Annotated in this window: 32 protein-coding genes and 1 pseudogene; 13 read left to right on the top strand and 20 right to left on the bottom strand. The window is 70.3% G+C overall.

Annotated features, from left to right (window positions below; all coding sequences use genetic code 11):
* Positions 1–21: 21 nt before the first annotated feature.
* From ACWFRB_RS20710 to ACWFRB_RS20680, 7 genes and pseudogenes are all read right to left on the bottom strand, one after another.
* On the bottom strand, positions 22–756 hold the full coding sequence (locus tag ACWFRB_RS20710; RefSeq protein ID WP_452643140.1) for an ABC transporter ATP-binding protein: 735 nt from the start codon (positions 754–756) through the stop codon (positions 22–24).
* On the bottom strand, positions 753–1,670 hold the full coding sequence (locus tag ACWFRB_RS20705) for an ABC transporter ATP-binding protein (RefSeq protein WP_452643144.1): 918 nt from the start codon (positions 1,668–1,670) through the stop codon (positions 753–755). The genes ACWFRB_RS20710 and ACWFRB_RS20705 overlap by 4 nt, the downstream gene beginning before the upstream one ends.
* Before the next feature lie 60 nt (positions 1,671–1,730).
* Positions 1,731–2,510 (bottom strand): annotated as a pseudogene (locus ACWFRB_RS20700) (branched-chain amino acid ABC transporter permease); the annotation flags it as partial.
* A 103-nt stretch (positions 2,511–2,613) separates the two neighbouring features.
* Positions 2,614–3,471 (bottom strand): branched-chain amino acid ABC transporter permease, encoded by an 858-nt coding sequence (locus ACWFRB_RS20695; RefSeq protein ID WP_452643139.1) that lies wholly within the window; start codon positions 3,469–3,471, stop codon positions 2,614–2,616.
* 68 nt (positions 3,472–3,539) lie between these two features.
* The gene (locus ACWFRB_RS20690; protein WP_452643138.1) at positions 3,540–4,757 is read right to left on the bottom strand and encodes an ABC transporter substrate-binding protein; all 1,218 of its coding nucleotides are present in this window, start codon (positions 4,755–4,757) and stop codon (positions 3,540–3,542) included.
* Positions 4,758–4,988: 231 nt separating this feature from the next.
* Positions 4,989–6,644 carry a flavin-containing monooxygenase gene (locus ACWFRB_RS20685; RefSeq protein WP_452643137.1) on the bottom strand — a complete coding sequence of 552 codons (1,656 nt, stop codon included), beginning with the start codon at positions 6,642–6,644 and terminating at the stop codon, positions 4,989–4,991.
* Positions 6,645–6,753: 109 nt separating this feature from the next.
* Positions 6,754–7,917: a globin domain-containing protein gene (locus ACWFRB_RS20680; RefSeq protein ID WP_452643136.1), complete on the bottom strand. Its 1,164-nt coding sequence runs from the start codon at positions 7,915–7,917 to the stop codon at positions 6,754–6,756.
* Between the two features lie 264 nt (positions 7,918–8,181).
* Between ACWFRB_RS20680 and ACWFRB_RS20675 the strand changes: the two genes are divergently transcribed.
* Positions 8,182–9,306, top strand: coding sequence for a nitric oxide synthase oxygenase (locus tag ACWFRB_RS20675; protein WP_452643143.1), 1,125 nt, complete (start codon positions 8,182–8,184; stop codon positions 9,304–9,306).
* 4 nt (positions 9,307–9,310) lie between these two features.
* Here the strand turns inward: ACWFRB_RS20675 and ACWFRB_RS20670 are convergent, their stop codons facing one another.
* Positions 9,311–10,495, bottom strand: coding sequence for a sensor histidine kinase (locus ACWFRB_RS20670; RefSeq protein ID WP_452643135.1), 1,185 nt, complete (start codon positions 10,493–10,495; stop codon positions 9,311–9,313).
* Position 10,496: 1 nt separating this feature from the next.
* Positions 10,497–11,135 carry a response regulator gene (locus ACWFRB_RS20665; RefSeq protein WP_077040433.1) on the bottom strand — a complete coding sequence of 213 codons (639 nt, stop codon included), beginning with the start codon at positions 11,133–11,135 and terminating at the stop codon, positions 10,497–10,499.
* A gap of 169 nt (positions 11,136–11,304) precedes the next feature.
* Here ACWFRB_RS20665 and ACWFRB_RS20660 point away from each other — a divergent pair, with 169 nt between their 5' ends.
* Entirely contained in the window at positions 11,305–11,910 is a 606-nt protein-coding gene (locus ACWFRB_RS20660) for a GtrA family protein (protein WP_452643134.1), read from the top strand.
* Positions 11,911–11,979: 69 nt separating this feature from the next.
* Here the strand turns inward: ACWFRB_RS20660 and ACWFRB_RS20655 are convergent, their stop codons facing one another.
* From ACWFRB_RS20655 to dnaK, 4 genes are read right to left on the bottom strand one after another with little or no spacing between them, the layout of a single operon-like run.
* Positions 11,980–12,396, bottom strand: coding sequence for a heat shock protein transcriptional repressor HspR (locus tag ACWFRB_RS20655; RefSeq protein ID WP_077040431.1), 417 nt, complete (start codon positions 12,394–12,396; stop codon positions 11,980–11,982).
* Positions 12,396–13,601 (bottom strand): molecular chaperone DnaJ, encoded by a 1,206-nt coding sequence (gene dnaJ / locus ACWFRB_RS20650; protein ID WP_452643133.1) that lies wholly within the window; start codon positions 13,599–13,601, stop codon positions 12,396–12,398. Before dnaJ ends, ACWFRB_RS20655 begins: the two co-directional genes overlap by 1 nt.
* A 34-nt stretch (positions 13,602–13,635) precedes the next feature.
* Entirely contained in the window at positions 13,636–14,190 is a 555-nt protein-coding gene (gene grpE / locus ACWFRB_RS20645; protein ID WP_452643132.1) for a nucleotide exchange factor GrpE, read from the bottom strand.
* On the bottom strand, positions 14,187–16,031 hold the full coding sequence (dnaK, locus tag ACWFRB_RS20640; RefSeq protein WP_452643131.1) for a molecular chaperone DnaK: 1,845 nt from the start codon (positions 16,029–16,031) through the stop codon (positions 14,187–14,189). Before dnaK ends, grpE begins: the two co-directional genes overlap by 4 nt.
* Positions 16,032–16,388: 357 nt before the next feature.
* On the opposite strand from dnaK, the gene ACWFRB_RS20635 reads away from it, so the two are divergent.
* The 3 genes from ACWFRB_RS20635 (at position 16,389) to ACWFRB_RS20625 (ending at position 19,019) form a co-directional block, all read left to right on the top strand.
* Positions 16,389–16,766 carry a hypothetical protein gene (locus ACWFRB_RS20635; protein ID WP_452643130.1) on the top strand — a complete coding sequence of 126 codons (378 nt, stop codon included), beginning with the start codon at positions 16,389–16,391 and terminating at the stop codon, positions 16,764–16,766.
* 25 nt (positions 16,767–16,791) lie between these two features.
* Positions 16,792–17,376: a hypothetical protein gene (locus ACWFRB_RS20630; protein WP_452643129.1), complete on the top strand. Its 585-nt coding sequence runs from the start codon at positions 16,792–16,794 to the stop codon at positions 17,374–17,376.
* 743 nt (positions 17,377–18,119) lie between these two features.
* Positions 18,120–19,019: a pentapeptide repeat-containing protein gene (locus ACWFRB_RS20625; RefSeq protein WP_452643128.1), complete on the top strand. Its 900-nt coding sequence runs from the start codon at positions 18,120–18,122 to the stop codon at positions 19,017–19,019.
* 298 nt (positions 19,020–19,317) lie between these two features.
* Here ACWFRB_RS20625 and ACWFRB_RS20620 read toward each other — a convergent pair whose 3' ends face one another.
* The 4 genes from ACWFRB_RS20620 to ACWFRB_RS20605 form a co-directional block, all read right to left on the bottom strand.
* Entirely contained in the window at positions 19,318–19,572 is a 255-nt protein-coding gene (locus tag ACWFRB_RS20620) for a transposase (protein ID WP_452643127.1), read from the bottom strand.
* A gap of 188 nt (positions 19,573–19,760) precedes the next feature.
* Complete coding sequence (locus ACWFRB_RS20615; protein ID WP_452643126.1) at positions 19,761–21,233, bottom strand: dynamin family protein; 1,473 nt, start codon at positions 21,231–21,233, stop codon at positions 19,761–19,763.
* Positions 21,230–23,083, bottom strand: a complete 1,854-nt coding sequence (locus tag ACWFRB_RS20610) for a dynamin family protein (RefSeq protein ID WP_452643125.1) — start codon at positions 23,081–23,083, stop codon at positions 21,230–21,232. The genes ACWFRB_RS20615 and ACWFRB_RS20610 overlap by 4 nt, the downstream gene beginning before the upstream one ends.
* Before the next feature lie 134 nt (positions 23,084–23,217).
* On the bottom strand, positions 23,218–26,496 hold the full coding sequence (locus ACWFRB_RS20605; RefSeq protein WP_452643124.1) for an IniB N-terminal domain-containing protein: 3,279 nt from the start codon (positions 26,494–26,496) through the stop codon (positions 23,218–23,220).
* Positions 26,497–26,866: 370 nt separating this feature from the next.
* Between ACWFRB_RS20605 and ACWFRB_RS20600 the strand changes: the two genes are divergently transcribed.
* From ACWFRB_RS20600 to ACWFRB_RS20585, 4 genes are all read left to right on the top strand, one after another.
* Positions 26,867–28,699, top strand: coding sequence for an Hsp70 family protein (locus tag ACWFRB_RS20600; RefSeq protein WP_452643123.1), 1,833 nt, complete (start codon positions 26,867–26,869; stop codon positions 28,697–28,699).
* A 59-nt stretch (positions 28,700–28,758) separates the two neighbouring features.
* Positions 28,759–31,212, top strand: coding sequence for a LuxR C-terminal-related transcriptional regulator (locus ACWFRB_RS20595; protein ID WP_452643142.1), 2,454 nt, complete (start codon positions 28,759–28,761; stop codon positions 31,210–31,212).
* A gap of 105 nt (positions 31,213–31,317) precedes the next feature.
* Entirely contained in the window at positions 31,318–32,094 is a 777-nt protein-coding gene (locus tag ACWFRB_RS20590; RefSeq protein WP_452643122.1) for a hypothetical protein, read from the top strand.
* Positions 32,095–32,102: 8 nt separating this feature from the next.
* Positions 32,103–32,558, top strand: coding sequence for an RDD family protein (locus tag ACWFRB_RS20585; RefSeq protein WP_452643141.1), 456 nt, complete (start codon positions 32,103–32,105; stop codon positions 32,556–32,558).
* 27 nt (positions 32,559–32,585) lie between these two features.
* On the opposite strand, the gene ACWFRB_RS20580 is transcribed toward ACWFRB_RS20585, so the two are convergent.
* Genes ACWFRB_RS20580 through ACWFRB_RS20570 form a run of 3 tightly spaced genes read right to left on the bottom strand, consistent with a single transcriptional unit; the run spans position 32,586 to position 34,945 of the window.
* Entirely contained in the window at positions 32,586–33,101 is a 516-nt protein-coding gene (locus ACWFRB_RS20580; RefSeq protein ID WP_452643121.1) for a nitroreductase/quinone reductase family protein, read from the bottom strand.
* Between the two features lie 3 nt (positions 33,102–33,104).
* The gene (locus ACWFRB_RS20575; RefSeq protein WP_452643120.1) at positions 33,105–33,908 is read right to left on the bottom strand and encodes a family 1 encapsulin nanocompartment shell protein; all 804 of its coding nucleotides are present in this window, start codon (positions 33,906–33,908) and stop codon (positions 33,105–33,107) included.
* On the bottom strand, positions 33,905–34,945 hold the full coding sequence (locus ACWFRB_RS20570) for a Dyp-type peroxidase (RefSeq protein WP_452643119.1): 1,041 nt from the start codon (positions 34,943–34,945) through the stop codon (positions 33,905–33,907). Before ACWFRB_RS20570 ends, ACWFRB_RS20575 begins: the two co-directional genes overlap by 4 nt.
* Before the next feature lie 170 nt (positions 34,946–35,115).
* On the opposite strand from ACWFRB_RS20570, the gene ACWFRB_RS20565 reads away from it, so the two are divergent.
* From ACWFRB_RS20565 to ACWFRB_RS20550, 4 genes are all read left to right on the top strand, one after another.
* Complete coding sequence (locus ACWFRB_RS20565; RefSeq protein ID WP_452643118.1) at positions 35,116–36,855, top strand: Hsp70 family protein; 1,740 nt, start codon at positions 35,116–35,118, stop codon at positions 36,853–36,855.
* 32 nt (positions 36,856–36,887) lie between these two features.
* A complete protein-coding gene (locus ACWFRB_RS20560; RefSeq protein WP_452643117.1) occupies positions 36,888–37,802 on the top strand; it encodes a DMT family transporter in 915 nt (304 codons plus the stop codon).
* Between the two features lie 98 nt (positions 37,803–37,900).
* Positions 37,901–39,250 carry a S1 family peptidase gene (locus tag ACWFRB_RS20555; protein ID WP_452643116.1) on the top strand — a complete coding sequence of 450 codons (1,350 nt, stop codon included), beginning with the start codon at positions 37,901–37,903 and terminating at the stop codon, positions 39,248–39,250.
* A 118-nt stretch (positions 39,251–39,368) separates the two neighbouring features.
* Positions 39,369–40,667 (top strand): S1 family peptidase, encoded by a 1,299-nt coding sequence (locus tag ACWFRB_RS20550; RefSeq protein WP_452643115.1) that lies wholly within the window; start codon positions 39,369–39,371, stop codon positions 40,665–40,667.
* The last annotated feature ends 107 nt before the right edge of the window (positions 40,668–40,774 follow it).

The raw sequence follows: 40,774 nt of genomic DNA, 5'->3' as shown, positions 1-40,774 counted from the left end.
GGGGCGCGGTCGGCGCGAGTGCTAGCCGCCGACCCGCCCGAAGTACGCGTCCCGCAGGACCGCGAGGTCGTCGATGTCACCGGCATCGGCGTCCATCACCACCCGCCCGATGTCGAGCACGGTGACGTGGTCGGCCACGCTCATCGCCGCCTCGACCGCCTGCTCGACCAGCAGCACCGCCAGCCCGGCCTCCTTGAGCAGCTGGACCCGCTCCATCACCTCGTTGACGATCACCGGCGCCAGACCGCCGGACGGCTCGTCGAGGAGCAGCAGCGTCGGCTCGGCCATCAGCGCCTGCCCGATGGCCAGCATCTGTTGCTGGCCACCGGACATCGAGCCCGCGAGCAGGCCGCGCTTCTCGCCGAGGATCGGGAACAGGTCGTAGATCCGCGCGACCTCCTGCTTGAGCGCGGACCGCCGCATCTTGCGGACGTAGCCGCCGAGAATCAGGTTCTGCTCGACGGTCTGGCGGTGGAAGACCCGCTTGCCCTCCTGGACGTACGCGATCCCCCGTCGCACCCGCTGGTGTGCGGGCACCTTTGAGATGTCCTGCCCATCGAACTCGACGGAGCCCGCCGAGACCTTGTTCAGCCCGGAGATGGCGCGCAGGGTGCTGGTCTTGCCCGCCCCGTTGCGGCCGAGCAGGGCCGTCACCTTGCCGGGCCACACGTCGAGCGAGACGTCCCAGACCACCCGCAGGTCGCCGTACCCGGACTCCAGGTTCCGCACGCTCAGTAGCGGTTTCGTGGCGGTCATGACGTCACCTTCGTTGACAGTGCGGCCTCTTCGTCGGCGATGGTGCGGGCACCGGACTCCTCGACGCTGACGCCGAGGTACTCGCTGAGCACCCGCGGGTTCTGTTCGATCTCGGCCGGGCCGCCGTCCGCGATGACGGCGCCCTGGGCGAGCACCACGATGCGGTTGGCGAGCTCGAGGACGAGCCGGAAGTTGTGCTCCACCAACACCACCGTGGCGCCGGCGCCGCGCAGGTCGCGGATCAGGTCCGCGAGCCTCTCGACCTCGTTCTCGTCCAGGCCGGAGGCCACCTCGTCGAGCAACAACACCCGGGGCTCGGCGACCACGCAGCGCGCGACCTCGAGCAACCTGCGCATGCCGAGGGGCAGCGCGGTGGCCGTCTCGTCGCGCAGGTGTGACATCCCGACCATCTCGAGCGCGCGCTCGGCCTCGGCGAGGTCGGCGGCGCGCACCCTGCGGTACCGCGGCAACCGGAGCACGGTGGCGACCATCGACACCCGATCGGTGCTGTACCGGCCCGAGGCCACCGCCTCCAGCACGGTGATGTGCTCCGGGATGTTCGGGGTCTGGAAGGTCCTGGCGACCCCGACTCGGGCCACCCGGTCGGGGGCCTGCCCCTGGACCTCGTTGTCGCCGACCAGGATCCGGCCGCTGTCCGGCTTGTAGAACCCGCAGATCATGTTCAGCATGGTGGTCTTGCCCGACCCGTTCGGCCCGATCAGCGCGGTCACCTCACCCGGCTCGGCACTCAGCGAGGCCCCGTCGAGGGCCTGGTTGCCACCGAAAGCCTTGGCGATGCCGTCCACGACCAGCCGCTCACCCACGATCGGGTCCACGGCCGGTCTCGCCCCGTCGGTCGCGGGGTCGGCCGCATGTTCACCGGTCAGTCCCGCCGCCCGGTCCAGCCGCGCCATCGCTGCTTTCCCGAGTTTCGCGAGACCACCGCTGAGCAGCACGCCGCCGACGATGAGGAACCCGCCGTAGAAGACCAGGGCGTATTCCTGGAAGTCCGCGGCCTGGTTGGGGCCGAACTGGATGATCGCCGCGCCGATCACCGCGCCGTAGACGCTCGCCGCACCACCGAGGATGCAGGCCGCGAGAACCGATGTGGCGAAGGCGAACCCGAACGCCTCCGGCGAGACGAACATGTCGATGTTCGCGAACAGCGCGCCCGCGAGCCCGGCGGGGAGAGCGCCGATCGCATAGCCGAGCAGCTTCATCCTGAACACCGAGACGCCGACCGACGAGGCCAGCACCGGGCTCTGCTTGAGGGTGCGGAACGCGATGCCGTGGCGGGACACCACGAGGTTGCGCATCACCGCGAACCACGCGATCGTCACCACGACGACCACCAGGTAGAACTCGTTGTTCTCCGGGTCGAGCACGTGGCCGAACAGGGTGGCCGGCTCGATACCGGTGAGCCCGCCCCGTCCCCCGGTTGTCTCGCCGAACACGGCGATGATGTCGGGCACGAGCAACACGAGGAAGAACGAGGTCATCGCCAGCGACCAACTGCCCAGTCGCAGACCGGGGATGCCCGTCACGATGCCGACCGCCAGCGCGACCAGGCCCGCCGCGGCGAGCTGCAACACGATGTCGGTGTAACCCGCGATGGACATCAGGCCCGCCGTGTAGGCACCGGCCGCATACATCGCGGCCTGGCCGAGCGCCAGTTCACCGGCGTAGCCGAGGCTCAGGCTCAGGCCGCTGACCACCAGGGCGAGGATGCAGGCGAGCTGCACCTGCCTGGTCATCGCGAAGTCGAGCCCGAGCGCAGGCAGGAACAACACGAGGACGGCGAGGGCGAGCGGAAAGGCCCAACTCGGTACCGCCCGAAGGGAACGCCAGATCTGCATGTCACACCACCCGTTCCCGTACCCGGCCGAACAGCCCGGCCGGCCGAACCATGAGGATCGCGATCAGCACCACGAACACCGCGATGTTGCTGTACTGGCTGCCCAGTTCGAGCGCCGCGAAGGACTCGACCAGACCGACAGTGAGACCGCCGACCAGCGCACCGGGCAGGGAGCCGAACCCACCGATGGCCAGCGCCACGAAGCCCTTGATCGCCAACGCGGAGCCGAGCGTGGCCACCGCGAACGTCTTGGGCCCCACGAAGAGTCCGAGGAAGCCTGCGAGCGCACCCGATGCCGCGAAGGCGCCGAGGGCGAGCGCGCGGACGTTCACGCCGCGCAGCATGGCGGCCTCTCGGTCCTCGGAGATGCCGAGCAGCGCGAGACCGGTCACGGTCTTCTTGCTGACCTGGCTGAGCAGCACCACCAGCACGATCGCGAGGACCAGCAGCGCGATCTCCACCGGGTAGGTGCGCCCGCCGAGCAGGGTGATCGCGTCATTGGAGCCGAAGAACGGCACGGTCAGCGGTTCGCTGCCCCAGATCAGCTGTGTCGCACCGTTGATGAGGGTCGCCGCTCCCAGCGTGGTGACCAGTTGATTCTGGTGGTCGTGCACCGGCCGGACGGCGATGATCTCTTCGAGTCCGGCGAGGATCATCACCGTCACGGTCGCCATCACGGCGACGACGAGGACGGGCAGCTTCAGCGTCACCAGGCCGGTGTACGCGACGAAGGTGCCGACCATCATCAGCTGCGCCTGCGCGAAGTTGAAGGTGTTGGACGAGATGAAGACGATGTTGTAGCCGATCGCCACGAGCGTGTAGACAGCGCCGAGTGCGAGACCCGACCAGACAATGGTCACCGCGAGCTCCTCTCGGTGGTGCGGCCGCGGGCGGCCACACCACCGTCGTCATTCAGGGATGGACGGTCTCAGGCAGCGGGGTTGCCGTACTGGCCGTTGAGCAGCTTGCTCGGCGGCACGAACCGGTAGCCGTCGTCCTCCAGGTTCGGCGCGTGCGACTCCGCCGAGTAGTGGTACCGCGGCAGGAAGGCGGTCTTGGCGTTGTCCAGGACCTCCTGGTTCTCCAGCGCCTCGGCGAGCGCCGTCGCGTCATCGGTCGATCCGACCTTGTCCGCGGCCGCCGCGACCAGACCGAAGGGGTCGTAGTTGTCGGCGAGGATCAGCGTCGACGGGATCTGCCCCATCCCGGCCATGGTGTTCACCATGGCGTTGACCGCCGCGTCGTTCGCGTCGAAGACGGTGCTGGGGAACACCTGCATGACGAGGTTCGCGGTGGCGGGGGTGCCGAGGACCCCCTCCGGCGCGGGCTTCGCGACCAGCGCGGTGCCCGAGACCGAGGTGTTGCCGATCAGCGGGATGTTCCAGTCCAGGCGCTGCAGGCTGGTCAGCAGGTAACCCAGCGGCGCCCCGTAGGCGTCGACGACCAGCGCCTGCGCGCCCTTGTTCTTGAGCGACTGGAGCTGCGCAGTCATGTCGAGCGCCGCGATGTCGTACTCCTCGGAGCCTGCCGCGCTCACGCCCTCCGCGGCGAGGGAGGACTCCATCGCCTTACCGAAGGCCTCGCCGTAGGCGCTGCTGCCGTGGATGACTCCGACCTGCTGGTAGCCCTTACTCTTCGCGTGCCGCGCGATCGAGGCCGCGTAGTCGGCCGGCGACGGCGACAGGTCGAAGTTGAGCGGGAATTCTTCTGGGTCGGAGGAGTTCTCGGTCGGCCCGACGTTGAACGAGAGGATCTTGTTCTGCTTGAGGATCGGCAGGGTGGCGGCCGACAGCGTGGACGGGCCGGAGTTGAGGTAGAGGTCCGGCTTGTCGCCGGAGGCGATGGCCTCACGCAGGTTCGAGACGGCCTTGGTGGCGTCGCCGCCGTCGTCGACGACCGTGAGTTCGACCTGCCGACCACCGATTCCGCCGTTGGCGTTCACGGCCTCTACCCCGGCCTTCGCCGCGAGAATCGAGGTCTGAGAGTTCGCCGCGAGGGCACCCTGGCCGCTGATCGCGCCGGTGACGAGCACCCGGTACGGGCCGTCCGATCCGCTCTCGGAGCCGGAGCTCGATCCGGAACAACCCGCGAGCGCGACCGCGGACACGGCGAGCGCCGCCACGAGAGCGGAGTGCCGATTCTTCATGCAGATCTCCTCAAGTTGAATAAGCAAGCATTTGCTTGGCAAGCAACGCTATGGATCCAACCGGGTGACGTCAATCACCTTCCCGCTAGCCGGGACCTGAAAGATATTGATATGCAACGGTTTTGATATGTCAGGCTGCGGACACGACGAAGCGCTGGATGTCATCCCCACGACACCCAGCGCATTCCGTCGGTCGAACGGCCGGTCAGGCCGCCCCTCGCGATCCGGCCGTCAGGCGCTCGCCTCGATGATCTCGAACCCCTTGTAACCGGCGGCCGCGACCTCGGCAATGATCTCGCCATAGGCGCCGAATCCGCCGATGAACGGCATGAACACGCGCGGCTTCCCTGGGATGTTCGCGCCCATGTACCACGAGTTCGCGGTCGGCAGCAGCGTCTGCGCGGCCCGGTCGGAGCACTCCTGCACCCAGGCGGCGGCCGCCTCGGCGGTGGCCTCGATCGCCACCGCACCCCGGTCATCGAGGTGGGCGATGGCATCCGCCACCCAGTTCACGTGCAGCTCGGAGTGCAGCACCATGTTCGCCAGCACGGACACGCTGCCCGGTCCGGTCATGTTGAACAGGTTCGGGAAGCCGGCCACACCGAGGCCGAGGTAGGTCTTCGGGCCCTCGGCCCACGCCTGCTTGAGGGTCTGGCCGTCGCGTCCGACGATGTTCAGCTTCTCCATCGACCCGGTCATCGCGTCGAACCCGGTCGCGAGGATCAGCGCATCGATCTCGTAGTGCTCGTCGGCGGTGCGCACGCCCGCCGCGTCGATGCTCTCGATCGGCGTCGCCTTGAGGTTCACCAGCGTGACGTTGTCGCGGTTGTAGGTCTGGTAGTAGTTGGCGTCCGTGCAGATCCGCTTGGTGCCGATCGCGTGGTCCTTCGGGATGAGCAGCTCCGCGATCTCCGGATCGTCGATCACCGCGCGGACCTTCTCCTCCCAGAAGTCGCGGGCGGTCTCGTTGGACCCGGCGTTGGTCACCTGGTCCGGGAAGGTCTTGCTGTACAGCACGCCGCCGAGCTGCCAGCGCTTCTCGTAGGCCTCGCGCCGCTCCTCCTCCGACGCCTCCAGCGCCGACTTCGGATGCGCCTGGTGCGGCGAGCCGCCGCCGCTGAGGAACGAGAGCCGGCGACGCTCGCGATAGTTCGCCTTCTGCGCGGCGCGGTCCTCGTCGCTGAGCGGCACGTTTCCTGCCGGCACGCTGTAGTTGGCGCTGCGCTGGAACACGTAGAGCTGCTCGGCCTGCTTGGCGACCTCGGGGATGGTCTGGATGCCGGAGGAGCCGGTGCCGATCACGCCGACCCGCTTGCCGGTGAAGTCGACGCCCTCGTGCGGCCAGTGCGCGGTGTGGTAGACGCCGCCGTCGAAGGAATCGAGGCCGTCGATCGCGGGGATGTTCGCGTTCGACAGCGGACCGACCGCGAGGATGACGAAGCGCGCGGAGACAGCGTCGCCTGCGTCGGTGCGGATCTCCCACCGCAGCGTCTGCTCGTCGAGCGCGATGTCGGTCACCCGGGTGCCGAACGTGATGTCGCGACGGAGGTCGTACCGGTCCGCGACGTGGTTGACGTAGCGCAGGATCTCCGGCTGGGTGGCGTACTTCTCGCTCCAGTTCCACTCCTGCTCGAGCTCGGGGTCGAAGGAGAAGGAGTAGTCGACGCTCTCGACGTCGCAGCGCGCGCCCGGGTAGCGGTTCCAGTACCAGACGCCGCCGACCCCGTCGCCCGCCTCGAACACCCGCACCGACAGCCCGTCGCCGCGGAGCTTGTGGAGCGCGTAGAGACCCGCGAAGCCGGCGCCGACGACGACCACGTCGACATCGGCTCCTGTGTCGGCCTGAGGGGAAGGGGTCCCTGCGGACGAAGCTGACTGGGCGCTCACGGTGACTGCCTTTCGCTGGAGACTCTCTCTCCAGCGACGCTATTGCGGCGGCGTCACCGTGGCCTACCGCCCCTCCCGCTGACCGGGCGGTGCGATGCCAGGATGCGGATCAGTACAGCGGGTCGTGCCGCATGTGCTCGACCGGGACGCCCTTGGCCTGCAGCCGGAACTTCGCGGTCTGGATCGTCGAGGCGGACCCGACGATCTGGATGTCGTGGTTCGACCAGTCGCCGAAATCGGCGGCGACGGCGCTGACCTTGCCGGTGATCCGCTTGTACATCCCGGCGGGCGGCGTCGGGATCGGGTCGAGGTGCCACCAGGGGTTGGTGTCCTCCTCGGAGACCGGGACGACGGTCAGCCACGGGTTGGTCAGCGACAGCTGCCACAGGGTCTCGATGTCGTACAGGTCGCACGGGTAGTTGCCGCCCACGAACACGTGCACGTTCGGGTTGTTCGCGCGCATCGCCATCTCCATCAACTGCGCGCGCAGCGGTGCGATGCCCGTTCCCGACCCGATCATCAGCATGTCCCGGTTCTGGGTGCGGTCCACGCCGAGCGCGCCGAGCGGGGAACCCATCACCCAGGTGTCGCCGAGGTTGGTCTGGCCGACCATCGCCGGGCTCACCCAGCCGCTCGAGACGCGCCGGACATGGAACTCGATCTGCCCCTCGGGGTTCGCCGGGATGGCGGGCGAGAGGTAGCGCCACATGCGCGGGCGCCCGGGAACGGTCACGCTCACGTACTGGCCGGCGCCGTAGTCCATCGGCCGGTCCAGCTGCAGCCGGATCACCGCGACATCCTGGAGCACCTGCTTGTGCTCGACGACGGTGCCGGTCCAGGTCGCCGGGCCGGTCTCGTTGTTCGCGGCCTCCATCATCACCGAGGCGATCAGGGCGATGGCCTCGCGCCAGGCGTTGTCGACCTCGTCGGTCCACATCTCGTTGCCCGCGAAGTTCTTGAGCGCGAAGATCAGCGAGTTGCCGACCGCGGTGTAGTGCGCGTCGACCACGCCGTACTTGCGGTGATCGCGGCCGAGCTGGGCGAGGAACAGGAGAACCGGTTCCGGATCGTCGAGCTGGTCGATGACGTAGGCGATGGCGTGGACCAGTCGCTCTCGCTGGGCCTCCATGGCGGCGGGGAAGAACTCGCGGACCTCCGGGTTGTTCGCGAACAACACCGAGTAGAACGACTGGGTCAGACGAGCTGGTCCGTCGTCGCTCGCCGCCACGGCCTTGAAGGTCGACCGGACAAGCGAAATAGCCGTTGAATCCACTGCAGAGTCCCCGTTCCGCATACAAACGCGGCCTGCGGTGTCCTCTGCAGGTCGCGTGGCCCCACTCGGCGGGTTGCCGTTGGGTTTGGGCGAGTCTAGCGAGGAATCGTCGCGACCGAAACACGTACCAGTAGAACGACCGTTCAAGTCGACCGCGGCGACATCTCACACTACGATCTTGATCGCTGTGAGGTCGCCGCGGGGGCGACAGAATGGAGTTCCGTCATCGTGGTCATCGCCTCCGGAGAGGAAGGGCTCCGCGACATCTCGGCCGCGAGCGCCAGGACGTCGACAACCGAGGACCTGGATCGGCGACTGCGCGAATGCACCGAATTCTTCGCGCAACCCGAGCTGGCGCACCTGCCCGCGGAACGGCACACGGCGGCGCTGGACGAGTTCGCGCTCACCGGGCGCTACGAGCACACCACCGAGGAACTCCTGATCGGGGCGAAGCTCGCCTGGCGGAACCACGCGCGCTGCGTCGGACGCAATCACTGGCGCACCCTCAAGCTGATCGACGCCCGCCACGCGGTGACCGCGGCGGCGCTGGCCGAGGCGTGCTGGGAACACCTGCGGGTCGCCACCAACGGCGGCGCGCTGCAGTCGGTGATCACCATCGGCCCGCGGCCGCTCCCGGACGGCAGGGAGTTCCGCATCCTGAGCCCCCAGCTCATCCGCTACGCGGGGTACCGCAACGCAGACGGCAGCATCACCGGCGACCCGTGGCACGTCGCCCTCACCGAACAGGTGACGAAGATGGGCTGGCGGGGCGAGGGCACCCGGTTCGACGTCCTGCCGCTGCTGATCTCGGTCCCCGACGAGCCGCTGCAGTGGTTCGAGGTGCCCGAGGACCTGGTCCTCGAGGTCCCGCTCGTACACCCGAACTACAAGTGGTTCGCCAAGCTCGGCCTCAAGTGGCATGCGGTGCCCGCGGTGTCGAACATGGACCTGGAGATCGGCGGGCTCACCTACCCCTGCGCGCCGTTCAACGGCTGGTACGTGAGCACCGAGGTCGGTGCCCGCAACTTCAGCGACGAGAACCGGTACGACATGCTGCCGACCATCGCCAAGAAGCTGCGCCTCGACATGAGCTCGGACCGCACGCTCTGGAAGGACCGGGCGCTGGTCGAGCTGAACCGGGCCGTCATCCACAGCTACCGGGAGGCGGGGGTGATCATGGTCGACCACCACACGGTGGCCAAGCAGTTCTTCGACTTCGTCGGCCGCGAGGAGAAGGCCGGACGCACCTGCCCGACCGACTGGTCATGGATCAACCCGCCGATGTCCGCGGCGTTGACACCGACCTTCCACCGACTCTACGACGAGCCCGATCTCGACGTCCGGCCGAACTTCGTCACCCGGACACAGGCTTCCGGCTGCCCGATCTGATCCGTCAGGGCGACGGGATCGTCGCCAGCACGCGGGTGCCCTCCCCCGGCGCCGACGTCAGCTCCAGGGTCCCGCCCAGGTTCTCGATCCGGAGGAACTGCGAGGCCAGCCCGATGTGCCCCTCGGCGACGCGCGCGGGCAGGTCGTCCGGGTCGAACCCGACACCGTCGTCGGCCACCTCGAGCGTGATGGCCGTGGCGGTGCGGGTCAGCAGCACGTCGACCCTGTGCGCGTCCGCATGCTTGTCGATGTTGCCGAGCGCCTCCCTGGCCACCCGGTAGAGCAGCGACTGGCATTCGGGCCTACCCACCTCCGCCAGCCGCACCCGCATCTCGTAGCCGCCGCGGCGGCCGTGCCCGTCGGCCAGCTCACGCAGCGCCGCCGTCAGGCCCAGCTGCTCGAGCACCTGTGGGTGCAGCGTGGTGACCGTCGAACGGAGCTGAGTGGCGGTCTCACGCAGCGCGGCCTCCGCGGCCACCAGCGCGGGGTCCCCGTCGCGCTCGATCGCCTCCTCGAGGTCCATCCGGGCGGCGAGGACGTTCTGCAGCGGGCCGTCGTGCAGGTGCTCGGCCAGTCGCCTGCGCTCGCGCTCCTCCGCCCCCATCGACTCGGCGACCAGACGGCGGCGCACGTCCAGCAGCGAGATCACCGTCCCCGAGCGGCGCACCAGGACGAAGGACAGCGCGGTGGTCGCGGCGGTGAGCCACAACAGGAAACCGAAGTACAGGAACACCACTCCCGGCAGGTCGACGAGGTCGTCTCGGACCGCGTAGAAGATCCACACCAGCAGGTAGCCGACGGCCGTGCAGGTGCCGAGGGACGCGGTCAGCGCGGGCCGGTACTGGAACGCCACCGCCACCGGCAGCAGGAAGAACACCGGCAACAGCGAGGAGGTCGCGCCGCCGGACGCCAGGCAGAGGGCGAGCAGCGCCGCGATGTCGACGCCGGTGGATGCCCAGCCCGCCCACGGCCGCACCTGCCTGCGCAGCACCACCGCGAGCCACACCGCGGCCGCGACGGCGTACCCGAGCAGGATCAGCCGAAACAGCGTCGGCATCCAGTGCTCGATGCGGACGACCGGCCCCAGCAGCGCGATCAGCGCGATCAGCGGGAGCCGCAGGAAGGCGGTGACCCGCACGGCCTCCGTCGCGTACCGCTCGACGACGCGGTCCCGATCGCGGCCCGCCACGTCACTCCAGCAATCCCCGGCGCATGGCCTCGGCCACCGCCGCCGCGCGGTCGCTCACCCCCAGCTTCTCGTACAGCCGCTGCACGTGGGTCTTCACCGTGGACGGCGCCAGGAACAGCTCGCCCGCGATGGCCGGGATCGTCAACCCGCGGGCGATGGCCGCCAGTACCTCGCGCTCGCGGGCGCTCAGCGCCGGGCCTGTGGGCTCCGCGTGCCGCCGGACCTCGCCGAGCAGGCCCGCGGCCAGGCCTGCGGGGAGCACGTCGCGGCCCTTCGCGCAGTCGAGGACCGCGGCCACGATCTCGGCCCGCGTCGACTCCTTGGGCAGGAACCCGGCCGCACCCTCCTGCACCGCGTGGTAGACGATCGCGGACTCGTCGTGCGCGGAGAGCAGCAACACCCGGGTACCCAGTTCGTCACGGCGCACGGCGGCCGCGACCTGACTCCCGTCGAGCTGCGGCATCCGGTAGTCGACCAGCGCGACCTGCGGTCGGTGCTCCCTGATCAACGCCAGCGCGGCGGCCCCGTCGTCGGCCTCCCCCACCACCTCGACGGCGCCGCTCCCGACGAGCGCCCGGACGACGCCGTCACGAAAGAGCGGATGATCGTCGGCGACCACGACACGCACCTTCTCGACCATCGGTCACCACGACCCGAGACCGGTCATGGCTCACTGTCTCACGGTGCTCCCACCACTATCGGGCGATTTGAGCATTCACCGGATCTGGAGACGGATTGACTGCAAGCCACTGCTAATTAGTCGGGCGAACGAGAACCTGGACGTCGGGTGGCCGACCTACTGTGCAGAGGTGCGCAGATCGGAGCCTGCTCACACGGCATACGGGAGCGACTGGGCGTTCCGGCCACAACCAGGGGGCATCGAATTGAGAATCAACGAACATGTCGTGCGTTGCGTACCGGATCGATGGCTTGGACACCTTCTCAAGCACTCAGAGCTACTGAAATTCCTGATCGTAGGCGCGATCACCTTTGTCACCACGGTAGCCATCTTCTTCGGACTCAAATGGACGGTCCTGCCGTCCAATCCAGTCACGGCAAATATCATCGCAGTCCTGATGTCGACGATCCTGTCGTACATTCTGAACAGCGAATGGTCTTTTGCCGAACGAGGCGGCCGGCCCAAGCATCACGAAGCGGCCCTATTCTTCGGAGTCGCGGGAGTGGGGCTCGTCCTCAATCAGGTACCACTGTGGTTTTCACGCTACGTACTCGATTACAGAACCCCAGATGTCTCCTTCCTCGCGGAGAACGTCGCCGATTTCATCAGCGGCGCAATCCTGGGGACATTGATTGCCACAGCATTCCGCTGGTGGGCCATGAGGCGTTTCGTGTTCGTCACATCCGATGTCCAATCGGATTCCCCGCTGGATTCGCGAGAATGGGAGAATCGCTGATTCTGCACGTGAATCTCCGTCAAACCGAGGCACTCCGAAGATACGTAACGACTCTCGTAGACCCGCTGTTCAGCGCTCGTGCCGGGGCTTCCAGACGACCAGCGCGTTGTTGCGCGGGATCGGCACCAGGTCCCGCCGATAGCTGGCGTGCACCTGGGCGATCTCGGCCGCCATCTCGGTAACCCGCCGTTGCAGCGCCTCCACCTGGTTGGTCAGCTCGATGATCCGCTTGATGCCCGCCAGGTTGACGCCCTCGTCCTGGGACAACCGCTGCACCTCGCGCAGCAGTGCCACGTCCCTCGGCGAGTAACGACGGCCCCCACCGGTGGTGCGGTGCGGGGTCACCAGGCCGAGCCGGTCGTAGGTCCGCAGCGTCTGGGCGTGCATGCCCGCCAGTTCCGCAGCCACCGAGATCACGAAGACCTGGGCGTCCGGGTCCGCGGGCACGTCAGACCGACTGTGCCCTGGCCCCCGGGGCGCGGTCATCACGCACCCGCCCAGCCCGCACGCGGATCGAATCCGCTGGCCTTCTCGGCCGACAGATAGGTCTGCAGTGCCTCGGTGGCGGTCTCGTCCAGATCCTGCGGCACCGCGACCTTGACGGTCACGAGCAGATCGCCTGCACCTCCGCTGCGCTTGGGCACCCCACGACCGCGCACCCGAAGGATCCGACCGTCCACGGTGCCCGCCGGGATCTTGACACCGACCCGGCCCTCGAGGGTGGGGACGGAGACGGTCGTGCCGAGCACCAGTTCGCCGTAGCTGACCGGCACGGTGACCGTCAGGTCGTCGCCGTTGCGGCCGAACACCTTGTCCGGCTTGACGTGCACGGTGACGTACAGGTCGCCCGAGGGCGCGCCGCGCAGGCCCGCCTCGCCCTGCCCTGCCAGCCTGATCCGCTGCCCGTCGCTCACGCCCTTCGGGATCCGGACGGTGAGGTTGCGGGTGCGGTTCTGCACACCGGTGCCGTGGCAGTCGGTGCACGGGTCGTCGATGATCGAGCCGGTGCCGCGGCAGTCGTCGCACGGCTCACTGAACCCGAACGCGCCCTGGTTCCGACTGACGATTCCGCTTCCGTTGCAACGCGGGCACACCCGCGGGCTGGTGCCCGGCTTCGCACCGCTGCCGTGACAGGTGATGCAGGAGGCCGGGCTGGTCAGCCGCAGCGGGACCGTCACGCCCGTGGCGGCCTCGCGGAACGGCAGGGTGGTCTCGGCCTCGACGTCGCTGCCCCGCTGCGGGCGGGTGCTCGCGCCGGTCCGCGTGCCCGCGCCGCCACGTCCGCCGCCGAACAGGCCGCCGAAGATGTCGCCGATACCGCCGTCACCGCCGGAGGTGTAGCTGGTGCCGCCGCCGAACAGGTCGCCGATGTTGAACTCGCCGCCGCCGAAACCGCCGCCCGCCGTGCTGTACTCGGCGCCGGGGCGGAAGCCGCCGCGACCGAAGCCGCCGCTGGCGAACAGCCGGCGGGCCTCGTCGTACTCCTTGCGCTTGGCCGCATCCGAGAGCACGGCGTTCGCCTCGCTCACGGCCTTGAACCGCTCCTCGGCCGCCGTGTCACCGGGGTTGGCATCGGGATGCAGATCCCGTGCCAGCTTCCGGTAGGCCTTCTTGATCTCGTCTGCCGAAGCATCAGAGGAGACGCCCAGCTCCTTGTAGAAGTCCTTCTCGATCCACTCCCGCTCACTCACCGGGCGTCTCCTCCTCTCGTTGCTTCCTGTGTAACTACTCCGAGGCCCCGTCCGGCGCAGGCGCGCCGTCCGTGACCGTCACCATCGCCGTCCGCAGGATCCGGTCGCCGAGGCGGTAGCCCTTGCGCAGGACCGTCCCGAGCACCGGATGGTCGCCGTCGCCCTCGACCTGCACGGCCTCGTGCAGCTCCGGGGAGAAGGCGTCACCCTGGTCACCGAACGCCGCCAGACCGAGACCCTCGAGCACCCCGGCGAGCTTGTCGGACAGCGCCTTCAGCGGGCCCGACTCCAGGTCACCGTGCGCGCGAGCCCGGTCGAGGTCGTCCACGACATCGAGGAACTTGCCGACCACCGAGGCCCGCTCGGCCGCGACCGCCTGGTCGATACGGACGAGCGAGTTGCGGCGGATGTTCGCGATCTCCGCCTTCGCGTAGCCCAGCTCGGTGCTGGCCTTCTCGAGCTCCGAGGTCAGCGTGAGCAGCTCGTCCACGGTTTCCTCGGTGTCGGCCGCGGCCCCGACCGCCGCATCAGCGGCGGCCGGGGTCTCGATGTCGACTACTGGTTCGCGGTCGGCGTCCTGTTCGGTCACTTCTTGTCCTGATCGGAAGGCTCGTCCACGACCTCGGCGTCGACGACGTCGTCACCCTGGCTCGGGCCTGCACCGTCGGTGCCTGCCGCGGACTCGTCGGCCTGCGCCTTGTAGATCGCCTCGCCAAGGGCCTGGGACTCGGTGGCGAGCTTCTCCACCGCGGACTTCACCGCGGAGATGTCGCTGCCGGCAAGGGCGGTGTTGGCCTCCGCGATGGCGGCCTCGACCTTCTCCTTGACGTCCGCGGGCACCTTGTCCTCGTTGTCCTTGATGAACTTCTCGGTCTGGTGCACCAGCGACTCGGCCTGGTTGCGGACCTCGGCCTCCTCGCGACGGGCCTTGTCCTCCTCGGCGTGCGCCTCGGCGTCCTTGACCATCCGCTCGATCTCCTCCTTGGACAGGCCGGAGCCGTCCTGGATCTTGATCGTGTTCTCCTTGCCGGTGCCCTTGTCCTTCGCGGTCACGTGCACGATGCCGTTGGCATCGATGTCGAAGGTGACCTCGATCTGCGGCACGCCGCGCGGGGCCGGCGGGATACCCGCGAGCTCGAAGGATCCCAGGAGCTTGTTGTGCGAAGCGATCTCGCGCTCGCCCTGGAACACCTGGATCTGCACCGACGGCTGGTTGTCGTCCGCCGTGGTGAAGGTCTCCGAGCGCTTGGTCGGGATGGTGGTGTTGCGCTCGATGAGCTTGGTCATCACGCCACCCTTGGTCTCGATGCCGAGGGAGAGCGGGGTGACGTCGAGGAGCAGCACGTCCTTGACCTCGCCCTTGAGGACGCCGGCCTGCAGGGCGGCGCCGATGGCGACGACCTCGTCCGGGTTCACGCCCTTGTTGGGCTCACGGCCACCGGTCAGCTCGCGGACCAGGTCCGAGACGGCGGGCATCCGGGTGGAGCCACCGACGAGCACGACGTTGTCGATGTCCTTGACCGAGATACCGCTGTCCTTGATCACGGCCTGGAACGGCGCACGGGTGCGGTCGAGCAGGTCGGAGGTGATCTTCTGGAACTCGGCGCGGGTCAGCTGCTCATCGAGGAACAGCGGGTTCTTGTCCGCATCCACGGTGATGTACGGCAGGTTGATCGAGGTGCTCTGCGAGGAGGACAGCTCGATCTTCGCCTTCTCGGCGGCCTCGCGCAGACGCTGCAGGGCCATCTTGTCCTTGGTCAGGTCGATGCCCGAGGTGGCCTTGAACTTGTCGACGAGCCAGGCGACGATGCGCTCGTCCCAGTCGTCGCCACCGAGGTGGTTGTCGCCGGAGGTCGCGCGGACCTCGACGACGCCGTCGCCGATCTCGAGCAGGGACACGTCGAAGGTGCCGCCGCCGAGGTCGAAGACCAGGATGGTCTGTTCCTTCTCGCCCTTGTCCAGGCCGTACGCCAGCGCGGCCGCGGTGGGCTCGTTGACGATGCGGAGCACGTTGAGGCCGGCGATCTGGCCGGCTTCCTTGGTCGCCTGGCGCTGCGCGTCCTCGAAGTACGCGGGCACGGTGATGACGGCGTCGGTGATCTCCTCACCGAGGTACGCCTCGGCGTCGCGCTTCAGCTTCATGAGCGTGCGCGCGCTGATCTCCTGCGACGTGTACTTCTTGCCGTCGATCTCGACGTTCCAGTCGGTGCCGACGTGGCGCTTGACCGAGCGGATGGTGCGGTCGACGTTCGTGACCGCCTGGTTCTTTGCGGGCTGGCCGACCAGCACCTCACCGTTCTTGGCGAAGGCGACGATCGACGGGGTGGTGCGCGAGCCCTCGGAGTTGGCGACCACTACGGGCTCGCCGCCTTCGAGCACAGACACGACCGAGTTGGTGGTCCCGAGGTCGATTCCGACCGCACGAGCCATAGTGTTCCTCCTACTTGTCGCAGCACCCCCGGCGACATGAGGCGCCGGGGCTGGTTGTGCTGGCATTTCTTGGCCATCTCACCCTAAGTGAGTGCTACACGCTCAAGTTTGCAACCCATCAGCGTGGGAGTCAAGCTCGAACTTGAGTCTGGTTCACTCAAGGTTGTCGAAGTGGTCAACGGGGACGGTTCGCGTTTTGTTCCCGGCTCCCGGGTGTGTCGCCCGCCACGGTCGGTCAGGAACGCGGGACGAGGGCTTCCACCCCTTCTGGTGATGGTGCGCGGCCGACGACCGCCATAGCGTTGAAGTGTCCGGCGAGCCTCGGCCGCACCACCACACACGAAATGGTCTGTCGTCATGTCCACCAACCGAATCACCGCGGCCGTCCGCGCCGTCGCCGTCACCGCCCTGATCGGCCTGCCCGCACTCGGGTTCGCGGGCACCGCCGTCGCGCATCCCGGTGGCGAGCACCCGCCCGCCGTTGATCCCATCGTCGGGTCCGAGGGCGGACCGTGTTCGGAGAATCGGGTCGGCGTCGACGGGGACACCGGCAACCAGCTCGCCTGCGTCCACAGCCCCGACGGGGGCGTCTGGACCGGAACCAACGGAGCCATCAACGGCGTCCACGACTTCGGGTCGCCCTGCGACTCCTCGGTCGAGGACAGGTCACAGACGCGAGACGGCAGGGTGATCATGTGCACCCCGGGCGAAAACGTGTGGGAGTACGGCGCCTAGCGAGGCTCGGCCTACGATCCCAGGCATGGACAACGCAGGCGAGCAGGAGTTCGGAGTCCCGTCCCAGGCCGCACCCCCGCAGCCGCCGCACCGCCCGCAGCCGCCGCGCCCGGAGTTCGCCGCCACCCCGCTGCGCCCTGCGCCCACCGATGCCCCGCCCCGCGCGCTCACCGTCGCCCGGTCCGCCTGGATCGGCTCGTTCGCCGTCCTGATCGGCATCGGCGCCGCGACCGCGCTCAAGCTCACCGCGGTCCGCGACGCGCTCGAGTCCGCGCTGTCCACCGAACGGCCTGGCACCGCCAACCGCGACATCGCCGACACCGTCTCGGTCACCCTGCTGGGCTGTGCGTCGGCCGCCGCGCTGCTGCTGGTCGCCGGAATGATCTGCCTGCACCTGCTCGGTGGGCGCCGCAGCGCCGCCCGCCTCGCCCTCGCCGCGGTCGGCGCCGTCTCCGTCGCCGCGGCCATCGTGTTCCGGTCACTGATGGTCGACGCAGGCGAGGCCTCCGGCGGCGTGCTGGAGTGGGCCCCGCTGGTCTACGCCGGGCTCGTGATCGTCGGCGTCGCTGCGCTTTTCGCGCCCGGAGTAACCCGCTGGCTGCGGCACTGACCGCCGCGACCCGCGGCCGGACGCCTAGAGAGTGTCTACTAATCGACGAGGCGCTTGAGCCAAGTGCACACCGCCGATAGGAGCACGCCCGCTCGGTAGGTGAGGGCGAGCTTGTCATAGCGAGTAGCCAACCCACGCCACTGCTTGACAGCAGCGAAGAAGCGCTCGACGACATTGCGGCCCTTGCACTTTTCCGCATCGAACCAGACCAGACGACCACCACGACTACCTTTCCGGAGGCGGTGTCGTTTCACCGCCCTCGATACCACGCGATCGCAGCAGGGCCCGGTTGAATTTCGAGGAGTAAGCCTTGTCGCCGAGCACCGCATCGGGTCGGGTTCGAGGCCGGCCGCGACCGATCCGCGGGACCGACAGGCAGTCCATCAGATACGCGAACACCGGCGAGTCGCGTGCCTGACCTGACCCGACGAGCATCACTAGCGGTCGCCCGTTCCCATCGGAAAGCTGGTGGATCTTCGTTCTACCCACCGCTGGAGCGACATTCGCGGGAGACGGCCTTACAGTGATCTTCCTGTCCAGACCGTGGACGACGACCTGCTATCAGCTTGAGGAATCCCTTGATAAGAGTTTCGATGCCCGCGTATCGAGCAACCACCCACCCGCAGTACAGCTCACGCCCGTGGCGTCGAGCAGCTGTGCTTGCGTTGGGAGTGGTCGCCGCTCCGCTCGTTGTCGGTGCCCCAGTCGCGAACGCAGACACTGTCATCAGTGGCTGCACGATCGTGACCAACCCGACGCCGACCAATCACACGGACTGCCCGGGCGTGAACTTCGAGGAGTCAGAGCTGCCGGGCCTCAACCTTGCCTACGCCAACCTGGGCGGAGCACGCCTCAAATTCACGAACCTCGTCGGCGCGAACCTGACTGGCGCCAACCTCGCCAGCGCGGAGATGACCGGAGCGAAACTGAACAGGGCCGACCTCACCGGCGCTAACCTCACCGGATCGGTTTTGATGATGGCACAGGCAGTCGACGCCAACCTCACCAACGCGAATCTGAGCGAGGCGAGGATGTCGAACGCGAATCTGTCCCGCGCCAAGCTCTCTGGCGCCAACTTCTGGCATGCCGACATCAACGGCGTGCATCTGGACCAGACCATTCTTGTCCCCTCCGACCAGCGAGCGGTCGCTGACCCCGCCACGGGTACCGCCGTCGTCTCCTGGCCGACCCCACCCGTCCTGAACGGAACGTGGCTCGAATCTTGCGATCGAGAATCTGGGAGCAGCTTCCCTGTCGGAGTTACCACCGTGCGCTGCACCTTCAAAATCTTCACCGGCAAGATCTGGAGTTCCGCTGTAGGCAAGTTCACCGTCACCGTCCAGTCTCCAATCCTCCCAACGATTTCAGGTTCCCCCTGGAATGCCTCCGTGGGCCAGACGTTCCAGTTCCAGTTCGACGTCGCCGGCAATCCCCAACCCGAGATCACCACGACCAGCGTGCTTCCGCCTGGCATCACCCTGTCCCAGTCGGGGGTCCTGTCCGGGATTCCGACACAGGTCGGCACGTTCCCACTGACGCTCGCTGCGCGTAGCGAGGCAGGGGAATCGACCTTCACGACGCAGCTAGTCGTCACGGACGACAAGGTTCCAGGGCCCGCAGGGTCCTCGGTATTCGGTAGCTGAGTCCCCCCACCTGGCCCCCGGCCCGACCCAACTGAACACGGGGCCGGGCCGGGGCCGTATGGGAGGCGTCAGCTACTACTCAGCATCGAACCGCGCCTGCGACGACAATTCTATAGATCGGGTTCGAGGCCGGCCGCGACCGATCCGCGGGACCGACAGGCAGTCCATCAGATACGCGAACACCGGCGAGTCGCGTGCCCGACCTGACCCAACGAGCATCACTAGCGGTCGCCCGTTCCCATCGGAAAGCTGGTGGATCTTCGTTCCCAGGCCGCCGCGTGAATGGCCGAGTCCATAGTCACCTGGCTCGGCGAGCAGGTTCTTGTAACTCGATAGATCCCCCGGTGTCCCGACCCAGGTTCGCGGCGTGCTGATGAGCGCGGCCGATCGTCGAGTCCACTGACACCGTCCAGTCGATGTCACCGGCCGCGTCGGCCTGCGCCAACAGTGCCGTCAGGATTTCGTCCCGGGTGCCATCACAGGCGTAACGGCGTTGACGCTTCCAGACCGTCTGCCACGGCCCGAATTCCGCAGGTAGATCACGCCACGGCACACCTGCTCATACCGGTACACGATGCCCTCGACGACCTTACGGTTGTTTCCAGAAAGGACGCCCCTTGCGACCGTCGGACGAGGGCAGCATCGGCTCGATCAACGCCCACTGGGCGTCGGACAGGCACTCGGCACGTGACACCACGTCCAGTGTCATTGATCGAAGCGTCCCTATTTAGGAGACACGCCCTAGCCCGAGAGTTCCGCCAGCACACCCTCCGCGCTGCGCGCGCCGATCCCGCAGGCGCGCGCGGTGAACTGGTCCAGCAGCGGATGTTCGGCCCAGGTCCGCCACTTGCGCACCGCTGCAAGGGCAGCGGCCCGCTCCGCATTGACGCCGTCGTCGGGGTGGAGCCCGAGCCGCTCGCTGCGCCCGATGCCGAAACCGCCGACCAGCCGCTGCAGCTGCGCGACGTCGTCGTCGGACAGGTTCGGTCGCGTCGAGCGCAACCTCCCGAGCAACCGCAGCTCCTGAAAGCCGTGCACGTCGGCGAGCAGGCGTTGGGCCGAGGCGCGGATCGGCGAGGACTCGGCGCGGGGGTGGGCCGAGAGCACGCGGGTAAGCGCGAGCAGGGCCGAGTGTGTCTTGAGCTGATCCGCCCGCTGGCCGAACTGCACGTCGATCACCTGCCGCAGCTCGTGGAGGCCGCTGCGCTCGACGAGCTGCGTTGCGAGACTGGGCGAATCGGGCGTGCCGAGCTTGATCAGCGTGACCGCCAACCGGATCCCGAACAACCCGAAACGGTGCGCCAACTGGGCGCGGGTGTGCGCGTCCACGGGCAGCGGGCTGTCCGGGCGGGCGAACCGGTCCGCGGACAGCATCGCCAGCTGCAAGTCCTCCGGTGGCACCTCGGCCAGCGCACGGAAGGCCTCGTACTCGCGCTGCCGTAGCGTGCGCGCGCCCAACGCCAGCAGCCCCGCGACCGGGACCACCGCCTGACACAGCCCCGTCAGCTCCAGCTCGGTGGCGAAGCGGGACGCGACCTCCTTGGCCGACATCATCGCGTCGAGGCGACCTGCCCCCACCTCGTCCGCGCGCGAGACCACCCCGACCACCCCGAGGGGTCCGGACTCGCCGCCGACGTGCGAGCCGATCTGACCGAGGAATGCGACATCGGTGGCGGCGAGGGTGCGCAGCAGGTAGACGACGGCGTCCGCACCGGAGGCCGAGTCCTCCGGTGTCAGCATCTCCAGCGTGCGGGCCGAGACGTCGCGCGAGAGCGAGGACGTGCCTGGGGTGTCGATGATGGTGGTGTTGGTGAGCGCCCGCGCCGGCCACTCCACGTCCAGCCGGTCCACCTCCGCGGCCGTCATCGCGCCGAGGTCGAAGGTGAGGCTGCTGCCCTCGCGCCGCTGGACGGGCACGTTGAAGGACTGGTTGCCGTGGTGCCACGCGGTGACCGTCGGCGTCGGACCCTGCCGGTACCAGGTGACGACGCGGGTGCACTCGGTGGCGTCGGTCGGTGCGATGTCCTGTCCCACAAGCGCATTGAGCAGCGTCGACTTGCCGGCCTTCAACGACCCGGCGAGTGCGACCCGGAGCGGTTGATCGATCCGCTCGGCGCACTCGTCGAGTTGCCTGCGCACCGCGGGATCGGCCGCATACACCTCACGTGCCGCACCGATCAGTGCCCGCGCCTGTGCCAGCGCGCCCGCGCTCACCGTTCGATCTCCACCGGGAGCATCTGTGCCGCAAGCTCCTTGAGCTCGCTCAGCGCGCGCATGTCCCGCTCGATCTGGGCGGCCCGCTGGGTACGTTCGGTGGTGGCCAGGTTCGCGGCCTCCTGCGCGGCGCGCAGCGAGTCGTTGAGTGAGCGCAGGGTCTGCTCGGCGATGGCGGTGAAGTGGTCGCGCAGCAGTCGCTGGATCAGCCGCAGCCGATCCTTCGACTCCTTGTTCACCTGGAAGCTGACGTCGTCGACGAACCGCCGGATCGCGACCTTCGCCTCGCTGCGGCGCTTGAGGATCCGCTGCTCGCGGTCCTCCCGATAGGCCTTGGTGCCCAGCACCAGCCCGGCCCCCACCGAGATCGGGTTCACCAGTGCCATCCCCATCAGCGTGGTGATCAACCCGAACATCAGCACGCCGCCGTACGAGCCGCGCATCCCGACGAGCATCTTCTGGGTGATGCCGATGCTCCCCGATTCGAGGTCGGCGAGGGAGCTGACGGGCTCGAGGACCCCACCCAGGTCGGCGACGTCGAGATGCGGCAGGTCCACCGACCCGGACTCCGCGAAGTGCCCGGCCACCACCTCGGCCAGCCAGATCGCGCGGTCGTGCGCCCAGACGAAGTTGTCGCCGATCGAGGTCGCGACCTGTTGCTCGAGCCACTCGCCGAGCTCCGCCCAGTCCTTGCCCGGATCGCCCTCGTCCACGGATTCCTCGGCCTGACGGGTGACGCGGCGCAACCGGTCCCGCAGGTCGTGGTCGATGTCGGCGGCCAGATCGGTGACGCCGTCGGACAACGTCTGCTGCCACAGCGAGGTGCGCTTGTGCAGCTCCTCGGCCGCGACCTTGGCCTTCTGCAGCTCCGCGACGGCCGCCGCGCCCTTGGCCGGATCGCGCAGCGCGGCGAGCTCGCTGCCGAGCGCAAGGGTCAGGTGTTCGGTGACCGAGTGCACGTCCAGCGCCACCGCCCGGCGGGTGGTGAGATCTCCCCTGGCCACCACCTGCTCGCGCAGGAACGCGTAGAGGTCGGCGAACCCCGACTCGACGTTCAGCTCCTCGTCCTGCAGGCGCACCGCGTGCGAGCGCAGCGCCGAGGACACCGGGATCAACGGCACGGTGAGCCCGGCGCGACCGAGGTGCCCGCGGTCCGCCTCGACGATCTCCCGCCAGTGCGGGTACAGATCGGTCTTGCTGATCAGGCAGGCCACCGCCGGGCACAGGCCGAGCACCTGCCGGAGGAAGGCGACCTCCGGCTCGGTGAACTCCTGGCTGGCGTCCGAGAGCACCAGGACCGCGTCGGCAGCGGGAAGGAGGCCGAGAGTGCTTGCCGCATGTGGATTTCCGTGCCCACCGACGCCGGGGGTGTCCACCAGCACCAGCCCGTCGGCGAGCAGCGGGCTCGGCACGTTCACCTCGACCCGCAGCACCTCACGCCCGCCCGCAAGCGGGGTCGACGGCGTGACGGCACTCAGTTCCTCGAGCGGCAGCGCCACCCGGACGGCGTCGGCCCCCGGCTCGGCGAGGACCAGCTCGGCGCTCGCCGTCTGCGCGTTCTGCACGACCGTCGGCACCGCGGTGGTCTCGTCGTCGCCGACCGTGCACACGGTCAGGCCGAGCAGCGAGTTCACCAACTGGCTCTTGCCCTGCTTGAGCGGGCCGACCACGACGATCCGCATCCGCGGGTCCAGCACCCTGGCCTTGGCCAGCTCCAGGCGGTCCACCAGATCGGCTCGCCCGGCGGTCCCGGCGATGCCCCCGGTCCGCTCGAGCAGTGCCACCATGTCCGCGGCCGTTGCCTGCCCCGCGGCGGTGCGTTCGACTGCCGAAGCAGCTGCGTTGTCCATGAACCCGACCCACAATCCCCTCTGCGCCGCGGGCGCCCGAACGGGCACACGCGGCGAGCGATTTTCACGGTATCCAGCACGGAGCCGGCCCCACACGCAATAACGCGTACGGGGCCGGCTCCGTTACAGATCGATCAGGGCAGCAGCGGGTCCGCGTGCGCGGCCGCCTCGCCGCCGATCTCGGCTGCGCCGGTCGCGTCCGCGTCTCCGAAGAGGCCGCCGCCGATGCCGCCGAGCCCGTCGCCGAACAAGCCGCCGTCCGCCTCGCTGGTCGTGGTGACCTCGCTGCCGAAGGCGTTTGAGGCGTCCAGCGACGACCACGCGTTCCCGGTGGCACCGGCGACGCCGCCGAGACCGGAGCTGATCCCGCCGACGAGGTCGGAGGTGCCGCCGAGCTCGCCACCCGCCGACGCCGCGCCGCCCACGCCCGCCCCGATGCCTGCGTCGACCGCGCCGGTGACCGCACCGCCGAGGTCCGCGACGGCGTCCAGGCCGGTCGTCAGGTCCGTGGCCGCGCCCGCGGCACCCGAGAGGGCGCCACCGAGCTCCGCACCGGTGTTCGCGACCCCGGACAGCGCGCCGCCCAGGTCCGCGCCCGCGTTCGCCGCACCCGACAGGGCGCCACCCAGGTCCGCGCCCGCGTTGGCCGCGCCGTCCAGCGCGCCGGTCAGGCCGCCACCCAGCTCCGCAACAGCATTCGCCGCGCCGTCCAGCGCGCCGGTCAGGCCGCCACCCAGCTCCGCACCAGCATTCGCCGCGCCGTCCAGCGCGCCGGTCAGGCCGCCACCCAGCTCGGCACCCGCATTCGCCGCACCCGACAGCGCGCCGCCCAGGTCCGCACCCGCGTTCGCGGCGCCGTCCAGCGCGCCGGTCAAGCTGCCGCCGAGGCCTGCGCCCGCATCGAACAGGCCGCCGAGACCGCCGGTGAGGCCGCTGGTCAGGCCGGCACCGAGGCCAGCGACCGCGTCCAATCCGCCGCCGAGTCCGGCCGCCGCATCGAGGCCGGCGTCCAGGTCGGCACCGACATCGACACCGAGGCCGAGGCCGCCGCCGGCACCGAGAAGCCCGTCGACCGCGCCGCCCAGGTCGAGACCGCCGCCGAGGGCACCCCCGAGAGCACCGCCGAGGTCGAGGTCTCCGCCGAGCGCGCCACCCGCCCCGAGCGCACCCTCGAGGGCCGTGCCCAGCCCGCCTGCGAGGTTGCCGTCGAGATCGAGAGCGCTACCGAGCACCGTGCCGAGCGCGCCGCCGAGATCGATCTCGCCGGTGCCGCCCGCCGCGCCGCCCAGCGCCGCCTCCAGTTCCCCACCGAGGTCACCGCCCGCACCGAGTGCGGCGCCGAGCACCCCGCCGAGCGAAGCCCCCAGGTCCGTGCCGATCTCCCCGCCCGCGCCGAGCACGCCCTCGAGCGCGGTGCTCAGCGATCCGCCGAGGCCACCTTCCGCGCCGAGGTCGAGGCCGCCCGCGGCGCCGAGCGCCGCGTCCAGTGCCGTACCGAGCCCGGCCGTGAGGCCGCCGTCCACCCCGAGGGCGCCACCGAGCGCACCGGCCAGCGTGGCACCGAGGTCCCCACCGATCTCCCCGCCCGCGCCGAGCACGCCGCCCAGATCCAGGCCCGCGCCCCCGTCGACCAGGGCGCCGAGCGTGCCACCCAGCGCACCACCGAGATCGGCGGCGACGTCGCCGCCCGCACCGAGCGCACCGCCCAGTGCCGCGCTCAGCGTTGCGCCGAGGTCGCCGCCCAGGTCCAGTCCGCCACCGAGGCCACCGCCCAGACCCAGGGCGGCATCGAGCGCACCCGTCAGGCCGGAGGTCAGGCCGCCACCGAGACCGAGAACACCGTCGAGGTCCACGCCACCGCCTGCGCCGAGCGCCGCGTCGAGGGCACCGGTCAGGCCGGAGGTCAGCTCGCCGCCAAGGCCGAGCGCGCCGCCGAGAGTGCCGCCCAGTGCGGCGCCGAGATCGAGGCCGCCCTCGAGCGCGGTGGACAACGCGCCACCGAGTCCGCCCTCCGCACCGAACGCGGCACCGAGCACCCCGCCGAGCGAAGCCCCCAGATCCGTACCGATCTCCCCGCCCGCGCCGAGCACGCCCTCGAGCACGGTGCTCAGCGATCCGCCGAGACCACCCGCCGCCGCACCCAGGTCGAGTCCGCCCGCGGCGCCCAGCGCCGCATCCAGCGCCGCACCGAGCCCGGCTGTGAGGCCGCCGTCCACCCCGAGCGCACCGCCCAGCGCACCGGCCAGCGTTGCGCCGAGGTCCCCGCCCAGGTCCAGGCCCGCACCCGCGTCGACCAGGGCGCCGAGCGTGCCACCCAGCGCGCCACCGAGATCGGCGGCGACATCGCCGCCCGCACCGAGCGCACCGCCCAGCGCCGCGCTCAGCGCCGCACCGAGGTCGCCGCCCAGGTCCAGTCCGCCACCGAGGCCACCGCCCAAGCCGAGCACCGCATCGAGCGCACCCGTCAGACCCGTGGTCAGGCCGCCACCGAGGCCGAGCACGCCGCCGAGGTCAAGGCCGCCGCCCGCACCGAGCGCCGCGTCGAGCGCACCGGTCAGGCCGGATGTCAGCTCGCCGCCAAGGCCGAGCGCGCCGCCGAGGCTGCCGCCCAGTGCGGCGCCCAGGTCGAGGCCGCCCTCGAGTGCGGTGGACAACGCGCCACCGAGTGCGCCCTCCGCACCGAACGCGGCACCGAGCACCCCGCCGAGCGCGATACCCAGGTCGGCGCCGATGTCGCCGCCGACCTCGAGTGCGCTGCCCAACACCGCGCCGAGGTCGAGCACCCCGCCCAGGTCCAGGTCGGTGACCCCGCTCAGCGCGGCGTTCAGCGCGCCGCCGAGCTCGGCCACCAGGCCGCCGCCGACTCCGAGCGCACCACCCAGCGCACCGCTGAGCGCACCGCCGAGGCCCAGGTCCGCGTTCACGTCCACGGCGCCTGCCAGACCGAGCGAGGCCTCCAGGGCCGCGCCGATGGCCGCACCGAGATCGGCACCGATCTGACCGCCGATCTGCAGGGCAGCCCCCAGCGCCGCGCTCAGGGCCGCGCCCAGATCGATGTCACCGCCGAGACCGAGGCCGCCACCGAGCCCAAGACCCGCGCCTGCGCCTGCCGCGAGGCCGCCGCCCAGACCGAGGCCACCCCCCAGCCCGAGGCCGCCACCGAGACCTCCGCCGAGTGCACCGCCGACGGCCGTGTCGAGACCCGCGTTCACGATGCTCGTCAACTCACCCGCGCCGCCGGCGAACAGACCCGACTCGGCGACCAGCGGGGCTACTGCGGAGATGTCCGCGGCGCACACGCCGCCCAGCCCTGCAGCGGCCAACGCCGCATCCGGGTTCTGGCAGTACAGCGCCCTCGCCTCGTCATCACGCAGGAGGCTGAGGATGAAGTCGAGAAGAGCGTTGGTGGTCATGTCGATCTCCTGAGGTCTGGTCGAACGGATCGCGATAGACGACGCGAAACGATTGCCCTCAACGCTAGGTACGCGGACACCCCACCCCAACGGGGTGAACTCCCCTGCCTCGCGGAGCGCGTGGGGGGTGGGGCCGATAGGGGATCACTGCTCGATAGGGGATACCTCCCCCATCTGCGCATTTGTCGCCGAATCGGTAACGCTTCACGCGCGTGACCCGACACAGTGGGCAACAGCGGGGGCCACATTCGGTCCCCACCCCCGGCGCAAAACCCGGGAAATCGTCACCCGCCCCTGGCTCCGGCCACGGGGAGAATTGTCAGCCACCCCGGCGGCGGAAGCCGCGGGGCGAGCACGGGAGAACACTTCGATGACTGTTGGACTCGGACTCACCGTCGGCGCCGTGAACTCGGTCGCGGTCACCGCCCTCGAGCACGACGCGGACACGCAGGGACCGTCGATCACGGCGAGTTCGACCCTGGAGCTCGGCGGGGACGCCCCGGCGGTACTCGGCGTGCCCAGCAGGCACGAAGGAGACGTTCCACGTGGAACGGTCATCTCCGGTTTCGCCACCCGCGTCGGCGACCCCGTCGCGCTCGTCGCGGACGACGGCTCGACCCACACCGGTGAGGACCTCGTCGTCACCGCGATGCAGTGCCTGATCGAGGCGTCCTCGGCCGAGCTCGTCGAGTTCCCAGCCGTTGCGGCGGCGTATCCGGCGGTCTGGCCGAGCCACACGGTCGACGCGCTGCGCTCCGCCCTCGACCGCGCCGGCCTGGCCGGGGTCACGCTCGTCCCCGAGCCCGAGGCCGCGGTCGCATGGTTGCAGCGCAACGGGTCCCGCGACGGCGCGAGCGCCTCCGACGACCTCGTGCTCGTCTACGACCTGGGCGGCACCAGCCTCGACGTGACACTGGTCCACGCCGGCGACACCCCCCGGATCATCGGAAAGCCGATGCGGTCCGAGGACTTCGGCGGATCCGAATTCGACCACCTGACGCTGCGGTACGTGCTCGACGGCGTCGTGGGCGAGGCGGGCGCCCTCGACCCCTTCGATCCCGACACGATGAACGCCCTCGCCCAGCTGCGGGCGCGTTGCTGCGCAGCGAAGGAAGCGCTGTCCTCGGACACCGAGACCGTGATCGGGATCGATCTGCCCGGCGTACACAGCGACGTCCGACTGGTGCGTGCGGAGCTGGAGGACCTGATCCGGGAGCCGCTGGCGGACTCCGTCGAACTGGTCAGGGAGACGCTGCGCAACGCGGGCGTCGACCTGTCCGACGTGGGTCAGGTCCTGCTCATCGGCGGCAGCTCGGCGATGCCGCTGGTCGCCGAGTTGCTCTCGGCCGAACTGCGTCTGCCCGTCATCGCGGACGCCCATCCCGAGCGAACCGCGGCACAGGGAGCCGCGCTCATCGCCGCCACGGAAGGCGCCCACACCGTGCCGCTCGGGGTGGCCCCGGCCGCCGCGACCACCGTCGTGGAGGTCGCGCCTGTGCTGCCCGCATCGGCGGGTCCGCGCCCCGGCGTCCGGCCTGCGTCCAGGGGCGCATCGCTCTCGACCCCCAAGAAGGCCGCGATCGTCGCCGCCGCGGCCGCCGCGATCGCACTCCTTGCCGCGGGCGGACTCTCGCTCGGCACCAGCGCACTGACACCGTCGAACGCGGACACCAGCCGGGGGGCAACGACCAGCAGCCACAGCGTCACCACCACGGTCGCACCGGACGGCACCGTCCTGCCGGTCGTCGACGGCGTGGTGAGCCCGACCACCGGGGAGTCCCCCGTCCGCCTCGACCCCACCGGCGCGCCGATCCGATCTGACGCCGGTTCGGCCGCGCGACAGGTCTCCGCCAATTCGGGCGGTGCCGCGGCACCCGCCCCCGCACCCGGCTCCCCCGCCGCCGCGCCCGCACCCGCCCCTGCGGCGCCTGCCCCGGGACCCGTTGGCGGCGGGTACACGCCCCCACCCGCGCCGCCTGCAGGCGGCGGGTACACGCCCCCACCCGCACCCCCGCAGGGCGACGGCGGGATCGCGAACGATTTCGTCGACGGCGTCGGCGGGGCCGCGGCCGGTGTCGGCAACGGCGTCGGCGGCGTGGTGGAAGGTGTCGGCAACGGCGTCGGCGGCGTGCTCGGCGGCCTTGGCGGCGTCGTCGGCGGCGTCGGCCAGGGCGTCGGTGGGTTGCTCGGCGGCGGGCAGTAGGACCCGTGACCGTGCTGACCTCCGAACCTCCCGTCGCCGCCGCGGCCACGCTTGCCGGCATGCCCGGCGCGCAGGCGTTCCTCGCCACGGCGCGAACGGGCAACCCGCACATGCTGATCCGCGGCTCTGCGGGCAGCGGCAAATCGACTCTGCTCGCCGCGATCCGTGACGAGCTGCGGGCCAACGGGACCGCCGTCGCCGCGACGGCGGTCGCGGACATCGAACCCGGCGGCGCACTGGTCGTCGACGACGCCCATCGGCTGCCCGATGCCGCGGTCGACGCGCTGACCCTGGCCGCGCACCGCCAGGACATCACCGTGATCGTCGCGACCGAACCGCGGCCGCACAGCCGCACCCTGCGCTCGCTCGGCGATGCGCTCGGCTCGCTGTCCCTCGACCCGATGACCGCGCGGGACATCGTCGTTCGCGCGGAATCAACACTGGGCGTGCGACTTCCGATCGGCCTGGCCGCCGCGATCCTGCGGATCACCGGGGGTGGGGTGCACAGCGTCGACGCGGCGCTCGGCGCCCTGTCCCACCTCGACCCCACCGAGCCCCGCACCCAGCCCGCACTGGAACGGGCCCTCGATGCCGCGACGGCCGCACACCTGCGCGCCAGGCTCGGGGAACTCGATTCGGACCTGCTGTGCACCCTGGCGATCGCCGCGATCGGCTCGGGACCCGACCCCGTCGAACTCGTCCGGGTGTTGTCCGTCGACCCGACCGTGGCCCAGGACCTGATCGACCGGGCCCGCGGCACCGGACTGGTCACCCACGCCCTCCTGCCCGTCGCCCGCGCACCGCTGACCGCCGTGCTCGGAGCGCAGCGGGTGGCCCGGCTGCACACCGATTCGCTGCGCGCGAAGCTGGCGGACGGCACCCTCGACCTCCCCGCGGCCCGTACCTACGGCGAAGCGGGCGTGGCAGATCCCGATCTCGCCGAATTCCTCTGCAGCGCCGCCGAACACGCCGAACCGCCGCTGGCCGCGAGCCTGTATGCGGAGGCCGTCCGCGCAGGTGCCGATCGGAACACCCTTGCGCTGCGCTGGGCCGAGGCGGCGGCGCTGAGCGCAGACTTCGACACCGCGGTCGCGCTCACCGACGGCCTGCTCGAACGGGCGACAGACCTGACCGACACCGAACTCGCTGCGGCCGTTCGGATCGCGGCGAGCGTCGCCGCGCAGCAGGGCATGCTCGGCCGCAGCGCCGACCTCTACGAATGGCTCGGCCCGGCCCGCGCGGGTTCCGACGCACCCGTCGCGGCCGTCGTGCTGCTGGCCGCGGGACGGCCGGAGCGGGCCGAGGCGATGACGGACCGCCAGGCGGGCGCGCCCCCGACGTCGACGTCCGCGGGCGCCGCGCTGCTCGCGCAGGGCCTGCGCCAGTCGATCGACGGCCAGGTCGCGATCGCGGTCAACTCGCTGACCCGCGGACTGTCCCTGTCCGTCAACGGTTCCCGCCCCCGACTGCTGCCCGACAGCGGCGCCGCCATCACCGCACTGGCGGGCATCGCATGCGGCGAACTCGCGGGCGCCCAGGCCGTGCTGCAGCGGGCACTGGACACCGAGCCCCGCGAGAGCATCACCCGTCGGCGGCACGAGTTGCTGCTGACCTGGATCGCCATGATCCGCGGCGACCTGGATGCCGCGACGGCCCAGCTCGACGCGATGCCGACGGATGACGAGCCCACCCCGCGCGACGCGCTGTTCATCGCGGCGCTGCGGGTCGGACTGGCCCGACGCGTCGGGGACATCGGCGCCCTCACCCAGTCATGGGAGCGGGCACACGGTGTCATCGCGGAGCACTCGGCCGATCTCTTCAGCCTGCTGCCGCTCGGCGAACTGTGGCTGGGCGCGGCCCGTTTGCGGGACACCGAGCGGCTCGCGCACCTCATCGAGCAGGCAAGGGAGCTGCTGACCCGGCTCGGTGAACCCACGCTGTGGGGCTCGCCCCTGCACTGGTACGGCGTGCAGGCCGCGATCCTGGCCGAGAGCCCAGCGGAGCTGCTGCCGCACGCGAACGCCCTCGGTGTCGCCGCCGAGACCAGCCCGTACGCGGCAGGCCTCGCGGCCGCGGGCCGCGCCTGGCTTCGGGTGCTGCAGGGCGAGATCGACGCGACCGTGGTGGAACAGTCGGCACGCACCCTGGACCGCATCGGGTTGCCCTGGGACGGTGCCCGTCTCGCCAGCGAGGCCGCACTCCGCGCCTCGGACACCAGGACCGCCACCACGCTGTTGCAGGTCGCGCGCTCCCTGCGACCCGCTGCCTCGTCGACGCCGGGCACCGTCGCGGGGACCGAACGCGAACTCAGCGCGGGACTGACCGACCGCGAGGCCGAGGTCGCGAACCTGTTGGTGATGGGCCTGACCTACCGGGACATCGGCGCCCGGCTCTTCATCTCGGCGAAGACCGTGGAGCACCACGTCGCCCGGATCCGCCGTCGCCTCGACGCCACCTCTCGCGCGGACATGCTGTCGATGCTGCGCGCAATGGGTCACGGCACCGAGAACTGAGCACCGAATCCGGGTCACGACCCCGACACAACCGGCGTCGTACCCGCCTGTGACACCTATGATCACGACCTGACGTCTTCGTGTCAGACCGATCAGGGAGGGACCATGTCACCGGACGAGCAAGTCACGCCCGCGTCGAACCGGCCGTTGACGAGCCTTCCCGGCGCCGACGTGATCTTCCTGACGATCGGCGCCGCGGTGACCGCGGCCGAAGTGGTGGGCGCAACGGCCCGCTTCGCTCTCGACACGCTGCGCCGGGTCCCCGGGTTGGCCGGGCGCCTCGACGCCACGACCGATGCGCTGCGGGCGCGCGGCGAGGAGGTCGCTCGGACGGCCGCCCCGACCGTCCGCGACCTGCTGCGCCTCGTGATCCGGGAGGTGGTCGCGGCGGCCCTGCTCGAGGTCGATCTCACCCGTCTCGTGCGCGAGAACGTCGACCTGAACCTGATCGCCGAGTCCCTCGATCTGGACCAGATCGCCGCCACCATCGACGTCGACCGGATCGCCGCGCGACTCGACGTGGACGCCGTGATCGGCAAGCTGGACCTGGACGGCATCGTCGACACCGTCGACCTCGGCAGGCAGATCGCGCGGGTGGACCTCGACGAGGTGGCACGCCGGATCGACATCGACGCGATCATCGCCCGGATGGACCTCGTCGGCCTCGCCAACGACATCATCGAGGGCGTTGACCTGCCGGACATCATCCGGGAATCGACGGGTTCGCTGTCCTCCGAGGCGGTTCGCGGAGTCCGGAGCCAGGGCATGCAGGCCGACGACGCCGTCGCAGGCTTCGTGGGCAAGCTGTTCGGCCGCAGCCCCGGCCCGGACGACGAGCTGCCCATGGGCGGCGGCGATCGCCCGGGGGACCCGGCGCCGTGACCGACCACATCGAGCAGCCTCCGCACCGGCCCGCCGGCATCGTCACCCGCGCGAGCGCCGCGTTGATCGATCTCGGGGTTGTCCTCGCGATCATGGGCGTGACCTATCTGGGCCTGGCCCTGGTGCGACTGCTGTACTCCCCGCAGAACTTCCGGTTCCCCGAACCGGCCGCGCTGGCGTCCGCGACCGTCACCCTCACGGTGTCGATCGTGTACCTGACCGGATTCTGGGCGACGACCGGGCGAACCGTCGGCGCGCTGGCGATGGGGCTGCGGGTCGTCACCGCCAAGGGCAGGCTGCTCCGGTTGCCCCGCGCCGCTCTACGGGCCGTGCTCTGCGTCTTGTTCGCCTTCGGCCTGCTGTGGGCTGCGGTCGACCCCCGGCGCCGGTCGCTCCAGGACATCGTCCTGCGGACCCGGGTCGTCTACGACTGGCGGAAGGAATCGAGCGAGCTGATCGGCTGAGCGGCGAGCCCTGTCGCGTCGTCGGGCTCAGCCGCCGGCCCTGGGTTCGAGCACCATCACCGGGATCTGCCGGTCCGTGGCACGCTTCTCGTAGGCGGCGCGGCTGGGGTAGACCTCCAGGTCCATCCGCCACAGTCGCTCCCGCTCCTCCCCCTCCGCCTCGTAGGCGACCACCGGCAGTGCCTCGCCACCCGCGACTGTGACCGTGGCCTCGGGTTGCTTGCGCAAATTGAAGTACCAGGCGGGGTTCGAATGCTGTCCGTAGTTCGAGGCGATCACCACGATCCGGTCCCCGTCCCGCATCCCCACCAGGGGGACGGTGCGCCTCGCCCCGCTCTTCGCCCCCGTGGTGGTGAGCATGACCAGCGGTAGTCCCGTGAGGAGTGTCGTAAGGGTGTTGCGCCCCTTGGTCAGCCGGTAGACGGGCCCATCGACGTGGTGAAGCGTGCGGGCGAAGAACCACGCCATGGGTTTGGTCCCGGCAAGGTCGCGCATCACCCGGTACACCGGGTTGACGTCTCGGTACCTCGACGATCCCGACATCGGTCAGCGTCCCAGCACCACGGCGGCCTCCGCCGTCAACGATGAGAAGGTCAGCGTCTCTTCCAGGTACAGCGTCACCGACTCGGCCGTATGGCTGTCGTACCCGATCGACAGGTCCGAACCCAGCGTGAGTTGGTTGTCGCCGCCGCGAGTGGACAGCACGTAGCCGCCCGCCACCGCCGGGGCCCAGATGATGTCGCCGACGAGATCCTTGAGGTGATGGAACACCGGGTGACCCTCGTCCCTGGTCTCGCTCACCGCGGTGTAGGTATCCGCGTCGAGCACCAGGGAATACGGTCCCTCCACACCCGCCAGTCGCAGCGCCGACAGTGCGGAGGCGACGGCGTCGGGGACCAGCAGCGGGTCCTCGGGCAATGACAGCGGCGGGTTGCTGCTGGACGGCCCGAGACCCACGATGCCTGCCTCCTCGAAACCGGCGAACACGGTGCGGTCCTCGGCGAACGCGATCGCCTTGGCCGCGTCCTTGACCGGCTGCCAGTCGGAGTCCAGCGACCCCCGAGCCACGTCGTCGATCTCCGCACGGCTGAGCGTGAACGGGAAGCGCAGCTCGACGAGCGGGTGTACCTCGCGGAGCTGTGCCCGAATCCTGCTGTCCGACGCGGAGATCGAGCGCACCCGGCCGAGGTTGTGCGCGGAATAGGAGTAGCCGAACGGCCCGGCGACGTCGACCACCCGGCGCCCGGCGACGTGACGCTTGAAGGTGCGCGCGGCCTCTTCGCCGATCTGCTCCCACGCGGCCTCGGTCACCGGTGCCAGGTTCCGGTGCAGATTGCTCGAATCAGTCATTGCGCAACTCCTTTGAGATCACCGATTTTCAGGGACAGGTCGCGCGGCGCAACCTCTTCCGGCTCCGCTTCCTCGACGTCCGGCACGGGGATGTCGGCCAGCGCCTCCAACAGGTCCTGGCTCGGCACGAAGAACAGGGTCCCCGTTGCCGCATGGGAGAAGTCCAGGATCCGGTCGTGGTTGCCGGGGGGATCGCCGAGGAACATGTGCCGCAGCATCAGCTCCGTGACGGCGGGGTCCTTCGCGTAACCGATGAAGTAGGTACCGAACTCGCCCGCGGAGAGAGAACCGAACGGCATGTTGTCGCGCAGGATCTCGCGCTCGGTCCCGTCGTCGTCGACGATGGTGTTGAGCGCGACGTGCGAGTTGCTCGGCAGGGCCTCGTCGTCGAGTTCGACGTTCTCGAGCTTCGTCCGTCCGATCACCCGCTCCTGCTCCTCGGTGCTCAGCTCGGCCCATGCGGCCATGTCGTGCAGGTACTTCTGGACGATCACGTAGCTGCCGCCCGTGAACGCGGGGTCCTCCACCCCGATCAGGGCCGCAGCGCCCGCACCCGCCCCGGTCGGGTTCTCGGTCCCGTCGACGAAACCGAGCAGGTCGCGGGCGTCGAAGTAGCGGAACCCGTACACCTCGTCCGCGACGGTCGCCGCGTCGCCGAGCGCCGTCATGATCAGGCGCCCCAGCTCGAAACACAGGTCCGCACGTGAGGCCTTGATGTGGAACAGCACGTCCCCAGGGGTTGCGGGCGCGCTGTGCGCCTCGCCTCGCAGCGGGACGAAGGGATGCAGCCCCGACGGTGTCTCGCTCGGCCCCACCCGATCCCAGAACTCCGAACCGAAACCCACCACGCAGGACAGGGACCCGGCGAGTTCCCGGAATCCCACCGCCCGGACCAGCGACCCGACGTCCGAAGCCACGTCGCGGAGGGTGACCGCATCCCCGGTGCCGGGGCCCGCCGTCATCACCAGGAAGAGGGCCGCCGCGCTGAGCGGCTCGAGGACCGGCTGCGGCACCGGTGGCGATTCGGGATCGGTCATATTTCTCCCAGTACCTCGCGCGGGGCCGAGGATCACCGCCCCGCTCGCATCGATGCTCTCCGGATCGAGCCTAGGCGAATAGATAGGCTGTCGCCCGAGATCGCGTGTCGGTCCGGCGGCGCGACGCGCGAACCCCCGGCGAGCGCGGCAGCAATGAGATGGGGGAAGACATGGCCGCGGGGCTTGGGCTGGGGGTCGGCGGTACCAACGCCGTTGCGGTCCTCCACACCACCGAAGGTCCTCGAACCGGCGCCGAGCCGGCCACCATCGCTCGCCGCGCCACGTTGCAGTTGACGGCGGCGGGCGAGGCGATCCTCGGCTCACCCCTCGATGCGCCCGACGTCATCGCCGGGTTCGCCGCGCACGCAGGCGATCCGGCCGGGCTCGTGATCGGCGACGGCAGCGCGTACCTGGCCGAGGACCTGGTCGCAACCGCCATGCACAGCCTCGTGCACGAGGCGGCCGAGGCATTCCCCGGCCTCTCCGAACAACCCGAGATCGCCGCCACCCACCCCGCACGCTGGTCGGACGCGACCACGCAGTCGATGGCGGACGCCCTCGTGCACGTCGGGCTGGCCGGGGTGACGCTGGTCCCCGAGCCGGTGGCCGCGGTGGCCTGGCTCGAGGCGGAGCACGGCACGCTCGGCGACGCGATCGTCGCGGTCTACGACCTCGGCGGCGGCGGGCTCGACATCTCCCTGGTGCGCACGGGCACGGACGCCGGGCTGCTCCGGCCGTCGACCTTCACCACCCGCTTCGGCGGCGACACCTTCGACCAAGCGATCCTCGAGCACGTACTGGGCTCGGCCGCCGGTGACCTCGGGCCGGTGGACCCGAGCGATCCGGCCACCCGGGCCGAGCTGTCGGTGCTGCGGCGCCGATGCACCGAGGCCAAGGAAGCACTGTCCGCGGCGACCGAGACGCAGATCGCGGTCGAGATCGCGGGCGCCGCTGTCACCGTCACCCTGCTGCGCAGCGAGCTCGAGGAGCTGCTTGAGTCGTCGATCACCGGATCGCTCGACCTCGTCGAGCAGACCATCAGCGCCCACGACCTGGTGCTGTCGGACGTGTGCGCGCTGCTGCTGACCGGCGGCGGCTCCGCGATGCCGCTGGTGTCGCGACTGGCCGAGGCGACCATCGGCATGCCGATGGTGCTGTCTCCCCGGCCGGGACACACGGGCGCACACGGCGCCGCGATCATCGCGTCGGGCGGCGCTGCGGATGATGCCATCACCACGGCGGCCCTAGGGGCTGCGGCTGCGGTGGTCCGCACCGACATCGATGGCGACGCCGATACCGTGACCATGCCCGCGGTGCCGGTCGCGGGCCCACCGACGGCGTTCACCGAGGCCGGTCCCGGCCGCCCGGTTCTCCCGGTCCTGCTGGACCCGGACCCGATGTCGCCCTCCCCTGCGGCGACGCCGACCGTCGCGGCGCCCCGCTTCCGGTTCCAACGCACCACGGCGATCACCGCGGCGGCCGGTGCGATCCTGGCCGTCGCACTGGTCGGCCTGGTGGTGAGCCTGCGCTCCACCGATGCCCCCGCGACCGCGGTCCCGGTCATCGCCCCGTCCACGACACCCAAGGTCACCGTCTCTCCGAGGCCGACCACCACGACGACGACCAAGGCACCCGCGTCCACGACGGCTCGGAGCAGCAAGTCGTCGAGCTCCGCCTCGACCGCGCCCACCACCACCGTCGCCCCCACGACCCACGCCCCGCCGCCGGTCACCACGACGCCGCCCGCCCAGCCGAGCCCGTCCCACAGGCCGACCACCACAACCACGAAGACGACCACGAAGACGACAACCGAGCCAACCACGACGACCCAGACGCCCACCACAACGACCACGACCACCACGAAGACGACCACCGCGACCACCCCCGCGGACGGAGCGGCCGTAGCCTGACGCGCCGGGCGCGCATTGCCTACGGTCACCCAATGACCACAACCCGTGCCACCACACGTCGAGCGCTCGCCGCCGCCGGTGTCACCGTCGTCCTGTGGGCCTCCGCCTTCGTCTCGATCCGCAGCGCCGGGGCCGCCTACTCCCCCGGCGCGCTCGCCCTCGGCAGGCTCCTTTCCGGGGCTCTCGTCCTCGGCGCGGTCCTGCTGATCCGGCGGGAAGGGTTGCCGTCGCGGGCGGCCTGGACGGGGATCGCGGTGTCCGGTCTCCTGTGGTTCGGCGTCTACATGGTGGCGCTCAACTGGGGCGAGCAGGAGGTGGACGCGGGCACGGCCGCGATGGTCGTGAACATCGGGCCCATCCTGATCGCCCTGCTCGGCGCCCGGTTCCTCGGCGAGAAGCTGCCGCCCCGGCTGATCGCGGGCATGACGGTGTCCTTCGCGGGCGCGATCGCCGTCGGGCTGTCGATGTCCGGCGAAGGGCACTCCTCGGTCCTCGGCGTCCTGCTCTGCCTGCTCGCGGCCGTCGCGTACGCGGGCGGCGTCGTGGCACAGAAGCCCGCCCTGGCGCACGGCAGCGCCCTGCAGATCACGACCTTCGGGTGCCTCGTCGGCGCGGTGGCGTGTCTGCCGTTCGCCGGGCAGCTCGTCCACGAGGCGAGCGGGGCACCGCTCGCAGCGACCCTGAACATGGTGTATCTCGGGGTGTTCCCGACCGCCCTCGCCTTCACGACCTGGGCCTACGCCCTGGCACGCACGACGGCGGGCCGGATGGGCGCGACGACGTACGCCGTGCCGGCCCTGGTCGTCGTGATGGCCTGGCTGTTCCTCGGCGAGCTGCCGGGACTGCTCACGCTCGCGGGCGGGGCGCTCTGCCTGGCGGGCGTTGCCATCTCGCGCTCCCGACCGAAGCCCTCGAAGGCTCCGGCCCCGAGCGTCGAGACGGCGTAGCGGGTTCGCCAACCGGTCTGTCAGGCACACGGGCGGCCGAGCCACACTTGCCCTAAGGTGGAGCGCTGATACATCCGCGCACTCGACGAAGGGTCTTCATGCGTCTCCGGCTGGCGTTCCGCGCCGCAATCCTCGCCTCGGCCACCCTGCTCCCCCTCTCCGCAATCGCACAGGCCGAACCGCATGAACCCCAGTCGAATTCGCCCGCCGAGGTCGCGCAGCAGCTGCCTGCCGAACTCGTCGACGCGATTGCCCGCGACCTGAGGCTGACCCCGCAGCAGTACATCGAGCGTGCCGAGGCCGCGCAGCGACTGGCCGGCTACGCGCAGACCCTGCGCGAGGGCAGCCCCGCCACCTACGCCGGTTCCTGGATGGGCGTCGACGGCGTCCCCGTCGTCGCGGTCACCACCACCGCCGAAGCGCAGCGGGTGGCCCGCGACGGCTATTCCACCCACCTCGCCGCGGTGTCCGCGAAGGATCTCGAGGGTTCGCTGGCACAGGTCAACCAGTGGATCCTCGGGCTGCCGAAGGACGTCTCCTCAGAGATCAACTCCGCCTCCATCGACGTGCTGGAGAACCGGGTGGTCATCGACGTGGTGAACAGCCCGATCGGCCGGGCGCTGAACCTGCCGACGCTGCTGGCCGGGCTGAAGGTCGTGCTGACCCCCGGTGGCCAGCCGCCCGTCGACCCGCACGCGCAGGGCGGCGACACCTACATCACCACGCCGCGCCCGATCACCCGCGACGTCGACCCGGGTGAGATCGGGGTCTGCTCGTTCGGCTTCAACGCCGTCGACGCCGCCGGTGCCCCCTACAACCTCAGCGCGGGCCACTGCGATCCCTCGCAGGAGAACGCGAAGGTGCCCGCGGGCGCCCCGGTCTACCTGCCCGATTTCGCCGATGTCACCCGCAGCACGCAGATCGGTACCTTCCGGCACTCCGCGATGGGTGCGGCCGCGGGCGGCCTGGACTACTCGGTGATCAAGCTCAACGACGCGGGCACCGCCGCCGGGCTGGACAAGCCGACCGTCCGCGGGGCCAACGGCACCACCGTCACCGTGACCGGCACCGCGCGTCCGGTCATCGGCGCGCCGATCTGCAAGTCCGGCCAGACCTCCACCTTCACCTGCGGCCTTGTCCTCGCCGACAGCGTCGACGCCCCGCTGCACATGGCCGACGGCAGCACCCGCCTGGTCCGCGGGTTCGCGGGCTCCACCTGCACCCTCGGCGGGGACAGCGGCGGCGCGATCCTGTCCGGGACCAGGGCCCTCGGCATCACCAGCGGCTCCAACTCCGGCGGCGCCCCGAACTGCACGGAGGCCAACCTCGTGCTGGCGCCCGAGGGCGGCACCGCGAGCATCGGCATCCCGATCGAGAAGATCGTGACCCACGCGAACGCGGCTCTCGGCCTCGACCTGCGGGTCCGGGCCGCCGACGCGCGCCGCTGAGCCCAATCATCCGACAGATTCCGGTAGGCAACGGCGGGCGTAACCCATATAGTCGCTACAACTGACCCGGCCCCTTCGGCTTGGTCATGCCCGCATGCCCTCAATCCGAAAGGTCCCCATGCGTAGCGTTCGCGCCCGCCGTGCCGCGATGATCGGCTCTGCGGCCCTCCTCTTGATAGCGCCCGGCGCGGCCCTCGCACACGCGGAGCCCGCCGCTCCTACTCCCGCGACCGCGCTGCCCGCCGACCTGGTTGCCGCGATCCAGCGCGATCTCGGCCTCAGCCCGGCCCAGTACCTCGACAAGGCCGAGGCCGGGCAGAAGCTGGTGGAGTTTGCCAACACGCTGCGCGGAAAGTTCCCCGAGTCCTTCGCGGGCGCCTGGCTCGACCCGGCAGGTTCGCCGCTGATCGGCCTGGCGGACGGACCGGGCAAGGCGGCCGCCAAGGCGGCCGTCGAGGCAGCCGGATACAAGGTGAAGGACCTGCCGCGCAGCGAGCGCGCGCTGCGCGACCAGCTCGGCCACATGAACAGCTGGATCGAGAAGCTCCCCGCCCCGCTGTCCGGTCTCATCAGTGGCGCCGCGATCGATACGGTCAACAACGACGTCGTGTTGCGCGTCCAGAACACCGCCGAGGGCCAGGGTCTGCAGCTGCCCGACTTCCTGGAGTCCGCGCGCGTGGTGCTGGCGCCTGCGCTCGGCTCGTCCGCGCCGCCGGTCGCCGAGAGCCCCGTGGCCGCCGACGCCCGCCTCGGTGGCGACGCCTACGCCGCCGAGAACGCGGACGGCGCGTTCCGTTGCTCGCTCGGCTTCAACGGCACCGACGGTTTCGGCCGCGCGGTGAACATCTCCGCCGGACACTGCGACCCGAACCGCGACGCCGCGGGCACCGGTGCCGCCTCGATCGCCTTCGAGACGCACGGCGCCAAGTTCGGTGATCGCTTCGGCACCTTCGCCAAGTCGACCGTCGAGGGCCTCGACTACTCGGTGATCAAGATCGACGACGCCGCCACCAAGCGATTCGAGAACAACTTCGTTCGCGCCCCCGGCGCGAACCCGGTGCCGATCACCGGCACCGCCGATCCCGTCGTCGGGGCGCCGGTCTGCAAGTCCGGCCTCACCACCGGCTTCAGCTGCGGCACCATCAACTCCGTCAACCAGATCGTGGACGTCGGAACCCGCACCCTGAAGAACGGCTTCACCGCGAACATCTGTGCGCTGCAGGGCGACAGCGGCGGCGCCGTCGTGACCGGCACCAGGGCGCTTGGCATCTCGAGCGCGTCCAACGTCGGCGACATGATGTACTGCGAACTGGCCTCCGTGGTGACCACGCTGGTCGGTGACAGCCCCCAGCTGTACGCGACGCCGATCAACGCGATCCTCGCGGCCAATCCGGGCCTGAAGGTCCGCACGGGCTAGACGAGAACTCTCAGCCTCACGAAAAGGGGCCTCGGACGCGAACTTTCGCGGCCGAGGAAGGCGTCGCGTTCCACGACCTCCATGAGGCCGAAGTAGACGGCCTCCTC

This window comes from Rhodococcus sp. NPDC055112 (assembly GCF_053607505.1).
The sequence above is the reverse complement of the archived record's forward strand: the minus strand, read 5'-3'. Positions and strand labels throughout refer to the sequence as shown.

Coding starts and splice junctions, on each gene's coding strand:
- ACWFRB_RS20710 (WP_452643140.1), bottom strand. CDS start 756: ATGACCGCCACGAAACCGCTACTGAGCGTGCGGAACCTGGAGTCCGGG.
- ACWFRB_RS20705 (WP_452643144.1), bottom strand. CDS start 1,670: ATGGCGCGGCTGGACCGGGCGGCGGGACTGACCGGTGAACATGCGGCC.
- ACWFRB_RS20690 (WP_452643138.1), bottom strand. CDS start 4,757: ATGAAGAATCGGCACTCCGCTCTCGTGGCGGCGCTCGCCGTGTCCGCG.
- ACWFRB_RS20665 (WP_077040433.1), bottom strand. CDS start 11,135: ATGGTCGAGAAGGTGCGTGTCGTGGTCGCCGACGATCATCCGCTCTTT.
- ACWFRB_RS20655 (WP_077040431.1), bottom strand. CDS start 12,396: ATGACCGCGCCCCGGGGGCCAGGGCACAGTCGGTCTGACGTGCCCGCG.
- dnaK (WP_452643131.1), bottom strand. CDS start 16,031: ATGGCTCGTGCGGTCGGAATCGACCTCGGGACCACCAACTCGGTCGTG.
- ACWFRB_RS20635 (WP_452643130.1), top strand. CDS start 16,389: ATGTCCACCAACCGAATCACCGCGGCCGTCCGCGCCGTCGCCGTCACC.
- ACWFRB_RS20630 (WP_452643129.1), top strand. CDS start 16,792: ATGGACAACGCAGGCGAGCAGGAGTTCGGAGTCCCGTCCCAGGCCGCA.
- ACWFRB_RS20610 (WP_452643125.1), bottom strand. CDS start 23,083: ATGGACAACGCAGCTGCTTCGGCAGTCGAACGCACCGCCGCGGGGCAG.
- ACWFRB_RS20605 (WP_452643124.1), bottom strand. CDS start 26,496: ATGACCACCAACGCTCTTCTCGACTTCATCCTCAGCCTCCTGCGTGAT.
- ACWFRB_RS20600 (WP_452643123.1), top strand. CDS start 26,867: ATGACTGTTGGACTCGGACTCACCGTCGGCGCCGTGAACTCGGTCGCG.
- ACWFRB_RS20595 (WP_452643142.1), top strand. CDS start 28,759: ATGCCCGGCGCGCAGGCGTTCCTCGCCACGGCGCGAACGGGCAACCCG.
- ACWFRB_RS20590 (WP_452643122.1), top strand. CDS start 31,318: ATGTCACCGGACGAGCAAGTCACGCCCGCGTCGAACCGGCCGTTGACG.
- ACWFRB_RS20580 (WP_452643121.1), bottom strand. CDS start 33,101: ATGTCGGGATCGTCGAGGTACCGAGACGTCAACCCGGTGTACCGGGTG.
- ACWFRB_RS20575 (WP_452643120.1), bottom strand. CDS start 33,908: ATGACTGATTCGAGCAATCTGCACCGGAACCTGGCACCGGTGACCGAG.
- ACWFRB_RS20570 (WP_452643119.1), bottom strand. CDS start 34,945: ATGACCGATCCCGAATCGCCACCGGTGCCGCAGCCGGTCCTCGAGCCG.
- ACWFRB_RS20565 (WP_452643118.1), top strand. CDS start 35,116: ATGGCCGCGGGGCTTGGGCTGGGGGTCGGCGGTACCAACGCCGTTGCG.
- ACWFRB_RS20560 (WP_452643117.1), top strand. CDS start 36,888: ATGACCACAACCCGTGCCACCACACGTCGAGCGCTCGCCGCCGCCGGT.
- ACWFRB_RS20555 (WP_452643116.1), top strand. CDS start 37,901: ATGCGTCTCCGGCTGGCGTTCCGCGCCGCAATCCTCGCCTCGGCCACC.
- ACWFRB_RS20550 (WP_452643115.1), top strand. CDS start 39,369: ATGCGTAGCGTTCGCGCCCGCCGTGCCGCGATGATCGGCTCTGCGGCC.